We start from the raw sequence: 56,172 nt of genomic DNA on the forward strand, positions 1-56,172 counted from the left end.
AATCCCCAGGGCCAAACGGGATGTGAGCTTTCACACGCAACACAGAATTGCCACACGGCGTCCGGTTACGGCAGAGTCTCGTTCCTGTCAGGCCCCGCATACGACACAGTCGTGCCCCCAGCGGCACGGCGCCCCGCAGGCCCCACCAACTCCATAGAGTCGTCGTATGCCGCCCGCGCACCACGCGGCGCTCCCCGCAGGGGAGTTGCCCACCGGGCCCGCGCCTCCCGTGACCCCGCAGTTGGGAGGCCTGTGTCAGGGGCACGATCGCGTCCGCCAGGGTCACCGAAGCGGGCGATGCTGGAAGGAAACCGTGTGAGCCGGATTTCGGTCCGGGGATTCGCAGTGGCCTCGGCCACCGCGGTCACCGCTGTCGGAAGCGTCGTCGGCGTTGCCTCGGGCAGCACCGCGCAGACCAACGACGCCGCCGAGGCGACGGCAGCCGACACCACGCTCCTCGCGGACATACCCGCGGGTCAGCAGGCGCAGGTGCAGACCGCGTCCCTGACGCAGCAGGCCGACGCACAGGCCATCGCCGCGGACGCGAGCGCCAAGAAGGACGCCGAGGAGGCGGCCCGCAAGGCGGCCGCCGACACCGCGATCGCGAAGAAGAAGGCCGCCGAGGAGAAGGCGGCCCAGGCCGCCAAGGAAGCCAAGGAGCGCCTCGAGGCCAAGGCCGCGGCCAGCCGTGGCGGGACCGATGTCCGCGACTCCTCCAGCTTCCCGGTCCAGGGCAGCTACAGCGTGGGGCAGATCCAGGCGATGGCGCGCCAGATGGTGCCCGGTGGCCAGTTCCAGTGCTTCAGCAACATCGTGAATCACGAGTCCAGCTGGAACTACCAGGCGGTCAACGCCTCCTCCGGTGCCTACGGTCTCTTCCAGGCCCTGCCCGCCGGCAAGTACGCCTCGGCCGGCGCCGACTGGCGGACCAACCCGGCGACCCAGATCAAGTGGGGTCTCAACTACATGAACGAGCGGTACGGCAGCCCCTGCCAGGCCTGGACGTTCTGGCAGGCCAACCACTGGTACTAGGCCACCCGCCGGCCCGGCCGGCCCCGGCTCGTCCTTGCGAAGCCCTTCCCCGTCCCCTGGGGAGGGGCTTTCGCCCTGTACGGTCTTACGCGGACGACTCCACGGGGGAGTGGTGGCGAGCACGCGGGGACGCGGGGGAAGAGGACGGAGCATGGCGCGAGTGCCACGATGGCTGGGCCGGATCGGACGTGGTCTGGCCGAGATGAGCGAGCGGCTGGACGAGCGGCGCGCGGAGGTCGAGAAGGAGCGGGACGAGCCCGGTCCCGGACCGGCGGCCGAGGCGCCCGCCGCCGAGCCGGCGACCCCGCCCGCCCGCCGGTCCGCGACACCCGCCCGCGGGACCACGCCCGGCCGCCGGCCGGATCCCGCCGAGGCCGTGCCCTGGGGTGTCAGGGTCGCCGCCGAGGCGGGCTGGCGGCTGCTGGTGCTGGCCGGCACCCTGTGGGTGCTGATGCGGGTCATCAGCGCGGTGCAGCTGGTGGTGTTCGCCTTCGTCATCGCCCTGCTGGTCACCGCCCTGCTCCAGCCGACGGTCGCCCGGCTCACCCGGCGCGGGGTGCCGCGCGGCCCGGCCACCGCGCTCACCGCCATCAGCGGTTTCGTCGTCATCGGCCTCATGGGCTGGTTCGTGACCTGGCAGGTCATGGAGAACATCGACACGCTCTCCAACCAGATCCAGTCCGGCATCGACGACCTGCGCAACTGGCTGCTGAAGAGCCCCTTCCACGTCACCGACAAGCAGATCAACCAGATCGCCAAGAACCTCCGCGAGGCGATCGGCGCCAACGCCGACCAGATAACGTCCGCGGGCCTGGAGGGCGTCCAGGTCATCGTGGAGGCACTCACCGGCATACTGCTGGTGTTCTTCTCGACGCTCTTCCTGCTCTACGACGGCAAGCGCATCTGGGAGTGGTTCCTGAAGCTGGTGCCCGCCGCCGCCCGCCCGGGCGTGGCCGGGGCCGGCCCGCGGGCCTGGCGCACGCTGACCGCCTATGTGCGCGGCACGGTGCTGGTCGCCCTCATCGACGCGATCTTCATCGGCATCGGCATCTACTTCCTGGACGTGCCGATGGCCGTCCCGCTGGCCGTGTTCATCTTCCTGTTCTCGTTCATCCCGCTGGTCGGCGCGGTCGCCTCCGGCGCGCTCGCGGTGATCGTCGCACTGGTCACCCAGGGCGTGTTCACGGCCCTGATGACGCTGGTGGTGGTGCTCGCGGTGCAGCAGATCGAGGGCCATGTGCTCCAGCCGTTCATCCTCGGCCGCGCGGTCCGGGTGCATCCGCTGGCGGTGGTCCTGACCGTGGCCGCCGGCGGCATGGTGGCCGGCATCGGCGGCGCCGTGGTGGCCGTACCGCTGGTCGCGGTGACGAACACGGTGGTGGGCTATCTGCGGACGTACGCGCAACAGCAGTCCGGTGCGGCCGTGGAGGACGGGGCCGACGGGGCCGCCGGGGAGGAAGCGGATGCTCCGGCCCCCGGCGAGGGGCCCGGGAAGTCCATCGGAGAGGGCGCCAAGGGCGCCAAGGGCGCCAAGGACGACAAGGACGCCAAGGACACCGAGGACTCCGAGAGCGTCGAGGGCAAGGGCGCAGGGGACGACGAAGACCCCGCCCACAAGGAGTGAGCGGGGTCTTCGGGAGGGGTCCTACTCGGCCAGGACGGCCTCGGCGTCCACGGTGACGGCGATCGCCTGCACCACGGAGGCGATCTTGAACGCCTCCTGGACGGTCTCGCGCTCCACGCCGGCCTTGCGCAGCACCTGCTCGTGCGAGTCCAGGCACATGCCACAGCCGTTGATCGCGGAGACCGCGAACGACCACAGCTCGAAGTCGACCTTTTCCACGCCCGGGTTGCCGATGACGTTCATCCGCAGGCCCGCGCGCAGGGTGCCGTACTCGTGGTCGGACAGCAGGTGCCGGGTGCGGTAGAAGACGTTGTTCATCGCCATGATGGCGGCGGCCGACTTGGCGGCCTGGTACGCCTCCGGCGAGAGGTTCGCCTTCGCCTCCGGCTCCAGCTCACGCAGCACGATCGGGGAGCGGGAGGCGATCGCGGTCGCCAGCACCGTGCCCCACAGCTGCTGCGCGGGCAGATCCGAGTTGCCGATGACCGAGCCCAGGTTGAGCTTCAGGTCCTTGGCGTAGTCCGGGATACGGGACTTCAGGGAGTCGAGCGACACGGGTCACTCACCAGCCAGCAGCGCGACCGGGTCGAGGGTCTCGTCGCCCTTGGACCAGTTGCACGGGCACAGCTCGTCGGTCTGCAGGGCGTCCAGCACCCGCAGGACCTCCTTGGGGTTACGGCCCACGGAACCGGCGGTCACCATCGTGAACTGGATCTCGTGGTTCGGGTCGACCACGAAGACGGCGCGCTGGGCGTAGCCGTCCTCGCCCTCGATGCCGAGGTCGCGCATCAGCTCGTGCTTCGGGTCCGCCATCATCGGGAACGGCAGGTCGGTCAGGTCCGGGTGGTCCTTGCGCCAGGCGTGGTGCACGAACTCGGAGTCACCGGAGAAGCCGAGGATCTGGGCGTCGCGGTCGGCGAACTCGTCGTTCAGCTTCCCGAACGCGGCGATCTCGGTCGGGCACACGAACGTGAAGTCCTTGGGCCAGGCGAAGACCACGAGCCACTTGCCCTCGTAGGACTTGTGGTTGATCTGCTCGAACTCCTTGCCCTTCTCGAGCGAGACGCAGGCGGTCAGATCGAACTCGGGGAACTTGTCACCGACAGTGAGCACAGGCTCTCCTTGCAGCGAAGAAACTTCCCTTTTGGGGCGTTTCCCATGGGGTTGGACTTTGTCGATGGTGGCACAGGGTGCATTGATTAGGGAAATAGCTACACTCGGTCGTGTTGATTGGAGGTGCTTATCAGTGACGATGGGCAACGGGAAGCGACGGCAGCCGACCCTGTCGCAGCTGCGGGCGTTCGTCGCCGTCGCCGAGCATCTGCACTTCCGGGACGCGGCGGCGGCCATCGGGATGAGCCAGCCCGCCCTGTCCGGCGCCGTCTCCGCGCTGGAGGAGACCCTCGGGGTGACCCTCCTCGAGCGTACGACGCGCAAAGTACTGCTCTCGCCCGCGGGGGAGCGGCTGGCCGTGCGGGCCAAGGCGGTGCTGGACGAGGTCGGCGCGCTGATGGAGGAGGCCGAGGCGGTCCGGGCGCCGTTCACGGGCGCGCTGCGCCTCGGGGTGATCCCGACCGTCGCACCGTATCTGCTGCCCGCCGTGCTCCGGCTGGTGCACGAGCGCTACCCGCAGCTCGACCTCCAGGTGCACGAGGAGCAGACCGCCAGCCTGCTCGACGGCCTGCTCTCCGGCCGGCTCGACCTGCTGCTGCTCGCGGTGCCGCTCGGTGTCCCCGGCGTGGTCGAACTCCCCCTCTTCGACGAGGACTTCGTGCTCGTCACGCCGCTCGACCACTGGCTCGGCGGCCGCGAGGGCATACCCAGGGAGGCCCTCAAGGAACTGCACCTGCTGCTCCTGGACGAGGGGCACTGCCTGCGCGACCAGGCCCTCGACATCTGCCGGGAGGCGGGCCGCGAGGACGCGCCGGTCACCACCACGGCCGCCGGGCTGTCCACGCTGGTCCAGCTGGTGGCGGGCGGCCTCGGCTGCACGCTGCTGCCGCGCACCGCGCTGAAGCTGGAGACCTCCCGCAGCAGCCAGCTGCTCACCGGCTACTTCGCCGAACCCGCCCCGAGCCGCCGGGTCGCCTTCGCCATGCGCGCGGGCGCGGCCCGCGCCGCGGAGTACGAGGAACTGGCGGCGGCGCTACGGGGCGCGCTGCGGGCTTTGCCGGTACGCGTGCTGGACGGTTCCGACTAGCAGACCCGCGCCCCGGCAGGGGCGCGGGTCCGTATCGACATGCGGCTCCGCCGCGCGGGCGCGACCAGCCACAACGGAGCCGCACCCGACAGACGGCAGACTCACTCCGTACGCAGCCCCTCCGGCCGCATCATGCGAAGCAGCGGCGGCAGGCTGAGCAAGGTGACCACCAGGACCACTCCCGCGCCCGCGCCGGCCATCGACAGCACGCTCGCCCAGTCCACGGACACCGCGGTGTCCGTCATCTTCAGCAGCACCGAGCCGAGGGCCAGGCCCACCGACGAGGCCAGCAGCAGCCCGAGCGAGACGGGTACCGCCGTCTGCCACAGCACCGACAGCCCCAGCGTGCGGCGCCGGGTGCCGAAGGCGACCAGCGACGACAGCAGCTTGCGCCGCTCGCGCAACTGCTCCAGCTGGGAGACCAGCAGGCTCGCCCCGATCAGCACGAGCACGCAGACCGCGCCGACGAACAGGCCGGTGCGCAGGGAGGTGTACTTCCGGGACTCGGTGGTCGCCGCCCAGTGCCAGACGGACGCCAGCCGGTCCACTCGTGCCGCCGTGTTGCGCACGTACTGGTCCGCTTCCGGCACCGACATGTCGAGGCGGACGTAGACCTGGTGGTACAGCGTCGACGCGGCCCCGGACGGCAGCGCGGAGGGGGTGACCATCAGGCCGCTGACGTTCGACTGGAGCGCGTCCTTGCGAACGGTCACCCGGCGCGTTCCGGCCGGTACCGTCCAGGGGATCTCGCGCCCGCGCACGCCCTCCGAGTAGGTGGCGTCGAAGAAGCCGTGCCGACCCGGCCGCATGAGGGCCAGCTCGTCGGCGGACTCGTACGCGCCCGGGACGGCGAACACGTCACCGTCCCGGCAGGACGGCAGCCGGGCCAGTTCGCGCAGCGCGGCGCAGTCGCCGACGGTGACGCTCACCGTGGTGCCGGGGTCGTAACGCCGGTCGCCCATCGAGCCGGAGGAGATCGCCACCGCCGCCCGGACGCCCTTGGTGCGCGGGAACTCGCGGGCAGCCGCCGGCAGCGCGGACCCGTCCGAGAGGTCGACCTGCACCGACGCCCGTTCGGGGTCCTGGCCGGTGTCCTTGGTGTACTGGTCCTGCACGCCCGTGAAGAGCATCTGCAGCGCGATCGCCCCGGCCACCGCCACGGCGATGCCGTTGACCATGCGGGCGGCCGTACCGCTGCTCAGCTGAAGCCTGCGCACGGCCAGTTGCCAGGAGACCGGACCCGAGCCGAGCCGGGCCACGACCGCCTCCACCAGCCAGGGCAGCAGCGCGCTGACACCGACCAGGAGCAGCAGGACACCGCCGACGACCAGGTACTCGTTGAAGTCGCCGTGCGAGCGGCCGTTGCCGACCATGGGCAGCAGCATCGCGAGGCCCGCCGCCGGCAGCAGCAGCCGCCACCACAGGCGCCGCCGGGCCGGCTTGGCCGTGCGCACCACGCCGAGCGGTTCGACGGCCACCCCGCGCATCGCGAACAGTGTCACCGCCACCGCGGCGGCCGGGACCGCCACCGCGACCAGGACGACCAGTGCGAGGGAGGGGTCGAGATAGCTCGGGAAGATACTCACGCCGAGCACCTCGACCGAGCCCGCCGCCTGCCGCCCGATCAGGAAGAACACGGTGCCGACGGCGAGGCCGAGCAGGGCTCCGGCCAGCGCCTCGCCCGCCGCGATCCGGCGGGTCATCCGGCGGTCGGAGCCGACCAGCCGCAGCGCGGCCAGCCGGCGGTCGCGCCGCTCGCCGCCGAACCGCACGGCCGCGGCGATGAACACGGCGACCGGCGTGAGCAGGGCGACGAACACCACCAGCGTCATCATGATGAGCACCGGGTCGGCCCGTTCGGGGGTCGCACGCCGGTCCCCGAAGGCGGTCAGCCGCACCACGCGGGCGCTGCCGGGCTTCGGCTCCAGGTGGTCGGCGCCCGCGTAGAAGGCCAGTTCGTGCGAGCCGATCAGCCCCGGCTCGCCGATCGTGCCGGTGACCCTCTCCGGCAGCCGCTCCCGCAGCAGCCGGCCTTCGCCGGAGGTGAGCAGCTTCTTCAGCGCGGGGGAGACCACCATCTCGCCCGGCGCGGGGAAGCGGTCCACGCCCGGCGGCAGCGGCGCCCGCGGGCCCTCGGGCTTCAGGAAGCGGCCCCGGACCTCCTTGTCGTGCCACTTGGTGTCACCCAGGCCGACCAGTACGGTGTTCTCGCCCTTCGGCGGCACCTTCTCGCTGTAGGTGAGGTCCGTCCGGGCCTCCTCGCGCTGGTGCCGTGCCGTCAGCACGTTCGGCAGCGCGGTCGTCAGCAGCAGCAGCGTCACGCCCAGGCCGACGCCGACCGCCGTCAGCACCATCCGGACCCAGCCCTCGCGTCCGCCGGTGACGGCGAACCGGACGCCCATGCCCAGGTCCCTGGACCACTGCCGGAGGTTCATATGGCGCGCTCCATGTCCCGGGACCTGCCGTCGCGTACGACGATCTCCCGGTCGGAGTACGCGGCCACCCGGGCCTCGTGGGTGACCAGCACGACGGCCGCGTTGGTGGAGCGGGCCGCGTCGGTGAGCAGTTCCATGACCCGTTCGCCGTTGAGGGAGTCGAGCGCGCCGGTCGGCTCGTCGGCGAACACCACCCGGGGCCCGGTGACCAGCGCCCGCGCCACCGCGACCCGTTGGCCCTGGCCGCCGGAGACCTCGCCGGGCCGCTTGCCCTTGAGGTCGTCCACCTCCAGGCGTTCCATCCAGGTGAGCGCGGCCCGCTCGGCCTCCTTGCGGGGGCTGCCGTTCAGCCGCAGCGGCAGGGCCACGTTCTCCGCACAGGTCAGCTCCGGGACCAGCTGGCCGAACTGGAAGACGAACCCGAAGTCGCGGCGGCGCAGCGCGCTGCGCTCGGTGTCGCTCAGGCCGGCGAGTTCGCGGCCGTCGTAGGTGATGGAGCCGGAGTCGGGCGGCACGATGCCGGCCAGGCAGTGCAGCAGCGTCGACTTGCCGGAGCCGGAGGGGCCCATGACGGCGACGACCTCGCCGGGGTGGATGGAGAAGTCGGCGCCGTCGAGCGCGACGGTGGGGCCGAAGCTCTTGCGCAGGTTCTCGGCGGCGAGCAGGGAGCCGGGGGGAGGGGTCATCGGGTCACCGCCGCACGGAGCTTGTCGAGGCGCGCGGCGGTGAGTTCCAGCCAGCGCAGGTCGGCCTCCAGGTGGAACAGGGCGTGGTCGCAGATCAGCTGGTCGGCGAGGTCGCCCTTGCGCTTGCGGTCGGTGAGGATGCGCATGCTGCGCAGGTGCTCGGACCGCTGGGTGTCGAGGATGTCGGCGGCGTCGCGGTGGGTGAGGAGGGCGAGGACGACCTTGGTGTAGAGGGTCGACTGGAGGTACTCCTCCGGCTTCTCCGGGGTGGCGAGCCAGCGTTCGACGTCGGTGATGCCGGCGTCGGTGATGGCGTACCGCTTGCGCTCGGGGCCGCCACCGGCCTCGATCCCGTCGACTTCCACGAGACCGTTCTTCAGCAGCCGGGACATCGTGGAGTAGACCTGGCCGTAGTGCAGCGGCCGGTCGTGACCGAACTTCTCGTCGAAGGCGCGCTTGAGGTCGTAGCCGTGGCGCGGGCCGGACTCCAGGAGTCCGAGGAGGGTGTGACCGATGGACATGGCGGCACTCTACACAGCGTGTATACCCACCATGTATACACCTGGTGCACAGTGGCCTCGCGGGAGTGGGTCGGCGCAGGTGAGGCGCCATTGTCAGAGTTTCGTAACAGCCGGAGGAGCCGATACGTGGTCACGGCCGCAGGTGCCGGGTACGACGACGGCCGGGCCCCTGGAGGGGAGCCCGGCTCAGGCCGGCGGGGGCGGGGTGCCGGGGGCGGAGTCGCCGGGCGGCCGGCCCCGGCGGGGCAGCGGGCCCGCGTCCCCCGGCAGCCGCCCCGCCTCCGCGAGGGCACGCCGCAGCAGGAACTCGATCTGCGCGTTCGCCGACCGCAGCTCGTCCCCGGCCCACCGGGCCAGCGCCTCGTACACCGCCGGGTCCAGCCGCAGCAGCACCTGCTTGCGCTGCCGCGGCCGGTTCCCGGGTGTCCGTTCCGGGTCGGTCACTGGTAGAGGGTTCCGGTGTTCAGGACCGGCTGCGGGGCACGGTCCCCGCACAGCACCACCATCAGGTTCGACACCATCGCCGCCTTCCGCTCCTCGTCCAGGTCCACGATGTCCGCCTCCGCGATCCGGGCCAGCGCCGCCTCCACCATGCCCACGGCGCCGTCGACGATCTGCCGCCGGGCCGCGACGACCGCGCCCGCCTGCTGCCGCTGGAGCATCGCCGAGGCGATCTCGGGAGCGTACGCGAGATGCGTGAACCGCGACTCGACGATCTCCACTCCGGCCGTCTCCACCCGGGCCTGGAGCTCGCGGGCCAGCTTCTCGGTGATCTCCTCGGCGTTGCCGCGCAGCGAGAGGCCGTCCTCGTCGTGGGAGTCGTAGGGGTACTCGATGGCGATGTGCCGCACGGCCGTCTCGGTCTGCGTGGCGACGAACTCGGCGAAGTCGTCCACCTCGAAGGTGGCCTGGGCGGTGTCGCGCACCTTCCACACCACGACCGCGGCCAGCTCGATCGGGTTGCCGTACGCGTCGTTGACCTTCAGCACGGCGGTCTCGTGGTTGCGCACCCGGGTGGAGATCCGGGTCCGGGAGGTGAAGGGGTTCACCCAGCGCAGGCCGTCCTGCCGGATCGTGCCCCGGTAGCGCCCGAAGAGCTGGACCACCCGGGCCTCGCCCGGGGCCACCGTGTTCAGGCCGCGCATCGCGATGAGGGCCGCGAGCAGTACGACGGCACCGGCGGCGACGAGCCCGCCCCGGACGCCGGCCGAGGAGACGGCCCCGGCGGTCCCGAAGAGGGCGGCGGCGGCGCCGAGCCCGAGCAGGCCGAGCAGCAGCGCGAGCCCGCCGCCGATGCTGTGGGCCTGGAACTCGCGCACACGCGGGGCGGGCATCTCGGGTATGTCGGACATGAGTGATCCCCGTTCGTTGGAGCGTCTAGCGTTGGTCTAGCTAAGTGATATCACTTTTCCCGGCAGAGGCAACCCTGAACTACCGCCGAACGTCGGTTCCTTGGGGATGGGTGCTGATTGTCACGTCCGTAAAAGACCGGATCGGTCGCCCTTTGTCATATAGGCGGGTGTTAGCTTTCGGAGCTGACCCCGAGACGGAAGCGAGCGTAGGGACCCATGGGACGAGCGGAAGAGAGACGAGCGCGACAGCGTGGTCACCGCGCGGCGTCCAAGCGCCGCCGCTCCGAACCCGCGGCGGCCGGCAAACCCGCCAAGAGCCTCCTGCGCCGGATGTTCACCTGGAAGAAGATCCTCGGCACCGTCTTCGGAGTGTGCCTGCTCGCCATCCTCGGCTTCATCGGCCTGTACATGTACGTCGACATCCCCGAGGGCAACGCCGCCGCCCGGCAGCAGAGCAATGTCTACAAGTTCAGCGACGGGACGCTGCTGGCCCGCAGCGGCAAGGTCAACCGCGAGATCGTCGACCTGTCCAAGGTGCCCCGCAAGGTCCAGCTGACCTTCGTCGCCGCCGAGAACAAGAGCTTCTACAGCGACTCCGGCGTCGACTTCAAGGGCACCGCCCGCGGCCTGCTCAACACCCTGCGCGGCCGGGGCAAGCAGGGCGGTTCCACGATCACCCAGCAGTACGTCAAGAACTACTACCTCAACCAGGACCAGACCGTCACGCGCAAGCTGAAGGAGCTGGTCATCTCGTTGAAGGTGGACCGCGAGAAGTCCAAGGACGACATCCTCGCCGGCTACATCAACACCAGCTACTACGGCCGCAACGCCTACGGCATCCAGGCCGCCGCCCAGGCCTACTTCGGCATCGACGCCGAGGACCTCTCGGTCGAGCAGGGCGCCTATCTCGCCGCGCTGCTCCAGGCGCCGAGCCAGTACGACTGGGCGGTGGCGACCGACACCGGCAAGCGGCTGGTCACCCAGCGCTGGAACTACGTCCTGGACAACATGGTCGAGGAGGGCTGGCTCACCAAGGACCGGCGCACGGCCATGCGCTTCCCCAAGATCAAGGAGCCCAAGGGCGCCCCCGGCCTCGACGGGCAGAAGGGCTATCTGGTCGAGCTGGCCAACCAGCAGCTCGAACAGCAGCTCATGGCGCAGGAGGGCCTGACCCAGTCGCAGGCGGAGAACGCGGTCGTGGAGAAGGGCTGGACCATCACCCTCAACATCGACCGCAAGAAGCAGGCCGCGCTGGAGCGGGCCGTCCGCAGCGAGCTGACCAGCAAGCTCGACAAGACCAAGCGCAAGGTCGACGGCGACATCCAGCCCGGCGCCGTCTCCGTGGACCCCGAGACCGGCAAGATCGTCGCGCTCTACGGCGGCCAGAACTACTACGAGCACTACTACAGCAACGCCACCCGCAGGGACTACCAGCCGGCCTCCACCTTCAAGCCGGTCATCCTCGCCGCCGCGCTGGAGCGCGAGGCCACCACGCAGGACGGCAAGCCCATCACCGCCAACACCGTCTACGACGGCGGCAACCGGCGCCCGGTGGTGGACCACGGCCGCCCGGTCGGCTTCGCCCCGCCCAACGAGGACGAGGCCGACTACGACGAGATCACCGTCCAGGAGGCGATGAACAAGTCCGTCAACTCCGTCTTCGCGCAGATGGGCGTGGACGTCGGCATGGACAACGTCATGAGCACCGCGAGCAGCCTCGGCATGGACACCAAGGGCATGCCCGCGGTGCCCGCCCAGACGCTCGGCTCGATGGGCGCGAGCCCCCTGGAGATGGCCGGGATCTACGCCACCTTCGCCAACCACGGCCACAAGGTGACCCCGACCATCATCAAGTCGGCGGAACAGAAGGGCCGCTCGGTGGACATGCCGGACCCCGTCGGCGGTACGGTGCTCAGCCGCACGGCCGCCGACACGGTCACCTCGGTGCTCACCGGCGTGGTGGACGACGGTACGGCCAAGACGTCCGTGGCCGCCAACCCGCTGCGCGACGGCCAGCAGGTGGCCGGCAAGACCGGTACCTCCGACGAGAACAAGTCCGCCTGGTTCACCGGCTACACCCCCGACCTGGTCACCTCCGTCGGCCTGTTCGGCGAGGACCCGAAGACCCACGGCCATGTGTCCATGGAGGGCGCGACCGGACTGCTTCCGGGGCGCGGCCGGATCAACGGCGGCGGCTACCCGGCGGAGATCTGGGCCGCCTACACCTTCGGCGTCACCGACCGGTCCACGTTCGACCTGGACACCACCCAGGGCGCCGCCGTCGCGCCGCCCCCGCCGCCCACCAGCAGCGCGCCGCCGACCCCGTCCACGACGCCCTCGCAGACCCCGTCCGAGACGCCGAGCCAGACGCCGTCCCGCACGCCCTCGCAGACCCCGTCCGGGACACCGAGCCAGACGCCGTCCCGCACGCCCTCGCAGACGCCGTCCGGGACACCCACCACCGGGCTGCCGACGGAACCCACCACCGAGGAGTCGCCCGACCCGGACGACGACGGCGGCGGCTTCCACTTCCGCCCGTAGGGCCCGCACACGCCGAAGGGGCGCCCGGAGGAAACTCCGGGCGCCCCTTCGCGCCGTAGCACTGGACGGCTCAGCGGTTCAGCTCGAACCAGACCACCTTGCCGGTGCTCAGCCGGGTCGCGCCCCAGCGCCGGGCCAGCTTGTTGACCAGGTACAGGCCGCGCCCGCCCTCGTCGGTGGCCCGGGCCTGCCGCAGGCGCGGCAGCTGCGGCACGTCGTCGCCGACCTCGCAGCGCAGCACGTCCGTGCGCAGCAGCCGCAGCGTCACCGGCCGCGACGCGTACCGCACCGCGTTCGTCACCACCTCGCTGACCAGCAGCTCCACCGAGTCCGACAGGTCCTCCAGGTCCCACCGGGCGAGCGCCCGGCGGGCCAGCCGGCGGGCCTGGCCGGGGGCGGTGCGCTCCGGCTCCAGCGTCCAGTACGCGACATCGCTCGGCGCGATCCCGTCGAACCGGGCCGCCAGCAGCGCGATGTCGTCGTCCCGGTCGCCCGGGCCGAGCATGTCCAGCACCTCGTCGCACAGCGCTTCCAGCGGCGGCGGATGGTCCGGCCCGGTCAGCTGCGCGGTCGCGGCCAGCCGCTCGCGCAGCTGCTCTATGCCGGTCCACACGTCCCGCAGCCGCGACTCCACCAGCCCGTCGGTGTACAGCAGCAGGGTCGCCCCGGCGGGCGCGTCCAGCTCCACCGCCTCGAAGTCCACCCCGCCGACCCCGATCGGCGCGCCCGGCGGCACCCGCAGCACCTCCGCCCGGCCGCCCAGGTGCAGCAGCACGGGCGGCGGATGGCCGGCGTTGGCGATCGTGATGCGGTGCGTCACCGGGTCGTAGACCGCGTACAGGCAGGTCGCCATGCGGTCGGTGCCCAGGCGCTGCGCCTGCTCGTCCAGGTGGTGCAGCACCTCCTGCGGCGGCAGGTCGAGCCCGGCCAGCGTCTGCGCGGTGGTGCGCAGCTGGCCCATGATCGCCGCCGAGGTCATCGAGTGGCCCATCACATCGCCGACGACCAGGGCGACCCGGCTGCCCGGCAGCGGGATCGCGTCGTACCAGTCGCCACCGACCCGCGCGGTCTCCGCCGCCGGCAGATACCGCGAGGCCAGCCGGACACCGGTGGGCCGGGGCAGGGTCTCGGGCAGCATGGTGCGCTGCAACTCGTCGGCGATGTACGCCTCCCGGCCGTACAGCACCGCCTTGTCGATGCCCAGCGCGCTGTGCGTGGCCAGTTGCGCGGCCACCAGCAGATCGTCCGCCTCGAACGCGGGCTGGTCCGGACGGCGCAGGAACAGCGCCGCGCCGATCACCCGGCGCCGGCCGCGCAGCGGCGCGAGGATCGCGTGCTGCCCGCCCGGTACGACGCCCTCCCCGCGCTCGCCGAGCAGTTCGGGCAGCGCGGCCCGGGCGGCGGGCGCGTCGGCGAACACCGGGCGCACCCCGCGCAGCACCTCGTTCAGCGCACCGCCCGGCCGTACCTCGCACAGCTCGGTGGTCAGCGCCGACAGGTCCGCCAGCACCGACGGCTCCGGCTCCGGCTCGAACGCGGCCGGCAGCAGCACCCCGTCGGTGTCCCGTTCGTCCGGTATCCGGTCGGTGCGGCGCAGCCGCAGCACCACCGGACCGGTGGGCCGCTCGTCGCCGACCGGCAGCGGATCGCGCAGATAGACCAGGATCGCGTCGGAGAACGTCGGCACGGTGGCCCGGCACAGGCCCATCACGATCTCGTCCAGGTCGAGCCCGCGGGCGATGCGCCGGGTGGCCGCGCCCACGAACCTGAGCCGGTCGCCGTCCCGCCGCATCGGCATCGGCCGCCCCGAGGGCACCGCCCGGCCGGTACGGCGCTCCGGACCGCCCGGCGCGCGCTCCGGGTCGCTACCGGGCTGTGCCGGGATGCCGTCCGGCGCGGGCCGCGGGCGCAGCGCGTCGGGTTCGGTGATGGCGGGCTGGGAGTGTTCGGGGCCGCCCACCGGGTGCTCCTTCCCCATGCCGTCCTTTCCCTTGCCACGGGGCGTGGCCGTGCCCGGGCCGGCGGGCGTGGTGTCGGCACGGGCCTGCGCGGGTAAGGCCGGCTCGACGGGTTGCCGCGCGGACTGCTCCGGGGCACACAGGAACGCCCCGCGGGGCTCCGCGGGGTCGGCGCCCGGCTGGGGGCGCTCGATGGAGGTGGGCTGCTCCGTCACGCGTGTCGCATCCGTCCGTCCGGGGCTGCGCGCCGGATGCGCCGGGCGCGCAGTTGGTCCCGCCGAAGTCCCGATACCCGCAATACGTGCCCAGGGAACGGGATTCCCGCGGGGCCGGCTTTCGTGGTGGTGCCCTGGTACCCCTCGCTCACGTCCTGCCGTCCCTCGGTGACGATCGGTCAGCCCCGGCGCATGCTCCGGTAGTTGCGTTCACGCGCCCTTGCGGAGGACGATCCTACGTTTCTCGCCCGGGGGCGCATCAAGGGTCTCATGAGGACACATGCGCGGGCGTGCGGTCCCAGTCCTCGGGTAGAGAAGGTACCCCCCAGGAGGGATCCGGGCGCCAGTTCTGCCAGCCGTCCGGGAACGGCGGCCCCCACGCGCGGATCACGTCGACCGCCTCCCGGCCCGCCGCCCGCACCCGTTCGGCGGTCGCCGGGTCCATCAGCCCGTCCCGCTGGGCCTGCGCGAACTCGTCCTCGTCCCGCCAGCGCCAACTGCGGTCCGGGCCCACGGTGATGTCCAGGAAGTGGTCCTCGGAGTCCACCCCGCCCGCCCAACGCGCGAGCGGCTGCTCCAGGTTGACGTACCAGTTCTTGAACCGCCAGCCGGGCTCCCAGAACAGCCACACCGACCAGGGCCGGCCGGGCTGGGCCAGCTTCAGCACGCCGGTGCCGAACCAGCGGTCCCGCTGCACCGTGCGCGGCTTGGTGTAGCGGGTCTCCAGCGGCTCCAGGTGCACGGGCGTGCCGTCGGCCAGGACCGGTCTCACGCACTCGGTGCCGGGGGCCAGCCACACCGCCAGCAGGTCGGCGTCGTCACGTACGACGGTGACGGGCCGGGCGATGTGGAACTGCTCGCCCCCGTTCTCCCGGTAGCGCCACAGGATGTGCGTCCCCGGGCTCCAGTGCGCCGCCGCTCCCGCCGTCACTCGTGCCATCGCTCCGTCGTCCGTCATGGACAGATTTTAGGTGCCGCCGGCATACGACGCTGCGGTGCGCGTCACGGCCGCCCCGGGTGGCCGGAAACGTTCGCCGCGGTCACGGGCGGGTCATCCGCAGGACGTCCAGCGCCTCGTCGAGCTGTTCGAGCGTCAGGTCGCCGCGCTCCACGTACCCGCTCTCCAGGACGACTTCGCGGATCGTCCTGCGTTCGGCGAGGGACTTCTTGGCGACCTTCGCGGCCTCCTCGTAACCGATGTACTTGTTCAGCGGGGTGACGACGGACGGGGACGACTCGGCGTACTCCCGGGCGCGTTCACGGTCGGCGGTGATGCCGTCGATCGTCCGGTCGGCCAGCAGCCGGGAGACGTTGGCGAGCAGCCGGATCGACTCCAGGACGTTCTTGGCGAGGACCGGGAGCATCACGTTCAGCTCGAAGTTGCCGGCGGCACCGGCGGTGGTGATGGTGGCGTCGTTGCCGATGACCTGCGCGGCGACCATCAGCACGGCCTCGGGGACGACCGGGTTGACCTTGCCCGGCATGATCGAGGAGCCGGGCTGGAGGTCGGGCAGCCGGATCTCGGCCAGACCGGTGCGCGGGCCGGAGGACATCCAGCGCAGATCGTTGGCGATCTTCGTCAGGCCGACCGCGATGGTCCGCAGCTGCCCGCTGGTCTCCACGATGCCGTCGCGGGCGCCCTGGGCCTCGAAGTGGTCGCGGGCCTCGGTGAGCGGCAGCCCGGTGACCCGGGCGACCTCCTCGATGACGGCGGCGGAGAAGCCGGGCGGGGTGTTGATGCCGGTGCCCACCGCCGTGCCGCCCAGCGGGAGTTCGGCCAGGCGGGGCAGGGACGCGTGCAGGCGCTCGACGCCGTGGCGGACCTGGGCCGCGTACCCGCCGAACTCCTGGCCGAGGGTGACCGGGGTGGCGTCCATCAGGTGGGTGCGCCCGGACTTCACCACGTCCGCGAACTCGGCGGACTTGCGCTCCAGGGCCGCGGCCAGGTGCTCCAGGGCCGGGATCAGATCGTGGGTGACGGCCGCGGTGGCCGCGATGTGGATCGAGGACGGGAAGACGTCGTTGGACGACTGCGAGGCGTTGACGTGGTCGTTGGGGTGCACGTCACGGCCGAGCCGCTCGGTGGCCAGCGTCGCGATGACCTCGTTGGTGTTCATGTTGGACGAGGTGCCCGAGCCGGTCTGGAAGACGTCCACCGGGAAGTGCTCGTCCCAGCGGCCGGCGGCGACCTCCGCGGCCGCCTCCTGGATCGCCCCCGCGATGTCCTCGTCCAGCACCCCGAGCCCGGCGTTGATCTTGGCCGCCGCCGCCTTGATGCGGGCCAGGGCCTCGATGTGGGCCCGTTCGAGGCGCTGTCCGGAGACGGGGAAGTTCTCGACGGCGCGCTGGGTCTGCGCGCGCCACTTGGCATGGGCCGGGACCCGGACCTCGCCCATCGAGTCGTGCTCGATCCGGTACTGCGGCTCTTCGGTCGTCATCGTCGTACCTCCGAAAACATGAGCACGTTTCACGTCACGCGTATTCCCTATCTGACTACCCGCCAGTAAATACCGGGGGTAACACCTGCTTCGGGGAGGCGTCATGAAACGCGTCGGATCCATCGGGTCCAGGATCAGAGGTACGGCCGCCGCTGTCGCGACGGCCGCCACCGTGTTCGCGGGCCTCGCGGCCCCCACCGCCCACGCGGCCCCCGCCGCCGCGGCGGCCACCCCGCTCCCGCCCGACCTCGAGCGCATCCGGGCCGCCGAGTCCACCGCCCTCTACGGCGACCCGGCCGAGCGGCCCCTCGCCGACCGCAAGACCTCGCTCATCTCCCTGGGTGACAGCGAGATATCCGGCGAGGGAGTCGGCTCCTACGAACCGGGCACCAACGGCCCGGACAACTGGTGCCACCGCTCGCCCCAGGCCGCCATCCACCGCACCGGCATCCCGGCCGACGTCACCTACAACGTCGCCTGCTCGGGCGCCTACACCGGCAACATCCGCGTCGGCGGCGCCAGGCAGTACGCCGACGAGCTCGTCCAGAGCGACAGCCTCGCCGTCAAGGCCCGCACCACCCGGATCAAGATGATCGTCCTCGTCGCCGGCGCCAACGACGATCTCCAGTTCGGGCCCGTCATGACCGACTGCGTCACCCGCTACCTCACCCTCCAGGGGGCCTGCGAGTCGAAGTACGCGCCCGGCTGGCAGGCCCGGGTGGACGCCCTCGTGCCCAAGGTGGAGGCCACCGTCGCCGACCTGAGGACGGTGATGCGGGACGCGGGCTACGCCGACGGCGACTACAAGCTGGTCCTCATGGGCTACCCGAGCCCCATCGGCCCCGACATCCACGACAACCCCGACTTCCCGGGCAAGCTCCCGGGCGGCTGCACCGGGTACGACTCCGACAGCGCCTGGGGCCGGAACAGCGCCGTCCCGCTCTTCGAACGCGGCATGCGCGAGGCGGCCCGCAGGAGCGGCGCCTCCTACCTGGACAACTCCCGGCTCTTCCACGGCCACGAGGTCTGCATGGAGGACACCTGGGCGCGGGGCCTGTACGTCGACCTCGCCAACCCCTTCCCGCCGGACGCCAACTCGGTCCGGCAGTCCTTCCACCCCAACGCCCGCGGCCACGCCGCCTTCGCCGCGTGCCTGACCCGGTTCTACGGCTCCGGGCTGCGCGAGGCGGGCTGCGCCGACCCGGCGAGCACCGGCACGCCCGAGCTGTACCCGGGCGCCTGGGACGACGCCTTCCGCCCGCTGACCGGCCAGGCCACCGGCGCCTGCCTCGACGCCTCGGGCGGGGCGAGCGCCGACGGCACCGAGGTCATCGGCTGGGACTGCCACGGGGGCCGCAACCAGGGCTGGTGGTACGACACCGGGCGGGGCGCGCTGCACCTGGAGCTGACCCACGACCGCTGCCTGGACGTGCCGGACGGCTCCTACACCGCCGGCACCGGCCTGGTCCTGTGGAACTGCCACGGCGGCGCCAACCAGCGGTTCGTCCGCCAGTCGGGCACCCTCCGCCCGGCGGCGGCACCGGGCCTGTGCCTGACCCTGACCGCGGCGAAGGAGCGGGTCAGGCTCCGGACCTGCGACGGCTCGGCGGCCCAGCGCTTCAGCTGACCGCCGGCCCGGGGCGGGCACCTTCGTACGACGCCCGCCCCGGGTTCCGCGTGCGGGTCAGGCCAGCCCGGGACCCCGTACCGGAATGGTGGTGAACGTCGGCTGCGGGGCCGGGTCCTGGAAGAAGTCGTTGCCCTTGTCGTCCACCACGATGAACGCCGGGAAGTCCTCGACCTCGATCTTCCAGACGGCCTCCATGCCCAGCTCCTCGTACTCCAGGACCTCCACCTTCTTGATGCAGTCCTGGGCCAGGCGGGCGGCCGGACCGCCGATGGAGCCGAGGTAGAAGCCGCCGTGCGCCGCGCACGCGTCGGTGACCTGCTTGCTGCGGTTGCCCTTGGCGAGCATCACCTTCGAGCCGCCCGCCGCCTGGAACTGCTCCACGTAGGAGTCCATGCGGCCGGCCGTGGTCGGGCCGAAGGAACCGGAGGCGTACCCCTCGGGGGTCTTGGCCGGGCCGGCGTAGTACACCGGGTGGTCCTTCAGGTACTGCGGCATCTCCTCGCCCGCGTCCAGCCGCTCCTTGATCTTGGCGTGCGCGATGTCACGGGCCACGACCAGCGGACCGGTCAGCGACAGCCGGGTCTTGACCGGGTACTTGGTCAGCTCGGCGAGGATCGTGTCCATCGGCTGGTTCAGGTCGATCCTCACCACGTCGGACGACTCGTCCAGGTGCTCGTCCGTGGTGTCCGGCAGGAAGCGCGCCGGGTCGGTCTCCAGCTGCTCCAGGAAGACGCCCTCGGCGGTGATCTTCGCGACGGCCTGGCGGTCGGCGGAGCAGGACACGGCGATGGCGACCGGGCAGGACGCGCCGTGCCGGGGCAGCCGGACCACACGGACGTCGTGGCAGAAGTACTTGCCGCCGAACTGCGCGCCGATGCCGATCTTCTGCGTCAGCTCGAAGACCTTCTCCTCCAGCTCCTTGTCCCGGAAGCCGTGGCCGAGGGGCGAGCCCTCGGCCGGCATGTTGTCCAGGTAGTGCGCGGAGGCGTACTTCGCGGTCTTCAGCGCGTACTCCGCGCTGGTGCCGCCGACGACGATCGCCAGGTGGTACGGCGGGCAGGCGGCCGTACCGAGCGAACGGATCTTCTCCTCCAGGAACTTCATCATGGAGGACTCGTTCAGGACGGCCTTGGTCTCCTGGTACAGGAAGGACTTGTTCGCCGAGCCGCCGCCCTTGGCCATGAACAGGAACTTGTAGGCGCCGCCGTCGGTCGCGTACAGCTCGATCTGGGCCGGCAGGTTGGAGCCGGTGTTCTTCTCCTCCCACATGGTGAGCGGAGCCATCTGCGAGTAGCGCAGGTTCAGCTTGGTGTAGGCGTCGAAGATGCCGTGCGAGAGGTGCTTCTCGTCCTCGCCGGCCGTCAGCACGTTCTGGCCGCGCTTGCCCATGACGATCGCCGTGCCGGTGTCCTGGCACATGGGCAGCACACCGGCCGCCGCGATGTTCGCGTTCTTCAGCAGGTCGAGCGCCACGAACTTGTCGTTCGCCGACGCCTCGGGGTCGTCGATGATCCGGCGCAGCTGCGCCAGGTGGGCCGGGCGCAGGTAGTGCTGGATGTCGTGGATGGCCTCCTCGGCCAGCTTGCGCAGCGCCTCCGGCTCCACCTTGAGGAACGTCCGGCCGTCCGGGCCCTCCACGGTGGACACGCCTTCGGAGGTCACCAGCCGGTACGGGGTGGTGTCCTCGCCCTGGGGGAGCAGATCGGTGTACGCGAACGCTGGGCGGGTGGGGGGGGAAGTACGCGGCATCTCAGCCCATTCCTCACTCTGACGGACGGCGGCCCGCCGACGCTGGCGAGCCTCCCCAGCGTAGAACCTGCCGCCGGCCGCGAACCTGTGAGGTGGCGCTCAGTCAGGGCTGTCGCGATCTATCGTGTTTCGGTACGCTGCCGTCGTGGACCTTCACAAACAGAGCGCACCCACACCCGCGGCCGAGCTGCGCGCCTCGGACGCCGACCGCGACCGGGTCGCCGACATACTCCGCGAGGCTCTGGCCGAGGGCCGGCTGACCGCCGACGAGCACGCCGAGCGCGTGGACGGGGCGCTGCACGCCAAGACGGTGGGCGAGCTGGAGGGCTTCATCCGGGACCTGCCCGCCGCCTACCAGCCGCCCACGGCTCCCGCTCCGCCCCGCCCCGAGCCGGGCGCGATCCCGGCGGCGGCCGACGCCAACGTGGTGGCGGTGTTCAGCAGCGCCGTGCGCCGGGGCCGCTGGCGCGCCGGGCGCCGGCTGCACGCGTACGCGGTCTTCGGCAGCGTGGAGATCGACCTCAGCGAGGCGATCTTCGAGTACCAGCACGTGGTCATCAAGGCCGTCTCCGTCTTCGGCGAGGTGCGGATCCGGGTCCCGGAGAACATCTCGCTGCGCGGCACCGGGGGCGGGGTGCTCGGCAAGTTCGAGGTGAGCCCGCTGGACTCCGCCGACTCCGCGGCGCCGGTCGTCTACGTCGACGGCTGGGCGGTCCTCGGCGCCGTGGAGGCACGGCCCCGGCGCGGCCGGACCGTCTCGGACATCCTCGAGCGCGTCCAGGACAAGGTCGACCGGAAGCTGAGCAAGCACTTCGGCCGCTGACGGCCGCGCATCCGCGGGCTCTCGACGGTCGCGAATCCGCCGGTGACCGGAACGTTCCGGTCCGTCGGCGACGCCGGCGCGGGGGCGGGAACGAGCCGCCGGCCGCTTGCCGGGGCCAACGCTGTGCATAGGCGCGCGCACAGCGGGTAGGCCTTGCTGCATCGTCTCTCGCTCGCGAAGCCGTCGTCAGGAGTAGACCGTGCTGCAACCGCCGCATTCGTCCCTGCAGGTAGCTGGCGTTCCGGCCCAGCGGGTGCCGGCGCGAGACAGGGACCAAGACGCACCCTGGCACACCGAGGCGGTGTGCCGGCGCGACGAGGCCGGGCTGTTCTTCGCCCCGTCGAAGGAGCCGACCGCCGCCCGGCTGTCCCGCGAGGAGGCGGCCAAGCGGGTCTGCGCCCGCTGTCCGGTCATGGTCGAGTGCCGCGAGCACGCCCTGCTCCAGCCCGAGCCCTACGGCGTCTGGGGCGGCCTGACGGCGGCCGAGCGCCGGGTGGTCCTGGCGCGCCGGCGCCGCCGCGAGGTGGAGCTGAAGAAGACGGCGCGGGCGGCGGCGAACCGCATGGCGGGCTGAGACGGCGGCAGAAGGGGCACCCTCCGAGCGGAGGGTGCCCCTTCTGACGGGCTCCCGGGTTCTCCCGGCCCTGTTGCCCGGCCGCCGTCCGGCCGCTACTTGGCCCGGTCGAAGTCGATCGCGCTGTAGGCCCGCAGCTTCCTCAGCCGGTGCTCGGAGTCGATCCGGCGGACCGTCCCCGACTTCGACCGCATGACGATGGACTCGGTCAGCGCCGTCTCCGAGCGGTACCGGACCCCGCGCAGCAGCTCCCCGTCGGTGATGCCGGTCGCCACGAAGAAGACGTTCTCCCCGGCGACCAGGTCGTCCGTGGTGAGCACCCGGTCCAGATCGTGCCCCGCGTCGATCGCCCGCTGCCGCTCCTCGTCGTCCTTCGGCCACAGCTTGCCCTGGATGGTCCCGCCCAGGCACTTCACGGCACAGGCCGAGATGATGCCCTCGGGGGTGCCGCCGACGCCGAGCAGCAGGTCGACGCCGGTGCCCTCGCGCAGCGCGTACACCGAACCGGCCACATCGCCGTCGGAGATCAGCTTGATGCGCGCGCCGGCCTCCCTGACCTCCCGGATCAGACCCTCGTGCCGGGGCCGGTCGAGGATGACGACGGTGACGTCCTCCGGCGTGGACCGCTTGGCCTTGGCGATCCGGCGGATGTTCACCTCGACGGGCGCGTTGATGTCGACGAAGTCGGCCGCCTCGGGGCCGGTGACCAGCTTGTCCATGTAGAACACGGCGGACGGGTCGAACATCGCGCCGCGCTCGGCGGCGGCGAGGACGGCGATCGCGTTCGGCATGCCCTTGGCGGTCAGCGTGGTGCCGTCGATCGGGTCGACGGCGATGTCCACCTCGGGGCCGGTGCCGTCGCCCACGTGCTCGCCGTTGAAGAGCATCGGGGCCTCGTCCTTCTCGCCCTCGCCGATGACGACCACGCCGTTCATCGACACGGTGGAGACGAGGGTCCGCATGGCGCGCACCGCGGCACCGTCGGCGCCGTTCTTGTCGCCGCGCCCCACCCAACGGCCCGCGGCCATGGCGGCGGCCTCGGTCACCCGGACCAGCTCCAGGGCGAGGTTGCGGTCGGGAGCCTCCGAGGGAACATCGAGCTCGGACGGCAGGTGATGGTGTTCGGTCATCGGAGCGCACCTTTCTGATACGACGACGGCCGGATGAGGGTCTTGGACCCGACTCTATCGTTAGGCATACAAAATGAGCAGGGGACCCCACGGATGAGCGCTTGGGACACCTGCGACGATAGGGGACGTGGCAGGTTCGAACCGCAAGCAGAAGACGGCCCGGGACATGGTTCTCTCCCTGGCCCTGATCGTCATCGCGTCGCTGGTCGTGTACTTCTTCACCATCCCGCACGACGATCACGCTCCCGAGATCCAGCGGGCCGACTACCGGGTCGAGCTGCTCACGGCCCGCCGCGCGGCGAGCTACCCGGTGGCGGCGCCCGAGGGCCTGCCGAGTACCTGGAAGCCGACCTCCGTACGCTCCGAGGGCAAGGAGGTGAACCGCTGGCACCTCGGCTTCCAGACCCCGGACGGCCAGTACGCGCAGGTCGAGCAGTCCACGCGCAAGCGCACCGACTTCATCGAGGAGGCCACCCAGGGCAGCTCGGCCACCGAGCGGACCGAGCGGATCGCCGGCCGCACCTGGACCCGCTACACCGGCGGCCGGTACGACGCCCTGGTCCTGGAGAACACCCCCGGCTCCACCACGGTGGTGGCCGGCACCACCTCCTTCGAGAACCTGAAGACACTGGCGGCGGCACTCAAGGCGGAGTGACGACACGCCCGTGGCGGCGTGGGAGGGGGCAGGCCGTGTCCGATGAGGTGACGCGTTGGCTGGCCCGGGCAGCTCTACCGCTGAGCGGTCTGACCGCAGGCGGGTCCACTGCCGACCTCCAGCCGTTGAAGAGCATCCTCGACGGCGTGCGGATCGTGGGCATGGGGGAGGCCACCCATGGGACGAGCGAGTTCTTCCGGCTCAAGCACCGCCTGCTGGAGTTCCTCGTCGAAGAGATGGGATTCTCGGTCCTGGCCATGGAGGCCGCCGCTTCGGCCGCCCCGGCGGTGGACGCCTACGTCCGCCACGGTGCCGGTGACGCCGAGGGAGTGCTTGCCGGACTGGGGTTCTGGACCTGGCGCACCCGTGAGGTGCTCGGGTTGATCGAGTGGATGCGCGAGTACAACCGGGGGCGCCCGGAAGACCGAAAGGTGCGTTTCGTGGGTATCGACCCACAACAGTGCGGCGCATCCCTTGCCGCACTCGGCTCCTTTCTGCGCAAGGTGGCCCCGGATCGCGAGGCCGGCGTTCTCTCCCCGCTCCGCGTGCTTGCCACGGCATATCCGGGAGCGCACCCTGATCCCGAGCGACGCCTGGTGCGCGATGCGGAAGAACTGGTGGGGTTCCTCCGTGGACACGGTCCCGGAGCGGCCGACGCTCTCGGGCACGCCCGCATTCTGGTGCGGGCCGCCGACCTGGTGACACGGCCCAGGCAGCACACGGACCCCGGGCAGACCGTGTTCGCCGCCCGCGACCGGTACATGGCCGAGGCCGTCGGGGAACTCCTCACCGATCCCTCCACCAAGATCGCCCTCTGGGCTCACAACGGGCACATCACCAAAACCCGTTACGGTGGCGCGGTTCCGGCGATGGGGCAGCACCTGCGTGCACGGTTCGGCGACGCGTACTACGCACTCGGGTTTCTGTTCGGCAGCGGCTCCTTCCGTGCCCGTCGGACGTGGCCCGGCCCTTGGTCCCGTCCCGGAGCCGGCGCCGTCGTCACCCACCGGCTCGGCCCCGCCGGCCCGGACACCCTGGAAGCCCGGCTCGCCACCGCCTACCCGGGCGACCACCTCGTGGACCTGCGCGACACGGCCAACGCGCCGGCGGCGGTACGGGAGTGGCTCAACGGGCGGCATCACATGCGGAGTTTCGGCGCCGTGGTGCCGCGCTGGACGTATCGCCTCCACTTCAGCCCCGTCTCCCCGGCCGAGGAGTACGACGGACTGGCCTACGTCGCGGTGTCGACCGGCTCCCGGCCTCTCCCGGCCTCCTAGACGTCACCGTTCCCGGCCGGAGCACGCTCGAGAGCAGTCCGCGCACCGCGGGCGGCCACGGCCCGGACACAACGTCGGCCTCCACGACCGCAGCGGGTCGTGAAGGCCGACGTCACGCTCGCCCCGGGACGCGCCGGCAGTGTCGCTTCAGTGCCGGGGCCCCTCATGCGTACGGGAGTGTCAGACGGTGGTGACGACGTCCTCGTAGGCCAGGCGCGGGGAGCGGGGGAACCAGGCGTCCGGGCCCGGCTTGCCGATGTTGACGACCATCAGCGGGGTGTGGTCGTCGTCCAGGAACTCCTTGCGGACGCCCTCGAAGTCGAGGCCGGTCATCGGGCCGGCGGCCAGGCCGGCGGCGCGGACGCCGATGATGAAGTACGCGGCCTGGAGGGTGGCGTTCATCGCGGCGGCGCTCTCCCGGACCTGGCGCTCGCTGAAGAACGCGTCCTTGGCCTGCGGGAAGTGCGGGAAGAGGGCCGGCAGCTCCTCGTGGAACTCGTTGTCCGCGGAGAGGATCGCGACCAGCGGGGCGGCGGCGGTCTTGGGCTGGTTGCCCTCGGCCATGAGCGCGACCAGGCGCTCCCGGGCCTCGGGGGAGCGGACCAGGGTGATGCGCAGCGGGCTCTGGTTGAAGGCGGTGGGACCGTACTTGACCAGGTCGTAGATCGCCTGCACCTGCTCCTCGGTCACCGGCTCGTCGGTGAAGGTGTTGGCGGTGCGGGCCTCGCGGAACAGCAGGTCCTGGGCGGCGGGGTCAAGAACGAGAGACATGCGTGTACTTCCTGGGGTGCGCGTCCGGCCCGACGGGATGCCGGACCGGCTGACGCGGTCGACCCTACGCCAGTGAGGTTTAACGTTCAACTAAGAGGGGGGTGCGGTGAGCCGCCTCACAGCCGGGGTGACCGTAACGGCGCGCACTGACAGCCAGGGCGGCCCGTACCGGCCGGACGGCAGCCCGCGTGACCCGTGCCGTCCGCTCGTCCTACTCGTCCGAGCCCCCGTCGCCCTCCTCTTCCTCGGCCAGGGCCGCGTCCAGCCGGGCCCGGGCCCCCTCCAGCCAGCGCCGGCACACCTTGGCCAGTTCCTCGCCGCGCTCCCACAGCGCCAGGGACTCCTCCAGCGTCGTACCGCCCGCCTCCAGCCGCCGTACGACCTCGATCAGCTCGTCCCGGGCCTGCTCGTAGGAGAGCGCCTCGTCCACCTTGCTCGTCATCCGTCCACCTTCACAGTCAGTTCACCGTCGGCGACGCGGGCCCGCAGCGCCTCGCCCGCCGTCACCTCGGCCGGATCGCGCACCACGTGCCCGTCCGCCCGTTGCAGCACCGCGTAGCCGCGCCGCAGCGTCGCCGCCGGGGAGAGAGCCACCACGCGCGCGTGCGTGTGCGTCAGCTCCGAGTCCGCGCGGTCCAGCAGATGCCCCAGGGTCCGCCGGCCGCGCTCCAGCAGGGACAGCACGTGGTCGGCGCGCTCGTCGAGCATCCGGTGCGGATCCTGTATCGCCGGCCGGGCCAGGGCGTGCGCCAGCCCGCGCTCCTCCCGCTCCACGAACGCCGCCGCGCACCGCCGGGCCCGGTCCCGCAGCATCCGCACCCGCTCCAGCTCCTCGCCGACGTCGGGCACGACCTTCTTGGCCGCGTCCGTCGGCGTGGAGGCGCGCAGGTCGGCGACGTAGTCCAGCAACGGGGTGTCCGGCTCGTGCCCGATCGCCGACACCACGGGCGTACGGCAGCCGGCCACCGCCCGCACCAGCTGCTCGTCGGAGAACGGCAGCAGATCCTCCACGCTGCCGCCGCCGCGCGCGACGATGATCACGTCCACCTCGTCCATAGCGTCGAGTTCCTTGACGGCCTGCACGACCTGCGGGACGGCGTGCACGCCCTGCACGGGGACGTTGCGCACCTCGAAGCGGACGGCGGGCCAGCGGTGCCGGGCGTTCTCCAGCACGTCCCGCTCCGCGGCGGAGGCCCGGCCGCACACCAGCCCGATCAGCTGCGGCAGAAACGGCAGCGCCGTCTTCCGCTCCGGCGCGAAGAGCCCCTCCGCCGCCAGGGACTTCTTCAGCTGCTCCAGCCGGGCCAGCAGCTCACCGACGCCGACGGGCCTTATCTCGGCGGCGCGCAGGGACAGCTGGCCGCGGGGCGCGTACCACTCGGGCTTCGCCAGGACGACGACCCGGGCGCCCTCGCCGACGACGTCCGCGACCGCGTCGAAGACCTGGCGGTAGCAGGTCACGCTGACGGAGATGTCGTGCGACGGGTCGCGCAGCGTGAGGAACACGACACCGGCGCCGGGGCGGCGCGACAACTGCGTGATCTGCCCTTCGACCCACACCGCGCCGAGCCGGTCGATCCAGCCCCCGATCAGCCGCGACACCTCGCCTACGGGCAGGGGGGACTCCGGGGACGTGTTCACAGCCATGCGGTCGAGAGTAACGGCCGGTACTGACAAGGGGGCGGCCGTGCGGCTGTGCGCCGTGGGGGCGGGGGCGCGCGTTGCCGGGTGCGGGTCCGTCGTGGTCGCCCGCGCGGCTCCCCGCGCCCCTTCCGGGCGCACACAGGCCGGCTATCCGGGAATTCGGCCCCGCTGGCCCACCAGCACCCCCAGACCGATCACCAGCCACACCGCCCCCACCACCTGGGCCGCCCCGGACGCCGCCACGACCACGGCCACCGTGATGCCGGCCCCGACCACCGGCACCAGCACATGCCGCCACCAGCTCGCCTGCCCCCGGCGTCGTACGAAATACCCCACCACGCTCGCGTGCAGCAGCGTGAACGCCGACAGCGCGCCGATGTCGACCACCGAGACCAGCTTGTCCAGCCCGTCGTCCCGCCGGGCCGCCCACCCCGCCGCGACCAGCGTGACCACCGCCGAGCACAGCAGCGCGACCCGCGGTACACCCCCGTCCGTCCGGGACAGCGCGCGCGGCAACCGCCGGTCGCGGCCCATCGCGAACAGCAGCCGCCCGGCCGCCGCCTGCCCCGCCAGCGCCGCGAACGCCGCTCCGACCGCCTTGCTCGCGGCCACCAGATCATGCAGCCACGTGCCCACCGAGGAGTCCACCGCGTCGTAGAAGGCCGATCCCTGCCGCCCCGGATCGCGCGCGAGCCCCGCGGAGGACACCGGCTCCAGCAGTGCCACCAGATACGTCTGCGCCACGAACAGCACCCCCGCCAGCGCCAGGCAGAACAGCAGCGCCCGCGCCACCCGCGCCGAGCCTCCGGTGACCTCCTCGGCGAATGTCGCGATGGCGTCGAAACCCAGGTACGACAGGACCGCCACGGACACCGCGCCGAGCACCGCGGCCACCGCGAAACCACCCTGCGTACCGTCCCCCGTCAGCGGCGACAGCGGCCCCCGCTCCGCCCCGTCGCGCGCCAGCACCACGACGGCCGAGACCACGAACACCAGCAGGACCACGATCTCCAGGGCCAGCACGGCGAAGCCCACGCGCGCGGCGGCCCGTACGCCCCACAGGTTCAGCAGGGTCGTGAGCGCCACGGCCAGCGCCGTCCACACCCACCGGGACACCTCCGGGACCAGCGCGTTCATCGCGATCCCGGAGAAGAGATAGGCCACCGCGGGGATGAGGACGTAGTCCAGCATCGCCATCCAGCCGGCGACGAACCCGGCCCCCTCGCCGAGCCCCGCGCGCGCGTAGGCGTACACCGACCCCGCCCGCGGGACGACCCGCACCATCTGCGCGTAGCTGAACGCCGTGAACCCCATGGCGACCGTCGCCACCGCGTACACCAGCGCCACCGCGCCGTGCGATCTGGCGTCCAGCGCCCCGAACACCCCGACCGGCGCCATCGGGGCGATGAACAGCAGCCCGTAGACCACGAGGTCCCGCAAGCCCAGGCTGCGCCGGAGGCGATGGCCCTCGTCGGCCCCGGAGGTCGTCGTTCCGGTGTTGGACATACACACAAGTCTTCCCCGCGGGGTGTGGGGAAGCGATCTCTGCGCTTGTGAACGCGGCCTTACGATGGGACGCATGACCGCTTCGTCTGGCCGCCGTGTCCTGCTCGCCGCCCCCCGGGGCTACTGCGCCGGCGTGGACCGCGCCGTGATCGCCGTCGAGAAAGCCCTGGAACAGTACGGGGCCCCGATCTACGTCCGGCACGAGATCGTCCACAACAAGTACGTGGTGCAGACCCTGGAGAAGAAGGGCGCCATCTTCGTAGAGCGCACGGAGGAAGTGCCGCCCGGCAACATCGTCATGTTCTCGGCGCACGGCGTCGCGCCCGTGGTGCACGAGGAGGCCCGCCAGGGCCGGCTCGCCACCATCGACGCCACCTGCCCCCTGGTCACCAAGGTCCACAAGGAGGCCGTCCGGTACGCCAGTGAGGACTACGACATCCTCCTGATCGGACACGAGGGCCACGAGGAGGTCATCGGCACCTCCGGCGAGGCCCCCGACCACATCCAGCTGGTCGACGGCCCCGACGACGTCGACAAGGTGGAGGTCCGCGACCCCTCCAAGGTCGTCTGGCTCTCCCAGACCACCCTCTCCGTCGACGAGACCATGGAGACCGTCGACGCCCTGAAGACGAAGTTCCCGGGCCTCGTCTCCCCGCCCAGCGACGACATCTGCTACGCCACCCAGAACCGCCAGCTCGCGGTGAAGCAGATGGGCGCCGAGGCCGAGCTGGTCATCGTCGTCGGCTCGCGCAACTCCTCCAACTCCAAGCGGCTGGTCGAGGTCGCCAAGCTGGCCGGCGCCCGCGACGCCCACCTGGTCGACTTCGCCGACGAGATCGACGAGTCCTGGCTGGAGGGCGTGACGACCGTCGGCGTCACCTCCGGCGCCTCCGTGCCCGAGGTGCTGGTCGAGCAGGTCCTGGAGTGGCTCGCCGAGCGCGGCTACGGCGATGTGGAGCTGGTCAGGGCGGCCGAGGAGACCATCACCTTCTCGCTGCCCAAGGAACTGCGCCGCGACCTGCGCGAGGAGGCGGCGGCACTGGTGGCCGAGCGCGGCGGGAGCGGCACACCCGCGGCGTGACTGTCAGTGGTCCGTCGTAACGTGGAGCCATGCAGATCTTCGGCGTGGACATCGGCGGATCCGGGATCAAGGGCGCTCCCGTGGATCTCGAGCGGGGCGACCTGGCCCAGGAGCGCCACAAGGTGCTCACCCCGCACCCGGCGACGCCCGACACCGTCGCCGACGGGGTCAAGCAGGTGGTGGACCACTTCGGGTGGACCGGGCCGGTCGGCCTGACCTTCCCCGGAGTGGTCACCGGCGGCGCCACGGTCCGTACGGCGGCGAACGTGGACCCGGGCTGGATCGACACGGACGCGCGCGCGTTGTTCGCCGACCGGCTCGGCGGCCTGCCGGTGACCGTGGTGAACGACGCGGACGCGGCGGGCGTCGCCGAGATGGAGTTCGGCGCCGGCCGGGGCCGCCGGGGCACGGTCATCCTGCTCACCTTCGGCACCGGCATCGGCAGCGCCGTCTTCGTGGACGGCGTCCTGCTCCCCAACACGGAACTGGGCCACCTGGAGCTGAACGGCCACGATGCCGAGAAGCGCGCCTCCAGCAAGGCCAAGGAGGACCACGACCTCAGCTGGGAGCGATGGGCGCGCCGCGTCCAGCGCTATCTCCGGCACGTGGAGATGCTGTTCTCCCCGGAGCTGTTCATCATCGGCGGCGGGGTCAGCCGCAAGGCGGACAAGTTCCTGCACCTCATCGAGGACGTCAAGGCCGAGATCGTCCCGGCGCGACTCCAGAACAACGCGGGAATCGTGGGAGCGGCGATGCGAGCGGCGCAGTCGGGCTGAGGGGGGCGCAGTAGTCCCGGTCACCGGTTTGGGCGGGGCTTCGGTGCGGGCTCCAGTGGGGCTCCAGTGGGGCTTCCGTGGAGCTCCGGCGGGAGTGACCCGCCCGGCCGACCGGTGAATCCGAGCCCGGGGGGCGTCAGCCGCGCCGCTGTCGCCCCCGTACCCACCGCACCCGGCGGACGAGCACGATCGCCGCGGCCAGCAGCGTCCCCCCGTACAGCCAGCCGGCCTGGGTGGCGAGCCCGGTGACCAGGCCCATCAGCCGGCCGAGCAGCCCCCCGCCGCCCTCCGCGACCGGCAGCAGCCCCACCGCGAACGCGATCGGCAGCACCACGGGCGCGCTCAGCACGTCCCCGACCCGCACCCACAGCGCGGTCAGCACGCACACCGGCAGGAACAGCACGCCGTAGACCGCCGGGGAGGCGCCGAACAGCAGCTGGTCCAGACAGCCGAGCAGAAACATGGCCACGGCGCAGAACAGACCGCTGCCGAGCCCGGTCAGCCGGGGATTGGGCAGCCGGGATCCCGGGGGCGCGGTCGCGGACGCCCCCCGGGTCCGCCGGCCGCTCCGACCGGCACCGGCCCCACCACCGCTGCCCCCACGGGCGCCACCCGGGCGTCGTCGGCCCTGGGAGGGCATCGGGGAGGGAGAAGCCGCGGGAGACACGGGACGCATGGGAGTTTCCGAAGCCCTCGGAGCCTCCGCAGCCCTGGAACCCGGCGACGCCCCATGGGCAGGCGACGCGCCCGGGACCGGTGACGCCCCGGGAGCCGACGACGGCGGGGGCTGCCGCTGGCCTCTGGGGCGCTGGGGCGGCATGCCGCGTCGCGGTCCGTCGTTCGGGGGTCGCTGCCTGTGTTGCTCCACAGGGACCAACCTAGGTCTGTTTATGTGCTGAATCAGCCCCCAGACACGCCGGGCGGGGGAGCTTGGCCGGGCGTCCGACGCTCTCGTGAGGCGGACGCGCGGGACGCCGTAAACTGGTGGATCGGCCAGTGTCGGTCTCTGGCCCCTGGCAGCCCCTGGCCCACTCAACTACGGGAAGTCGCAACGTGTCGCTCACGATCGGAATCGTCGGCCTGCCCAACGTCGGCAAGTCGACCCTGTTCAACGCCCTGACCAAGAACGACGTGCTGGCGGCCAACTACCCGTTCGCCACGATCGAGCCGAACGTCGGCGTGGTCGGCGTGCCCGACGCCCGCCTCGCCCAGCTGGCCTCGATCTTCAAGTCGGAGCGCATCCTTCCGGCCACGGTCGACTTCGTCGACATCGCCGGCATCGTGCGCGGCGCCTCCGAGGGTGAGGGGCTGGGCAACAAGTTCCTGGCGAACATCCGCGAGTCCGACGCGATCTGCCAGGTCATCCGCGCCTTCAAGGACGAGAACGTCGTCCACGTCGACGGCAAGGTCTCGCCGAAGGACGACATCGAGACGATCAACACCGAGCTGATCCTCGCCGACCTCCAGACCATCGAGAAGGTCCTGCCCCGCCTCCAGAAGGAGTCGCGGATCAAGAAGGACGTCGCGCCCAAGGTCAAGGCCGTCGAGGAGGCCAAGGAGATCCTGGAGAAGGGCGAGACGCTCTTCGCCCACGGCATCGTCCAGGGCAGCGAGCGCGCGGAGCTCCTCCACGACCTGCACCTGCTGACGACGAAGCCCTTCCTCTACGTCTTCAACGTCGACGAGGACGAGCTGGTGGACGAGGACTTCAAGAACGAGCAGCGCGCGCTGGTCGCTCCCGCGGAAGCGATCTTCCTCAACGCCAAGCTGGAGGCGGACCTCGCCGAGCTGGACGAGGAGGAGGCCCTGGAGCTCCTCCAGTCCGTCGGCCAGGACGAGCCGGGCCTCGCGACCCTGGCCCGCGTCGGCTTCGACACCCTCGGCCTCCAGACGTACCTGACGGCAGGCCCCAAGGAGTCCCGCGCCTGGACCATCAAGAAGGGCGCCACGGCCCCCGAGGCGGCCGGTGTCATCCACACCGACTTCCAGAAGGGCTTCATCAAGGCCGAGGTCATCTCCTTCGACGACCTGGTGGAAGCCGGCTCCGTCACCGAGGCCCGAGCCAAGGGCAAGGCCCGCATGGAGGGCAAGGACTACGTGATGCAGGACGGGGATGTGGTGGAGTTCCGCTTCAATGTGTAGCGGGTGACGTACCGCTACATCGCTGATCTGGCAAATGTGCGGGTCAGATGGGGTCCGGCTCTTCGGGGTCGGACCCCTGGTTTTCCCCTGTGTCGGGGTGCCGGTGCAGTTCCCGTGCTCATTACCGGGTCGCGACTCCGCAAGAGGCTCGGGTACCGCCGAGCAGCTTGCGCTCACACTTCCTTCACGGCTCCGAAGACCCTCGCGGAAACGAGCCCGCACCTGCCCGTCGTTGTCGATCTCCGGATCGAGGAGGGGACCGAGGCCCAGTCGCCCGTCACCCAGGCGATCGGGAGGGGGGAGGCAAGAGCCCGCAGGATTATCGCGCGGGCCCAGTTCTCCCTTGGTCGCGAAACCACGGCTGTCAGGGACTTTCGCCGCCCGGCATCGGTCCGCATTCGAGGTCCAGGACTTGGGCAGGTAAAGCTCCCGGTCCGCCAAGCCCCTTCCTTTGGAGGAGGCATACGCGGCGAAAACCCCGATCTGGCAGTACTCGGTGCGGCCGGCGGTGCCCGAGTACTGCCGCTGCACGCCGGCAGAGGCGGTGCCCTTCTTCAGGAAGCCGGTGTCGCCGACGATCAGAACCTCGTCCGGGGTGCGGCAGCTGCCAGCCGTTCCTCCGCTCCACCGGAGCCGGCAGACCACGCACGTAGTCCCGCATCCGCCACCGCGGATCCACCCGCGAGAACCGGCCCGCCACACGGGCGAACCCCGACGCCGACTCGCCAGCCGCCCAGGTCGGCCTCGTCCATCCCCACGATGACTGGAACAACGAGGTCGACCAGCTCAGACAACGATTACTGACTGGAGCACTAGGCGTGGGTCGGGGGTACGTCGTAGCGGCTGACGGCCAGGTACGTCTCCGGCGTCGCTGCTTCGAGGAGACCCTCGTCACCCTCCAGATCGAGCTTCGGTTCCTCGGGACGGCGCAACAGGTGGCTCCAGTTGCTCGTCGCGCCCCGTTCGTAGGCTTCACGGAGCAGGGGGCGCAGCCGGGGGCGGGCTTCCTCCTGTTGCTCGCGGAAGATCTGTCGCCGGGTGAGTCGCTGTTCTTCCTGGGCGTCCTCGCTGAGCCCCGAGTCGTCGGCGAGCTGGTCCTCGGCGCGCAGCCCCGGGGTACTCCGGGCGATGGCGAGGTCTTCCTCGTGGAGGCGCTCGCAGGCGGCGAACAGCTTCCGGGACATGCCGAGGTGGACCTCGGTACCGGGGATGCGACAGGTGAGGAAGTCGTCGAGCCCCATGGAGCGGATCCCGGCACGCAGGGTGTGCTCCTCGACGTGGGGCGCCACTCCGCGGGCGTCGGCCCGCAGAGCGAGCGTGAGAGTGTCGTTTTCCAAGGGAGTGGTCAGACCCGAGCGCCGGTGACGGGACGCACGGTCGGCCGGCACAGGCACCGTGCGCAGCTGAGACGCGGGAGCGGACCGCAGCGCCAGGTAGGTGAGCATTTGGGCGCGGGCCGCGCCGATGAGCGCGTCGTCGCTGTCGCCGAGGCGGTCTTCAAGATTCCCCGGACCCGCGGCTGCCTGGTCATCGGTGTCGTATCCACCTGGGATGAGCGGCGGCTGGCCGGGGTGCAGGTCGTGGTCGATGGTGAGGAAGAGGTCGTCTCCGGGCCGCACGGAGGCACCGACCAGCACGGTACGGTGCGCGTACGCGCCGAGGATCTTGCTGCCGGCCTCCAGTTGCGCCCACCCCTTGCGGAGCGTGCCTACGCCGACGGCACCGCCCTTGGCCTCGATCAGCCAGTACATCTTCTCCGTCTCGTGCCGTCCCCACAGGTCGGGCAGTTTCTTCTTCGGATCCTTGAAGGTGTTGCTCAGGGCGGGGATGGGGCCGCCGAGTTCGAGGTGTTCGGTCTGCCCGAGGCCGAGCAGCGAGCGGCAGGCCCACTCGGTCATCGTCATGCCCAACCGGTAGGCGGCGGCGTTCTTCGCGGTGCGCTCGGTTCCGTGCGCGTAGACCGGGTTCAGGGTCAGGCGCCGGCCCTTGGCCCCCGGTACGGGGTGCCGGGGCTCGACGGGGTGCGCACCGAGGTAGGCGTACAGCGGGGCGACCCGGGCGACGAGTTCACCGTGCGCGTACTGCGGCTGGTTCTGCAGGTGCGGGGTGACGTCGCGGCCGACCTCGGTGGCGGCCTTGATGATCTCGCGCCACGTGGTCGTCGGGGCGTACCAGCCATCCGCTGCCGGGAACCCGTCCGACCCGGTCCACTCCTTGTGCTCGGCCGTCCGCCACTGCCTCTTGGGCTTGTCCGCGGGCCCGTTACGAAACAGGACCGGTATGTCGAAGCTGTCGGCGTAGGTGAGCGGCGCCTCGTCGGGGACGCGTGCGGGGATCATGGGGTCCATGGGGATAACCCTGGCACGGGCTTGGGCTCTCCCCGGGGCCGGGCGGCGGGCTGCCGATCTGCATGGCTCCTGCCGACATGGCGCGGTCGAGGTCACGGCCCATGGCGACTTGTGTTGTGGCCCGCCACCCGTCTCCGCGCGTTCTACTGCTCACGGTCGGTCGGGCCAGAAGATCGATGAGGGGAGCCGGACGGAGGGCAGGTGCACCGCCTGGATCGGTCCCAGAGCGGCGGCAGCAGCACGAAGGGCTTCGTCGTAGGTGCCGGAGCCAAGGACCTCAGCAGAGCAGGCAGGACAGTCTCCGGGGCGGCGGGCGTGACCGGCGCTGCGCTCCCTGGAGCCTCGGACGTGCGCATAGGCGTCGTCTGGAAAATCGGCCCGCACGGCATGCCAGACCCCGCCCCGTTCGGCGTCGGGCAGTCCGGCCGCCACCGCCGGCCGCATCGGCGGCAGCAGGCGGCCGTGGTCCTGGATGAGGAACACCCGGTCGGTGAAGTCGACGCTGTCGCCCTCGGGGCGCTCCTGTTCCAGCCACGCCCGGGCCTCCTCTCGGGTGCCCGGCCCCCACAGGTAATCCGTCGGGAACCGTGTGGTGTCGTAGCGGGTGTCGAACTCCGCCCAGTGAGCGTCATTCCAGCGACTGCCCGGGATGAAGGGGATGGCCCGCACCACGACGTACTGGTACTCGTCGTTCTCGTCATCTTCCATGGGGTCGGGAGCGGTGAGCGCGTCGGCGGGTTCCATCCGCGCCTGCCCGGAACCGTTCCAGCTCAGCACGGTGATCTCCCGGTGCAGGGGTGCCGGGTACAGGCGCCCGTCGGGGGTGGCCTGCCCCCACAGCTGGTTGATCAACTCCGCCAGGTCCCGCACCGTTCGGGCCGCCCCGACAGGAGTATCGACATGGTGGCCGGAGGGATGGGCAACGTAGTTACGCAGCTTGGCCAGTGCGTCTTCGACCGCTCGGCTGCGCCGCCCGCGGAGCAGACCCGCCGTACGTGCCCACAGGCGGAGCCCGTGCAGCATTCCGTTGAACTCGATGGCGTGGGTGTCGACGACCAGCTTCGCGCGTTGCCGCGTCATCCTGTCCGCGCGCTTCTTGACGTCGTCGTACGACGTGACGGTGTAGGAGACGTCCGGGGCCTGGGGGAGACGGAAGGTGATGGTGCCGGAGCACCACTCCATGAAGCGGTCGCGCAACGCCTGCTCGTAGATCAGGAGCGCCTGGTCGCCGACCATGGTGTACACGTCGTAGCACAGCACGCCGTAGGCGAAGACGGTGCGCAGCCGCTCGAAGGAGTCGCGTGTTCCTGCCGCGACGCCCTCCGCCAGGTCACAGTCGGCGATCTGCCGCTGCTGGAACTCCGCGGCGTCTTCGGGCTTCATGCGGCGGCCGAGCCCGTAGGGGGTGAACGCCAGAGACAGATCGTCCGCAGCGCGCAGCTCCTCAAGCGGCCGGATCTCCATGTACTTCTCCTCACGACGGGAAACGGATCAGCTTGCACCTCCGGGCCTCTGGTCGGCCACCCCTTTCCCTTCAGGTGACTTTGGAGATCGACGCGAAATGGGATCGCGGGATCTCGAAGCCCAAGACATACCGACCTTCTGTGACCTGCTGGTTCTCTGTTGTCTCACCGTGACCTCACCCAGGGTCAGTCTCAGATCGACGTCATTTCTCCGGCGGAGTGATGAGACCGCGGTTGATTCGCCGAGCACGAGGACCAGCCGCGGGCTCGGATCGCGGACCGATGGGTCTTCCGTGCGCGCCGGTCCGCGCGCAGGCTGGCACCATGCGGAAACTGATCTACGGCATGAACCTGAGCCTGGACGGCTACATCGCCGCGCCCGGCGACGACATCGGCTGGAGCGTGCCGAGCGACGAGCTGTTCCAGTTCTGGTCCGACCGGTTGCGGGCGACCGACCTGACGCTGTATGGGCGCAAGCTGTGGCAGACGATGAGTTCCTACTGGCCGACCGGAGACCAGCGGCCCGACGCCACCCCGGCTGAGATCGAGTACGCGCGCCGCTGGCGGGACATGTCGAAGGTGGTGTTCTCCTCGACGATCGACAAGGTCGACTGGAACACCCGCCTGGTCACCGGCGACGCGGTCGCCGAGATCACCCGGCTCAAGGCCGAGGACGGCGGCCCGATGGACATCGGCGGCGCGACGCTTGCGGGGGCGGCCATGCGAGCCGGGCTGGTCGACGAGTACGTGCTGGCCACCGCGCCGGTCCTGGTGGGCGGTGGCACGCCGTTCTTCACGGCCCTGGACAACTGGGTGAACCTGAACCTGGTGGAGACGCGGACCTTTCCCTGCGGTGTGCTCCTGACCAGGTACGAGACGAGGCGCTGAGCACCCGTCACACGACTGATGCGGGCCGGGCACCGACGCGCTCAGCGGGCCGGAACCGCCCGAAGGGGTGAGAACCCCGACCAGCGAGTCGTACGAAGGCGGCACAACCGCCGGCGGGCGGGAGGGCGTCCGACCGAGGGCGGGCCGGCTCGCCCGGGTCCGTCTCGTCCTGGCCGCGCCCGGAACGAGGCGGCGGGGGATGTGGCACCAGCGGTCGGGCGCCGGGCCGTGCTTCGAGGAACGCGAGGGTCCTGGCGAGTTCGGGGTGGCGCAGGCGTGCGGCGAGGTCGAGGGTGTTCTCGCCCGGCACCATCCGGTCGCTCTCGCCGTTGGCCACCATGGCCGGCTGGCGGATGCCGCACAGGTCGGCCGGCGGCTGGAGGCCCCACCGGTGGATGGCCTTCGAGCCCTTCAGGATGGCCCGGAGGGTGAGTGCGGTGCCCTTGTCGATGCCCCGGCCTGCGGCGCGGCCGGCACCCGCGAGGACGAGCCTGCGCACCAGCTGCGGTTCCTCGGCCGCGCTGAGCTGGGCGATGAAGCCGCCCATCGACAGGCCGGGCAGGCCGGCCTGCCCGAAGCCCGGGGCTCGGGTGAACAGCACCGCGTCGCGGGCCATCGCTTCGATGGTGTCGGGGGCGGAGCCGCCCGACGCGCCGACCCCGCGGTCGCCGAAGGCGATCACCTGGCGCCGGGCGGTGAGTCCGTCGATGACGCGGGGTCCCGGTCGTCCAGGACGGCGGTCAGGTGGTGGAGCAGGATCAGCGGTGCGCCGCCCTTCTCCGGGCCGGGACGCCGGTAGACGAAGTCGACACCGCACACGGACACCGAACGGGTCGGCACGTCCTCGTACGACGACGCGGTGGGCGTGGGGGAACTGCTCGGTGCGCTCATGCCCGGCTCCTGCCGGATGCGAAAGGCAGGGGTGGTGGAGAGGCGGGATCCCCTCGCTGACCGGGACCCGTCGGCGGTGTGGCGAGTGCCGGCCCTCACGCCATCGCGATGACGACCTTGCCGGCCTTGGCGCGGCCCTTCTCGGCATACTCCATGGCTTCGCGGGTCTGCTCGAAGGGGAAGACACGGTCGACGACGGGGCGGATCGCTCCGGCGTCCACGAGCCGGGTGAGTTCGCGCAACTGGTCGCCGTCGGCCTTCATGAACAGGAAGGAATAGGTCACGCCCCGGCGCTTGGCGTGGCGTCGGGTCTTGGAACCCAGCGCGTTCATCACCTGCCGCAGGAACGGGTTCGCGCCGAGCTGGCGGGCGAAGTCCGCGTCGGGCGGCCCGGCGATGCTGATGACCTTCCCGCCTGGCTTGAGGACCCGCAGCGACTTCTCCAGGGTCTTGCCGCCGAGGGTGTCCAGGACGACGTCGTAGCCCTCCACGAGCTCCTCGAAGTCCTGGGCGCGGTAGTCGATGACGATGTCCGCGCCGAGTTCCTGGACCAGGGCGGCGTTGGCCGCGCTCGCGGTGGTGGCCACGTGTGCGCCCAAGTACCTGGCCAGTTGGAGGGCGATGGTGCCCACTCCACCGGATCCCGCGTGGATCAGGACCTTCTGGCCCGGCTGGACCTGTGCCCTCTCGACCAGCGCCTGCCATGAGGTGAGGGCTACCAGGGGGAGGGAGGCGGCCTCCGCCATGGTGAGGGTGGCCGGCTTGTGGGCCAGGTCGTTCTGGTGGACGGCGATGAGTTCGGCGAAGGTTCCGATGCGGTCCTTGCCGGGCCGGGCGTAGACCTCGTCACCCACCGAGAACCGGGTGACGGCCGAGCCGACCCGGACCACCACTCCGGCGAGGTCGTTGCCCAGCACGAGGGGGAGGCGGTACGGGAGGATCAGCTTGAAGTCGCCGTCGCGGATCCTGAAGTCCAGCGGGTTGACGCTCGCCGCATGGATCTTGACCAGCACCTCGTCTGCGCCCGGCTCCGGATCGGGTATCTCGGCGGCGCGCACCGCGGACTGGTCACCGTACTTCTGGATCAGGTAGGCCTTCATCGCCGTCTTCCTGTCTCGTCCGCACAGGGATGGGATCTCCGCCCGCTTCGTGCGGCCCCGGTGCGAGGTGTTTCCTGGTGTTCACCGCTTGTTCATGACGCCCACGCCGCTGCGGCGGGCGCGCCTCACGCCGCGTTCGGCGATGCGGCCAGGCTCTGCTTCACCCGCCGCGTGGTCTCGTCGGCGAGGACCTCGGGCAGACCCCGCTCGATGCCGGACAGGGCCTGGGCGGCGACCTCGGCGGGGTCGGTCTTCTGGCCGGCGGGAACGTCGGCGGCCATGTCGGTGTCCATGTATCCGACGTGCAGGGCCGTGACGGTGATGCCGCGGGGCGCCAGCTCCTCCCGGGCCGCGTCGGTCAGCGCCCATGCCGCGGCCTTAGCCGCGGCGTAGGCGCCGAGGTCGGCGGGATGCAGCCAGGACAGGACCGACAGCACGTTGAGAACGGCGCCGCCGTCGTTGGACTCGATGACCGGGGCGAAAGCCCGCGTCACGGCGAGCGGGCCGAAGAAGTTCACCTCCATCTCCAGGCGCACCGCGTCCGGGCTGCCCGCCACCAGGGGCGTCCCGGTGGAAATGCCCGCGTTGTTGACCAGCAGCGTCGCGTCGGAGGCGGTGCGAGCCGCCGCTCGGATCGACTCCGCGTCCGCCAGGTCGAGCCGCAGCGGGATGACACCCGCAAGGTCTACCCCTTCAGGGCGACGAGCCGCTGCGTACACCTTGGCTCCGCGTTCCACGAGCTGTGCGGCCAGATGCCGCCCGAGCCCCCGGTTGGCTCCGGTGACCACTGCTACCGCGTCCTTCAGTTCCATGCCCGCTCCCGGTGTCACGGCCGCCGTCAAGCGGCCCGCGCCATTTAGATTACGACGCCAATCTAACCACTGGTCTACGATAGATGCCAGTCGACATCCAATCGGGAGGTGGCGGATGGGCCGCGTATCGCAGGCGCAGGCGCTGGAGAACCGCCGACGGGTCGTGGAAACCGCGTCCCGCCTGTTCCGGGAACGGGGGACCCACGTCAGCGTCGCCGACCTCATGAAGGCGGCAGGTATGACCCACGGCGGCTTCTACAAGCAGTTCGCCTCCAAAGAGGCACTCATCGACGAAGCCACCGCCCATGCGTTCGGCGAACTCGCCCGGCACCACACGGACGGGCTCGATCAGCACGCCGGGCAGCGCGACGCCGCCCAGCGGGCGCTGATCGACGCCTACCTCTCCGCCGAGCACCGCGACAGCGCGGCAGACGGGTGCCCCGTCGCCGCACTCGCCACCGACATGGCCCGTGACGGCGGGGAAAGCGAGGCCCGCCGCGTCTACACCCAGGGAGTGGGCGACTTCGCCGACTGGCTCGGCACCAAGGACCAGGACGGCATCACCCGGCTGTGCACCATGCTCGGCGCACTCGTTCTCTCCCGGGCCACCAAAGGCTCCCCGCTCTCCGATGAGATCCTCAGCGCCGCACGCCAGGCACTGACGGCCACCGACTGACCGGAACCACCTCGTGATGCGGCACGCCGCAGGAAAGACGCGCCTCTCGCTTCCGCGCGTCCGGCCATGTCGGGCGTGACCGGTGACTCCGGCGCCGGGGCCGGCACGTCGGCGGCGTGGTCGGGAGGGAGGCCGGCGACAGCCGTGCGGATCGCGCCACGGCCGGCGCCGTGGTCGCGGGGGGTGCGGCGATGGACCGGATGCCAGTGAGTGTCACGCGGCCTCTTGGCCGCCGACGGGTGTTCTCCGCGCCGATGGACACCGGCAAGGCCGACTGGGCCGAAGCGCTTCTGCCTCCGTCCGCCGCCGTGATCTGCGGCCGTGGCCGGGCAAGCCACGGCGGCGTGCTGTGATGTCGCGCAGGTCCCGCGTCACGGATGCGCGCGTGCTTCAGCCGGGGCACCGTCGCAGCGCTTCGAGCGGCACCGGCCTGACAGTGACGATGTTCGCGATGAACCGTTCACGGCGCCTTGCCCGATGGGCAGCCCGGATCATGTCGCGTTCAGCGGGGCCGGCTCCGAACGCAGTTTCCTGATCCCGGCCTCGGCGACCTCATAGGCGCTCGGCACGCCCGGAACCGGATCGTCCTCCCCGGGGATCCAGAACTTCCGCCGCGTCAGCCGCAACGAAGCGTGGAACTCCGGGATGGCGTTGAAGACTTCGATGAGCAGCGGGCCGTCGTACACGGGCAGGATGGGCTCGAGGAACGCGCGCCAGGGGATCCAGCTGTCCGCGACCTCGCCGCGGTCCGGCGGGGACACCTGCACGTAGTGCAGGCGCCGCTGACCGGCGGCATCCCGGATGTCGCGGAGGTACGCCTCCGGGCCGCTGCTGCCGAGGACGACGTGGGAGCTGTCCACGCACACGCCGATCTGCGGACTGCGCAGGCCGGCGAGGAAGTCGAGCACGTCGCGCACCATGTTCGGAGCCGGTGTCTCCCAGTGGTCGACGGGTTCGATGGCGACCTGGACGCCCTTCTCCGCCGCGTGTTCGGCGAGCCGCTCGAAGAGCGGCTGCGCGATCTCGTACCGGGGCCGCAACCAGTCCTGCAGCGCGTCACTCCACAGCGGTTCGCCGTTGAGGGTGGGAAACACGTTGTAGGGGAACAGGACGGGGCCCGCCATGATGGTGCCGCGCAGGGCCGCTGTGATGTCCACCCTGGACTTGAGGTAGGCCAGGGCCGCCTCGCGTTCCTCGGCTTTCAGCGATGTGGGGTTGTAGGCCGGTGTCGTGGCCACGTTGGTGGTCAGACCTACGTTGTCCAAGCCGGCTGCGTCGAGAGCCTTCCTGAGCTTTTCGTAGCGGGGTACGTCCGCTTGGGGGTCGCCCGTACCGTTCGGGAAAACGGGGAGGTCGAAGCCCGCGTACCCGATTTCCTGCAGTTTCTTCATGTGCCCGACGATGACCTCGGTGTACTTGGGATCATCCGGGTGCAGGTTGACGGTGAACATGAAGAAGCTGAGATAGATGTCGCGTGTGCTCATCGTCACCATCCCAGGACTTCGGTGAGGTAACGACGGGCCATCTTGGCGTAGGTCAGCGGGTGTGCCTTCGCCGGGTGCTGTTCGGCCTCGACGACCAGCCATCCCTCGTAGCCGGCATTGTCCAGCGTCGAGAGGATGGGCTTGAAGTCGATCGCGCCTTCCGGGTCTCCGGGCACGGTGAAGACGCCTTCCAGGATTCCCTCCTGGAAGGACAGGCGGTCGCTCTCCACCTTGTCGACCACGGGCTGGCGGACGTTCTTGAGATGAACGTGCTTGATCCGCTGCTTGTGTTTTTCCGCGGTCGTGAGCGGGTCGTCGCCCGCGAACCGGAGATGCCCGGTGTCGAGCAGCAGATGCACGAGGTTCGAGTCGGTGCCCTCCATCAACCTGTCGATGTCCTCGGCCGTCTGCACGCCAGTGCCCATGTGATGGTGGTAACACAGCCGCAGGTTCTTGTTCGCGGCCAGCTCACCGATTTTATTGAGCCCGCTGGTGAGGAGCCCCCATTCTTTGTCGGTGAACTCGGGGCGGTGATCGAAAACCGGGATGGGCTGCAGGTGCGACGACAGTCCGAATTCTGCGACCACGATGTCCTTGCCGCCCACTTTCTCGAGGAACTCCAGTTGCCTCTTGAGGTTTTCGACGGTCCGTTCTTCTTCACCGATGGTGAAGTAGGTGCTCACCCAGGGCTCGGACACCCTCAGACCGCGCAGGTCGAGTTCTTCCTTGAGCACGTCGGGGTCGGCCGGGTACTTGTGACCGATGCTGCAGCCCTGGAATCCCGCGAGCGCCATCTCGCTCACGCATTGCTCGAACGGGATCCCGATGTCGATCAGTGGGAAGTCGTCGTTCCACCACAGTGTCGGCGTCACGCCGAGTGACACCCTGTCGGGACCCAGGTTCGAGACCGTGCTGGTCATGACACTTGCTCCTCTTGTCAGTCCTCGAATACGGGCGGATTGACCCACGATCCGTAGCCCGGTGCCTTCGCGCCGGACGGGTGGGCGCCGATCGCCCGCCACAACAGGCCCTCGGTGTAGGCGTCGGGGGAGACGACGAACAGCGGTTTGCGCTCGTTTCCGCCGTGCGCGGGATCTTCCCCGGCCCGGTGTTGTCCGGACATGACCCAGGCCCGGCTTCCCTCGGGCCGGCTGTCATCCGGAACGGCGGGCTTCGCTCCGCTCCGCCCGGGCGCCGTCCAGGCCGCCACGTCCATGCGTCCCACCAGTTCCGGGCCGTACCAGACGCCGACGTACCAGAGCTTGATGATGCTGTTCACCACTGGATCGGAGGGGACGGCGGAGGGATCGGAAGCAATCACCTTCCGGATCGCGTCCGGCCCTTCTTGATTCACCACCGTCTTGTAGTACTCCTCCGCCTGACCGGTTCCCCAGAGGTCGAACTCGCTGAACCCGGTCACAGCGGCTGAGAACTTCACGAAATCGCGCAGATTCTTTTCCGTGTCCGTTGTTTGCGTCATGATCCCGCCTCCTTCGACGGCCTTAGATCTCGAATGTCGGGCCGGCGTTCTTCCCTGGATGTCCGGTGAGCGGGTTGCGGATGAGCCGGTTCATGCTGTCTCGCACGCGGAACATCTCCCAAACCGCCTTGAGCAGAAGGTCGGGCTGACCGTTGTAGGCCAGATTGATGTTGGTCAGGAAGGTGGCGTAGAACTGGTTGAATTCCTCGGCCGCCGCCCGGACTTCCGGGTCTCTCGAGAGGTCCGTCAGCTTGATGTCCGGCTTCACCGGATAGGCGGCATCCCAGTCGACGTGCAGAAGCGGGCCGGTAGGGTCGTTCGGCTTATCGCCCTTCTGGTAGTACCTCCCCTTCTCCAGCTGCTGGAACCTGTAGTAGTGGGCGAGTTCGTCCTGGCTGTCGTAGATGCCGCCGTGCAGCCCTTCGCCCTGCTCCGCGACGAGGGTGAGCGCCGCGACCGCGGTGTCGCGGCCGGTCACCTCGATCACATCGCCGCCACCGGAGTAGAAGTACTCGGGAGTCACCTGGCGGGCGGGATCACCGGTGAAAATCGTCGTCCCCGCCTGACGGGCCTGGTCCTCCAGGTGATTGATGCCCCGGATGATCTCCTCGTAGAACTCGCCGATGCTCGAGAAACGCCTGGTGGGATCTCCGGGGACGAGGCCGAAGACGGTCCCGGACTCCTCGAGTTCCGCCATTTTCTCCGGAGGCGGCGGCGCGCCGTCGGACGTCAGTCCAAGGGCCGCCCAGTCCATCGGTACGAACCTGTCTTCCTCGGCAGCCGGCTCCGGGGGCTTCTCGATCTTCAGGAACGTGTCGAGAGCCTCGCGCGAGAACGGCCGGAGGTGGACGTCGAAGTAATCGGGACCGCACGGCAGGCGCGTCGGGTAATTCGGCACGAATCCCGGCTTGGTGAGGTCCGGCTTCCCGCCCACGGCGTTCAGGACGTTCGCGACCAGGGTGAGGTGCAGCATCTCCTCGACGGCCACGACCCTGATGACATGCCGGGCATCCGAGTTCGTCCCCGGACGTAGCGAGTAGAGCGCGGTCAGGTAGGGCGGGAGCGTCGCATGCTCCAGCTGGAGCCCCTTGTAGAGGTAGTCGTACAGCTCCTCGATGGTCTTGATCTCGGGGTCCGGAGCGGGCTCTGATTCCGAAACGGACATGTTCCCCCAATCGTGGGCGGTGGACGGTGGGCGGTGTCGCGTTCAACCGGCCGGTCTGTGAGCCGTCTAGCTGCGGACGACGGCCGGCGCCTTCGCGGTGCGCAGGTACTTGACGATGTGGGCCGCACTGCGGAAGGCGAGCGCCGCCATGGTCAGGCTGATGTTGGACGTCCCGATCGAGGGCATGCTGCCGGGCCCGACAAGGTAGAGGTTGTCGTGGTCCCACGAGTGCTGGGTGTGGTCGACCACGGAGTTCGCCGGGTCGGTCCCCATGATGTGAGTGCCCGCCAGGTGGTTGCCGCCCACGATGTTGTACAACTGGCCGTCGTACTCGACGGCGCTGTAGCTGTTCTTGTCGTACGTGGTCCTGTCCTCGGCGCCGAGCTTCTCGAAGATGTCGGTCGCGAGCTTGCGGGCGAACGCGGCGCCCCGCATCGTGTAGGACGGGATCTTGAACGACACGACCGGCTTCAAGTTGCCGAGGGCATCCTTGTATCGCTCGTCCACGGTGACCGTGTTGTTCCTGTCGGGCAGCAGGTCGATCATGAAGGCCAGCAGGAGTTGCCGGGAGATCCGGTTCCCGAGTGTCCTCCGCAAGTCCTGCCCGCGCAGGCCCTGCTTGTCCACGAGTTCGACCAGGTCGGTATAGGGCGAGCCGGTCGCCCACCCCCAGCCGTCGTTGTGGATGTCCACGCCGAATCCGGCCTGGGTCGCACGGAATCGCCCGCCGCGCAGGTCGGTGATCCCGCCCGTGCAGGTCGTGCCTCGCATCGTGCCGGCCGGCTCGGGCAGCAGGCCCCAGGTCAGCAGGTACGCGTGGTCCATCAGGTTGCGGCCGATCAGCTTGCTGCGGCTCAGGCGCTGCATGTCGGAGGCCAGCATGAGCCGGGCGTTCTCGATGGCGTGCGCGCAGAGGATGTAGACGGTGCCCTTCACCGTGTACTCCTCGTACTTCTCCGAGTTGAGCGATTCATATTTCTTGACGGTGATCCCGGCCACCCGTCGGTCGAACTCGTTGATCTCGACCTTGGATGCGACGGCTTGCGTCACGATCTTGACGTTGCCCTTGCTGAGCGCCTTGGCAAGCGTCTTTCCCGAGTGGTATTTGGCCTGCACGGGGCAGAGCGGGACGCAGTTGGTGTTGCCCTGACAGCGTTCGCCCTCTTCCACCTGGCTCGTGCTCACCGCGCCGACCGGGACGAAGCCCTTGCCGCCGTCGTACGCGGCGTTCGGCACGCCGTTACGGGCCTGCGGAAAGCTCCGTACCTGGAGGGTGTATTCGTCGTCCGCCAGGTTGACCCGCATGCCGTTCACACCCCGGGCGACCGTCTGGTCGAGATAGGACAGCGGCATGCGGTGCATCGGGAACACGTATCCCTTGGGGAAATGCATTCCCAGGTACGCCTGGTCCTCGACTTCGGCGGCTACGCCCAGTTCGGCCTCGGCCTTGCGGTAGTAGGGTTCCAGGTCGTCATAGCTGAGAGGCCAGTTCAGGCCCTGGTTGTACTTGGTTCGCAGGTCGAAGTCCTCGGGAAGCATGCGCAGCGCTTTCCCCTCCCAATGCATGGAGGTGCCGCCGAGGACCCGGGTGAAGGTGGTGTCCGTGCAGTACTTGTCCTCTTGCACGAGGTAGAAGTCGTCTCGGGGTGTCTCCGGACGCACCGGCATCGTGTCGGTGCTCCTGGGCATCCGGGCATTCGGGTTGAACGGGTACGGAGACTGGTTGTCCTTGACGATCGCGCCGTAGAACCGCGACAGGTACGACTCGTACTCGGCGATGTCCAGGTCCTTGCCGGGGCCGGCTTCGAGAATCACCACCTTGTAACCTGCCTGGCCCAATTGCTCGGCGACGATGGAACCTGCCATGCCGCCACCGACGACAACGGCATCCCACTCGCCTTGCGCGGCCTCCGCGGCACTGGTCTGCGTCGCGGCACCGGCTGGAAAGATCACCGGGTCTGTATCGTCGTAAGACATCATTGATGCCCCTTGTCATGTCTGGGGGTGACCTCACCCCGGTTACGGGCAGAGCAGCCCGATGGCAGATCCGACCAGCCGTCAGAACGGATGGTGATGGAATGACTGTCGAAGGCCTCCTCGGCCACTGGCGAAGAGAACCGGCTCAGAATCCGAGTTCGAGCTGGAGAACCACGGCAAGCAATCTGACGCCGCTCGCTGATCCGCTGGGGATCGCGGCAAGGTTTTCGGTAGGAGGCTTGCATATGACACTGTCATTCGGCTCCACCGCAGCGGTGATCTTGCCGGTGAATCCACCGTTCGGGCGTAACCAGTGGTCAGACGTAGTAGGCGCCCAGTGCCGCGTTGGTGGTGCCGCCGTCGGCCCGTAGCACTTCCGAGCGGCCGGTGAAGTAGTTGTGGACGGCGAGCGCGGCCGCCGCTCCTTCACCCGCGGCCATCGCGATACGGCGCACGCCGCGGTACCGCACGTCTCCGGCGGCGAAGACCCCCGGCACGCTGGTGGCGTACGCGGGCCTGGCCGCGCCGGAGACATCGGTGCCCGTGACCACGTACTTCTTCTTCAGCTCCACTCCGACGCCCTCGAGCCATGAGGTGTCCGGGTCGGCGCCGATCAGCACGTAAACGGCGTTCACCGGCAGCGTGTCCGTGCCCTGCCCCGTTTTCACCCGCACCGCGGTGAGGCGCCCGTCGGTCCCCACGTACTCGGTGATCTCGGTGTGCGAGCGCACGCGGATGGCCGACCGCTTGATGTCCCTGACCAGACTGGGCAGCATCGGGGAGTCCTCCAGGGTCCTGCGGACGAGCAAGGTGACCTTGGCGGCCTTCGCCGCGAACATCAGCGCGGCACGTCCCGCGGTGTCACCGGCGCCGACGACAACGATCTCGTCGTCTTGGGAGACCTGCTCGGCGTCTGCCGGCAGGGCCATGTAGTACACGCCCCGGTTCTCGTAGGCGGTCTCGTGCTTGCCGCCCTGACGGCGGGCGGCCGCTCCGCAGGCCACCACCACGGCGGCAGCGTTCACCTCGACCTTCTGATCGTCATCAGTGCGCGCTGTCAGACGCAGTCGCCTCAGCGGTGGCTGTCCGTCACCCGCGGCGCGATCCTCCAGCGTCGACAGTTCCTGCGCCCGGGCCGCGGGCAACCACTGCACCTTCTTGTGCAGGGCCTGCTGCAACCCTCGCTGGGCCAGCTCACCCGCCACGATGCCGTAGGGAAAACCGAAGTGGTTGTCGATGACGTTGACCGCGGTACCGGCCGCACCCCCAGGTGCCTCGTTCTCGATGATGAGGACCTTGTGGCCGAACAGGCCGGCGTGGTTGATCGCCGCGGTCAGTCCCGCGGGGCCGCCGCCGACCACGACCACGTCGAAGTCGCTTTCTCCGCTGTACCGCGTCAGCTCCAGCGCCTTGGCCAGTGTGATCAGATGCGGATTCGGCAGTCGCTGGCCGTCGATTTCCACGACGACCTCCACCTCTTCCTGTGGCAGGCCCTCCACCGCGAACGTGACGTGGTTGAGCAGCAGGAAGCGCACCACCCGGTACACAGCGGCGGTACGGCGGTCCCCATGGACCACAACCCTTCGCTCCCCTCGAGGGGTCGTGTCGTAGAGCATCCGCTCCAGCCGCGGCCACAGGTCGTCCTCGTCCGGACGGGCGGGCAGTACCTGGATGCCGGTCCGGCCCTCACCGCCGGCCCGGGCACCGCTGTCGGACAGCAGCAGGCGCCCGGCCGGCGGAACAGCGCCGGTCTCCCGCAGCAGTTCCAGGCCCGATCCGTCCGACAGGTCCTCCGCCGCCACCACGGCCGCGACACGCCGTCCGGCCGACGCGGCGCCCTCCAGCACCTGCTCGGCCTCACCACGTGTAGCCGCGCTCAGCACCTCGTAGGCGTCGGCGAAATAACGCCCGATCCGTTCGGCCAGGTCCTGCGCCGACCAGCGGTCCGCGCCCGCCACCACGATGGTGGCGCGTCGGTCGGTGGTGCCGGGCATCACAGCTCCTTCGTCATCGCGGTCAGGGCACCGCGGCCCGCCAGTGCGGGCGCGTATCGAGGACGGGCGACGGCGGGGTGTCAGGGCACCGTCACGCCGCCGGTGCGGCCACCGGAAGCGAGCGACCTCGACCCAAGATCACTGTCCGTGGCGCGACCGGCACGGAGGCGCGCGGATCCTCCCCCGATCAGCGGACGGCGCACCCAGAGGGGCGCGACTGCTGCCCGGCCTCGTCGCCCGTCCCCACCGTGCGCAGTGTCTTGGGCACCGGAGGCGGTCCGCCGGCTGTTCTCGACCATCTAGCCGCTGGTTGACGTTGCGAGGCGAGCGCGGACAGCGCGGTCACGGCGGCTTCGGCGCTCGGTCGGCTCCTCCTCCTCCTGCTCTGGCTCCCGGCCTGCGCACTGCGGCCCCCGCCGAGGAAGAAGGGCGCGGCGGGCTGCACCGTGGTGGGCGGTGACGTGGCCGACACGAACGGTGCGGGAGAGGCCAGGAGGAACGAGTCGCCGGCACGGAGCGGACGGGATCGTGTCCCGCGACGGTGACTGCCAGTGGTTGCCCGGGCGTGCTCCGACGCCACGTACGTGATCACGCCGGCCGCCTCGTGGGGCCGGACGGGCCGGCTTACCGGAAACGCCTCGCCGGACCGCGGCTACCGGGCCGCGTGGAGCGTGCGGGGGCGGGTCAGAGGGGTCAGGGCGGCCATGAGGATGAGGGCTGCCAGGGGGAGCAGGTCGAGGTTGACGGTGATCAGGAGGAAGAACGCGAAGACCAGGGCCGGGCTCCAGACCGGGAGCTGCCTGGGGCGGGTGGTCACCAGCATGATCAGGAGGGTGAGCAGGCCCAGTTGGAAGGCCAGGGGGCCGGCCAGTTCCAGGGGGGCGGGGAGCGGGGCCGTGTCGGAGAGGGCGGGGAACAGGTCGCCCAGGATCACCCACACGAAGCAGGCCGCGCCGAACAGGCCCGCGGTCGTCGCGGCGCCGGCCGCGGTTCTCATCCGGGCCGTGGACGCGGGGACCAGGGCGCGTAGTTCCCTCACCAGGGCACCCAGCAGGAGGAACGCGGCCAGGAAGCATAAGTGGCCGGCGTTCCAGGCCGGTCCCGGACCGTGGTGGCCGTCCATGCCGTCGATCAGGCGCAGCACGCCGTACGACAGCAGGAGGAGGGGGATGAGGGCGCAGCACAGTCGGGACAGCCGGGACGCGGGGGGTGTCGAGGTCATGCTTCCACGGTCCCGGTCCGGGGCGGGGAGGGGTATCCGGACCATCCCCCAGCGGTCCCGGGCAGGTCCCCTAGGGGTTGAGTGTGTGGGGCACCGGGGATCTCGGGGGCGCGCGGGCACCGGGACGGTGTGCGCCCCTCCGGTGCGTGTTCTCCTCGGTGGTCGAGGGCGTGCGTCCCCTCCGGTGGGTGCGCTTTTCGCGTGCCGGCACCCGCTTCGCCTCCCGCTCCGTGAAATCTTCACGTGGCGGCTGTGAGGGGAAAGGTGTCTGCCGCACCTGGCGGAGGCCCACAATCAAGTGCCCGGTGGACGCGGCGGGGGCGTTCGCACGTGAAGGTGGCGACGAGGAGGTTTGTCATGCCGGACGAGGCCGGCGGACCCACTGTCGACCTCTGGTCGCTCGCCGAGGACGTGGTGGTCGAGCCGGGGGACCTGGAGGGCGAGCTGGTGCTCAGCGGCCGCTGGGGCACCGAGCGGGTCACCGCGCCGCGACCGGTGGTCGAAGAGGCCCTGCGCCGCATGGAGCTGGGGCCGGTCCTGCTGGCCAACCTCGCACCCCGGGCGGACGACGCGGCGGGCCGGGACGACTGGTACTGCCTGTCGCTCCACCTGGAGCGGCTCTCCCACCTGATCGTCCGTACGCTCGGCATCGACGACCTGGCCGGCCCGTTGCTGTCGGCCATGCCGGTGTCGCCCGTCGCGCGCTTCGCCCTCGCGAGGCTGCCCGGCCGGCGGCCCGTGCGGCTGCCCAGCGGGGCCTCGCTGACCGTCGGGCGGGACGGGGTCAGCGTGCAGTCGCCCGGCTCCTCGTACCGTGTGCTCGTGCACCGTCCGGAGGCCGTCTGGGTGCTGGGGCGGCTGGCCTGGCCGGTCACCCCGGACCAGGTGTCGGCCGCGCTGGCCCTGCCCGCCGGGGTCGCCGAGCGGATCATGGACTATCTCGCCGCGGCGGGCATGACCGCCGCCGTGGAGGAGGAGCGGGTGCCGTCGTCCGTCTTCCGGCGGGGTGACGCCGGGAGCGGTGGGGGGCGGTTGACGGCGGCCCGGGAGACGCCCACCGAGGCCGGCCGGCCCGGCGCGGTCACGGCAGCCAGCCCGCCTCCCGGGCGATGCGGATCGCGTCCACCCGGTTGCGGGCCAGGAGCTTCGTCACCACCGTCGTGAGGTAGTTGCGCACGGTCCCGGGCGCCAGGCGCAGGCGGTCGGCGATCTCGCCGGCCTCCAGGCCCTCCGCGGCCAGCCGCAGCACCTCCGTCTCCCGTTCCGTCAAGGGGGTCTCCGCGGTGCCCCAGACGGACAGCGCGAGCTGGGGGTCGATGACGCGCTGCCCGGCCGCGACCCGGCGCACCGCGTTGGCGAGTTCGCGCGGCGGGGCGTCCTTGAGCAGGTAGCCGTTGACCTGGGCGCCGAGCGCGCGGCGCAGGGTGCCGGGCCGGCCCAGGCTGGTGAGGATCAGGGAGCGGCACTCGGGCAGCTTCTCCCTGAGCCGGGCCGCGGCGGTCAGGCCGTCGATGCCGGGCAGGTCGATGTCGATGATCGCGACATCGGGCCGGCAGGCCAGCGCGGCGTCCACGATCTCGTCACCGCGCTCCAGTTCCGCGACCACCTCCAGGTCGTCCTCCAGGCCGAGCAGCGCCACCAGCGCGCCGCGCACCATGTTCATGTCCTCTGCCAGCAGCAGGCGAATGGCCACCGACCGTTCTCCTTTCCGGCTCAGGCCGCCGGTTTCCGGGTCGTCGGCACCGCCGTGTCGGCACCGGACCAGGGTCGTTCGGGAAAGGCCGGGGCCTCGGCGACGAGCCGGAAGGTGTCGGCCGGGCCCCGGTCGGTGCTCAGCTCGCCGGAGATCTCGCGCATCCTGGTGGCGAGGTTGCCGAGGCCGCTGCCGCTGTGCGCGGACGGGTCCCGGTAGTCGGGGTCCACGCCGTTGTTCTCCACGAGCAGCCGGACCCGGCCCTCGTGCTGTACCGCCTCGATCACGCAGCTGTCGGCCTTGGAGTGCCGCAGCAGGTTGGTGACGGCCTCGCGCAGTACGGCCGCGAGCACGGTGTTGACCTGCTGGCTCATCGTCCCCGGCCGGAGGGTGACGCGGATGTCCACCTCCGCCGCGGTCAGCAGTCCCTCGGCCGTGGTGATCTCCTCCGCCAGGGACATGTCGCGCAGTCCGCTGGCGACCGTACGCACATCGGCCAGTGACTGCCGGGAGATGGCGAGCACATCGCGTATCTCCGCCAGGGCGCGCTGCGGATGGGCCGGGACCAGGCGGTGGATCAGCTCGCTCTTGAGCGTGATGGCGGAGAGGCTGTAGCCGAGCAGGTCGTGCAAGTCCCGTGCGAACCGCAGCCGTTCCTTGGTGACGGCCATCCGCGCGAGCTGGCCCCGGGTGTCGTGCAGTACGTGCACCAGGTCGGCCAGCCGGGTCAGGCCGAACACGATCAGGCCGGTCAGCAGCGTCGACTGGCACAGATAGACGCTGTCGAGCACCGAGCGGCCCTCCAGCGCCGGCGGCAGCAGCATCGACAGGCCCACCACGGCGTACAGCGGCCAGGCCAGGCGCGGTGGCAGCAGGAGCAGCAGCGAACCGGCGAAGAACCCGGCCATTCCGCCCCATTCGGCCTGGAAGACCAGCAGGGGAAGGTACGTCAGAAGTGCCTGGACCCCCAGGGCGGCCGCTTTCCACCGCCAGGGGGCCCGGTGCGCCTTGGGACGCGAATGTCTGAGCTGGAGCGTGAAGATGGCGGCCAGGCAGGCCAGCGCCACCAGGTTCATGCCGGTGCCCAGGCCCTCGCTGAGCACGTTGAGCATCGTGATGAGCAGGAAGCTGAGCAGCGCGGCCATGAGGATGACGCGCGCGAGGCGCGGCGCGGGAGCGTCGGGCAGCCCCGACTCCGTTTCCCCGTCGGCCGGTTCCGTGCCGTCCGCCACTTCGGCGGCCGAATGACGTAAACCGTTGTGTGGCGACATCGTCCTACCGGCCCCCTCCGCTAGCCCGCGGCCACGCGCACTGAGAGGGATAATAGGTGAAGCCGGTCGCCGCCCAGAAGTTGCCGGGCTACACGAACATCGGCACGGGATTGAGGTCGGCGTAGGGCGTCGGCTCGGTCAGCCGGCCCAGGGCCACCGGGACGTCGAAGAGCCGTCCGGGGGCGAATCTCGGCCAGAAGTGACGCATGCCGGGAACTATCACCTTCACCACGGGCAGTTGCAGGTCCGGGCGGGTCTGATCGAGGACGAGCAGCTCCATCCCGCGCTCGCGGACCAGCTCGGTGACCGCCGTGACGTCGTCGCGCAGATCGGTGCGCGGCCGGTAGCCGCGACCGTGGGCCGGGGCCGGCGGGGCGGCCGGATCCGGCGCCAGATAGGGCTGGTTGGCGAGGGTGGCGGTGCGCCACCAGCGCACCGGGTCCGGGTCGGCGATGGCGTAGCCGGTGCCGCCGGGGCCGGGCGCGGCCGCGGGCAGCAGCTGTCCCATCTCCGTCAGCGCCCGCCGCAGCGCGATCCGCGGGTCGAAGTGCGCGCCGAAGCCGAACACGATGTCCTCGGTGGGCCGGCCGGTGCGCCGGGAGAGCGCCGCCACCACCGGGATGCCGAAGTCCGAGGTGAGGTCGAGCGCCCACAGCTCGCGGCCGGCCCGCCGGCAGCCGGTGCGGAACCGTTCGACGTACGGCTCGTCCGCGCTGTCGAGGTCCACGGCGGGCCGGCGGAGGCGGTTGTACCACCACAGCGCCACGGCGTCGCGTTCCACGAGTTCCAGGAAGCCCTGCAGAAGGGCGTCCTCCGGGCTGCTGCCGGCGGCGTTGCCGTTGGAGTCGGCGCACAGGCCGTCGGCGGCGGGTTCCTGGCCGAAGTAGAGCATGGACGTGGGCAGCAGCCGCTGGGTGCGGGCGGTCAGCGACCACACCGGCGTCCACTCCGTCGGGCGGTCCTCGGCGAACGGTCCGGGTACGTGGGTGAGCCAGGAGCCGCCGGCGTTCCATGCTCGCCGGTCGCGCAGCTGGCGGTCGTCGTAGAGCTGGCACGCGCGGGGGTGGACGGCCGCCGGACCGAGCGCGGCGTACGTGTCCCGCAGTACCGGCTCGTCGCCGTGCCGGGTGCCGCTGTAGCGCTCCACCGCCTCGCACAGGGCGCTGGTCCTCGCCTCGGTCTCGGTGACGCCCTTGCCGCCGCTGAGCGCGCGCAGTCCGGCCCGCAGCCCGGCCAGGGACGCGGCGCCCATGGCCAGGTTCTGACCGGAGAGGAAGGACTCCACGAAGTCCGGGCAGTGCCCGGCCCGGCTGATCTCCTTGATGATGCCGGTGACCGGGTCGACCAGATGACCGTAGCGGTCGAGCATCTGCCGTGGGGTGAGCGCCCGGTGGCCGCCCGAGTCCTGGTCGGCCTTGGGCCGGGCCACCGGGACGAACGGGGCGCGCACCCGCCGGGCGACCAGCTGCGGGTCGCCGCACGAGGGGCACTGCGGCAGCCGGGACACCGGGTGCGTGGCGGAGCTGAGGCGCAGGGTGTCCAGGATGTGTACGGCGCCCTGGCCGGGGTGCCGGATGCCGGCCAGCCACTTCGCGGTCTCCAGGGCGGCGAGCTGGGCCGCCGCCGACTCGCAGGCGGGCAGCCCGGTCGTCGGCCGGTCCGCGGGGCCGGTGAGTCCGAGGTGGTGCTGGAGCGGCAGTTCCGAGCGGCGGTGCCCGCGCAGCCGGGCGGCCAGGCAGGACCAGCAGGGCCCGGCGCCGGGCCGGAACACCGGCCCCACCCACGGGTCGGCGCCGCCGGTGCGGGCCAGCAGCCAGGGTGTGCCCCGGCCGCGCAGGGCCGCGTCGACGTCCGCCAGGGCCGGGTCCAGGTAGTCGGCGCAGAGCACGAGCGCGAACCCGGCGTCCTCGCCGGCGGCCGCGGTCCGGATGCCGGACTCCCGCAGCGCCGCGTGCGGCCGGGCCGGGTCGGTGCCGGGCAGCGCAACGAGCCGGACCCGGGCGCTGGCCACGTCGCGGGCGGCCCGCCCGCCGTCCAGCCCGGCGAGGTCCCAGTAGGCCTCGGCCGCGGCGGCGGACGGGTTCGCCGGGGCGGCGGGGGCGGTGTGCAGCCTGAGCAGGCCGGCGGCCTCCAGCGTGGCGAGCGCCGACCGGGCCGCCTCCGGGCCGAGGGACCGGGCGGCGTCGTGGATCACCGTCTCCCGGTCGCGGGTGCCGTCCAGCAGCGGGACCAGCACCTCGGCCGGCCGCCCCCGCAGCGCGGTGACCCCGCGCTGCGAGAGCAGGTAGGCGGCCTCTCCGGGAACGACGGCGGCCCGCAGGTGGCGCTTGAAGCCGAGGAGGCCGGCGGTGCCGCGGTGTGTCCCGGGGGCGGTCATGCGGCGGGTCTCCCCGACGCCGGGGCGATGTGCGTGTACGTCACGGTGAACAGCGCGCCGCACTGTTCGGCCGGGACGTCCAGATCCTCGATCACCAGCGGGCCGGACGGAGCGGCGGCCGGGTTGTGCCTGACGGTGCCCGGATGCGGGGCGTGCGGTGTCATCGCGATCGATTCCCTTCGCAGTGGGCTTGCTCGGTGGCTACGGGAACGATTCTGCGAAGCGCGGGGGAGCGCACCCAGTGTCGGTCTCATCACCGGGGGGTGAACTTTTCACACGGCACCGTCCCACGCCTCCGGGGCCGGCCCGAGACCGTGATTTCTTCATGATCCAGCACCTGAGGAATACACCCCGGTCCCGGTACGACGGCACTGTGCCGCCACCGCGCCGGATGGCACCGTTGACAAACACCGGGCCCCGGCCCGCCGGTTCAGGCGAATCGACCTGGAGTTGCCATGGAGATCAGTGTGCTGGGCCCGCTCGACGCGAGCCGGCCGGCGTCCGGATCCCCCCGTCCGCGGCCGAACAGCGGCAGCTGCTCGCCCACCTCCCCCCACACGGACAGCCGCCA

The 56,172-nt window shown here is 70.9% G+C and carries 49 protein-coding genes and 1 pseudogene; 15 read left to right on the forward strand and 35 right to left on the reverse strand.

Annotation, left to right across the window (positions count from 1 at the left end):
• Nucleotides 1-297: 297 nt before the first annotated feature.
• Nucleotides 298-1,032, forward strand: coding sequence for a transglycosylase SLT domain-containing protein (locus HB370_RS25490; protein ID WP_051815450.1), 735 nt, complete (start codon nt 298-300; stop codon nt 1,030-1,032).
• Between the two features lie 151 nt (nt 1,033-1,183).
• The gene (locus tag HB370_RS25495; RefSeq protein ID WP_106980602.1) at nt 1,184-2,656 is read left to right on the forward strand and encodes an AI-2E family transporter; all 1,473 of its coding nucleotides are present in this window, start codon (nt 1,184-1,186) and stop codon (nt 2,654-2,656) included.
• A gap of 21 nt (nt 2,657-2,677) precedes the next feature.
• Here HB370_RS25495 and HB370_RS25500 read toward each other — a convergent pair whose 3' ends face one another.
• Both HB370_RS25500 and HB370_RS25505 read right to left on the reverse strand, forming a co-directional pair.
• A complete protein-coding gene (locus tag HB370_RS25500; RefSeq protein WP_030778759.1) occupies nt 2,678-3,211 on the reverse strand; it encodes an alkyl hydroperoxide reductase in 534 nt (177 codons plus the stop codon).
• A 3-nt stretch (nt 3,212-3,214) separates the two neighbouring features.
• A complete protein-coding gene (locus HB370_RS25505; protein ID WP_030778760.1) occupies nt 3,215-3,769 on the reverse strand; it encodes a peroxiredoxin in 555 nt (184 codons plus the stop codon).
• A gap of 139 nt (nt 3,770-3,908) precedes the next feature.
• On the opposite strand from HB370_RS25505, the gene HB370_RS25510 reads away from it, so the two are divergent.
• Nucleotides 3,909-4,856: a LysR substrate-binding domain-containing protein gene (locus HB370_RS25510; protein WP_030778761.1), complete on the forward strand. Its 948-nt coding sequence runs from the start codon at nt 3,909-3,911 to the stop codon at nt 4,854-4,856.
• A 101-nt stretch (nt 4,857-4,957) separates the two neighbouring features.
• Here HB370_RS25510 and HB370_RS25515 read toward each other — a convergent pair whose 3' ends face one another.
• From HB370_RS25515 to HB370_RS25535, 5 genes are all read right to left on the reverse strand, one after another.
• Nucleotides 4,958-7,291 (reverse strand): FtsX-like permease family protein, encoded by a 2,334-nt coding sequence (locus tag HB370_RS25515; RefSeq protein WP_030778762.1) that lies wholly within the window; start codon nt 7,289-7,291, stop codon nt 4,958-4,960.
• Complete coding sequence (locus HB370_RS25520) at nt 7,288-7,977, reverse strand: ABC transporter ATP-binding protein (protein ID WP_030778763.1); 690 nt, start codon at nt 7,975-7,977, stop codon at nt 7,288-7,290. The genes HB370_RS25515 and HB370_RS25520 overlap by 4 nt, the downstream gene beginning before the upstream one ends.
• Entirely contained in the window at nt 7,974-8,498 is a 525-nt protein-coding gene (locus HB370_RS25525; RefSeq protein WP_030616502.1) for a PadR family transcriptional regulator, read from the reverse strand. Before HB370_RS25525 ends, HB370_RS25520 begins: the two co-directional genes overlap by 4 nt.
• 186 nt (nt 8,499-8,684) lie before the next feature.
• Nucleotides 8,685-8,942, reverse strand: coding sequence for a hypothetical protein (locus tag HB370_RS25530; RefSeq protein ID WP_030778766.1), 258 nt, complete (start codon nt 8,940-8,942; stop codon nt 8,685-8,687).
• A complete protein-coding gene (locus HB370_RS25535; RefSeq protein WP_030778768.1) occupies nt 8,939-9,850 on the reverse strand; it encodes an SPFH domain-containing protein in 912 nt (303 codons plus the stop codon). The genes HB370_RS25530 and HB370_RS25535 overlap by 4 nt, the downstream gene beginning before the upstream one ends.
• A gap of 216 nt (nt 9,851-10,066) precedes the next feature.
• Between HB370_RS25535 and HB370_RS25540 the strand changes: the two genes are divergently transcribed.
• The gene (locus HB370_RS25540; protein WP_030778769.1) at nt 10,067-12,391 is read left to right on the forward strand and encodes a transglycosylase domain-containing protein; all 2,325 of its coding nucleotides are present in this window, start codon (nt 10,067-10,069) and stop codon (nt 12,389-12,391) included.
• A gap of 70 nt (nt 12,392-12,461) precedes the next feature.
• Here HB370_RS25540 and HB370_RS25545 read toward each other — a convergent pair whose 3' ends face one another.
• The 3 genes from HB370_RS25545 to HB370_RS25555 form a co-directional block, all read right to left on the reverse strand.
• Nucleotides 12,462-14,564: a SpoIIE family protein phosphatase gene (locus tag HB370_RS25545; protein ID WP_030778770.1), complete on the reverse strand. Its 2,103-nt coding sequence runs from the start codon at nt 14,562-14,564 to the stop codon at nt 12,462-12,464.
• A gap of 268 nt (nt 14,565-14,832) precedes the next feature.
• Nucleotides 14,833-15,522, reverse strand: coding sequence for a DUF402 domain-containing protein (locus HB370_RS25550; protein ID WP_030778771.1), 690 nt, complete (start codon nt 15,520-15,522; stop codon nt 14,833-14,835).
• An 82-nt stretch (nt 15,523-15,604) separates the two neighbouring features.
• Nucleotides 15,605-17,002, reverse strand: a complete 1,398-nt coding sequence (locus tag HB370_RS25555) for a class II fumarate hydratase (RefSeq protein WP_030778772.1) — start codon at nt 17,000-17,002, stop codon at nt 15,605-15,607.
• Between the two features lie 103 nt (nt 17,003-17,105).
• Here HB370_RS25555 and HB370_RS25560 point away from each other — a divergent pair, with 103 nt between their 5' ends.
• Nucleotides 17,106-18,629, forward strand: coding sequence for a ricin-type beta-trefoil lectin domain protein (locus tag HB370_RS25560; protein WP_030778773.1), 1,524 nt, complete (start codon nt 17,106-17,108; stop codon nt 18,627-18,629).
• A 57-nt stretch (nt 18,630-18,686) separates the two neighbouring features.
• Here HB370_RS25560 and HB370_RS25565 read toward each other — a convergent pair whose 3' ends face one another.
• Nucleotides 18,687-20,381 (reverse strand): fumarate hydratase, encoded by a 1,695-nt coding sequence (locus tag HB370_RS25565; protein ID WP_030616523.1) that lies wholly within the window; start codon nt 20,379-20,381, stop codon nt 18,687-18,689.
• Nucleotides 20,382-20,526: 145 nt separating this feature from the next.
• Here HB370_RS25565 and HB370_RS25570 point away from each other — a divergent pair, with 145 nt between their 5' ends.
• A complete protein-coding gene (locus HB370_RS25570) occupies nt 20,527-21,204 on the forward strand; it encodes a DUF1707 domain-containing protein (RefSeq protein ID WP_030778775.1) in 678 nt (225 codons plus the stop codon).
• 199 nt (nt 21,205-21,403) lie between these two features.
• Nucleotides 21,404-21,778, forward strand: a complete 375-nt coding sequence (locus HB370_RS25575) for a WhiB family transcriptional regulator (RefSeq protein WP_037700949.1) — start codon at nt 21,404-21,406, stop codon at nt 21,776-21,778.
• Between the two features lie 95 nt (nt 21,779-21,873).
• On the opposite strand, the gene glpX is transcribed toward HB370_RS25575, so the two are convergent.
• Nucleotides 21,874-22,908, reverse strand: coding sequence for a class II fructose-bisphosphatase (glpX, locus tag HB370_RS25580; RefSeq protein WP_030778779.1), 1,035 nt, complete (start codon nt 22,906-22,908; stop codon nt 21,874-21,876).
• A gap of 127 nt (nt 22,909-23,035) precedes the next feature.
• On the opposite strand from glpX, the gene HB370_RS25585 reads away from it, so the two are divergent.
• Nucleotides 23,036-23,563 (forward strand): DUF4245 domain-containing protein, encoded by a 528-nt coding sequence (locus tag HB370_RS25585; RefSeq protein WP_030778781.1) that lies wholly within the window; start codon nt 23,036-23,038, stop codon nt 23,561-23,563.
• A gap of 35 nt (nt 23,564-23,598) precedes the next feature.
• On the forward strand, nt 23,599-24,840 hold the full coding sequence (locus HB370_RS25590; protein ID WP_030778783.1) for an erythromycin esterase family protein: 1,242 nt from the start codon (nt 23,599-23,601) through the stop codon (nt 24,838-24,840).
• A 180-nt stretch (nt 24,841-25,020) separates the two neighbouring features.
• On the opposite strand, the gene HB370_RS25595 is transcribed toward HB370_RS25590, so the two are convergent.
• The 4 genes from HB370_RS25595 to HB370_RS25610 form a co-directional block, all read right to left on the reverse strand.
• Nucleotides 25,021-25,611: a malonic semialdehyde reductase gene (locus tag HB370_RS25595; protein ID WP_030778785.1), complete on the reverse strand. Its 591-nt coding sequence runs from the start codon at nt 25,609-25,611 to the stop codon at nt 25,021-25,023.
• Nucleotides 25,612-25,822: 211 nt separating this feature from the next.
• Nucleotides 25,823-26,053: an exodeoxyribonuclease VII small subunit gene (locus HB370_RS25600; protein ID WP_030778787.1), complete on the reverse strand. Its 231-nt coding sequence runs from the start codon at nt 26,051-26,053 to the stop codon at nt 25,823-25,825.
• Complete coding sequence (gene xseA, locus HB370_RS25605; RefSeq protein ID WP_030778789.1) at nt 26,050-27,258, reverse strand: exodeoxyribonuclease VII large subunit; 1,209 nt, start codon at nt 27,256-27,258, stop codon at nt 26,050-26,052. Before xseA ends, HB370_RS25600 begins: the two co-directional genes overlap by 4 nt.
• Nucleotides 27,259-27,402: 144 nt before the next feature.
• Nucleotides 27,403-28,761, reverse strand: coding sequence for an APC family permease (locus HB370_RS25610; RefSeq protein WP_030778791.1), 1,359 nt, complete (start codon nt 28,759-28,761; stop codon nt 27,403-27,405).
• 64 nt (nt 28,762-28,825) lie between these two features.
• On the opposite strand from HB370_RS25610, the gene HB370_RS25615 reads away from it, so the two are divergent.
• Both HB370_RS25615 and ppgK read left to right on the forward strand, forming a co-directional pair.
• Nucleotides 28,826-29,842, forward strand: a complete 1,017-nt coding sequence (locus tag HB370_RS25615; RefSeq protein ID WP_106980603.1) for a 4-hydroxy-3-methylbut-2-enyl diphosphate reductase — start codon at nt 28,826-28,828, stop codon at nt 29,840-29,842.
• A gap of 29 nt (nt 29,843-29,871) precedes the next feature.
• Nucleotides 29,872-30,618 carry a polyphosphate--glucose phosphotransferase gene (ppgK, locus tag HB370_RS25620; RefSeq protein ID WP_030778795.1) on the forward strand — a complete coding sequence of 249 codons (747 nt, stop codon included), beginning with the start codon at nt 29,872-29,874 and terminating at the stop codon, nt 30,616-30,618.
• A gap of 136 nt (nt 30,619-30,754) precedes the next feature.
• Here the strand turns inward: ppgK and HB370_RS25625 are convergent, their stop codons facing one another.
• A complete protein-coding gene (locus HB370_RS25625; RefSeq protein WP_244405638.1) occupies nt 30,755-31,294 on the reverse strand; it encodes a DUF6542 domain-containing protein in 540 nt (179 codons plus the stop codon).
• Between the two features lie 377 nt (nt 31,295-31,671).
• On the opposite strand from HB370_RS25625, the gene ychF reads away from it, so the two are divergent.
• A complete protein-coding gene (gene ychF / locus HB370_RS25630) occupies nt 31,672-32,760 on the forward strand; it encodes a redox-regulated ATPase YchF (protein WP_030778799.1) in 1,089 nt (362 codons plus the stop codon).
• A 263-nt stretch (nt 32,761-33,023) separates the two neighbouring features.
• On the opposite strand, the pseudogene HB370_RS25635 reads toward ychF, so the two are convergent.
• From HB370_RS25635 to HB370_RS25645, 3 genes and pseudogenes are all read right to left on the reverse strand, one after another.
• Nucleotides 33,024-33,512, reverse strand: a pseudogene (locus tag HB370_RS25635) (transposase); the annotation flags it as partial.
• Nucleotides 33,513-33,572: 60 nt separating this feature from the next.
• Nucleotides 33,573-35,108 carry a hypothetical protein gene (locus HB370_RS25640; protein WP_030778801.1) on the reverse strand — a complete coding sequence of 512 codons (1,536 nt, stop codon included), beginning with the start codon at nt 35,106-35,108 and terminating at the stop codon, nt 33,573-33,575.
• Between the two features lie 150 nt (nt 35,109-35,258).
• The gene (locus tag HB370_RS25645) at nt 35,259-36,572 is read right to left on the reverse strand and encodes a hypothetical protein (RefSeq protein ID WP_030778803.1); all 1,314 of its coding nucleotides are present in this window, start codon (nt 36,570-36,572) and stop codon (nt 35,259-35,261) included.
• Nucleotides 36,573-36,895: 323 nt separating this feature from the next.
• On the opposite strand from HB370_RS25645, the gene HB370_RS25650 reads away from it, so the two are divergent.
• Nucleotides 36,896-37,459 (forward strand): dihydrofolate reductase family protein, encoded by a 564-nt coding sequence (locus tag HB370_RS25650; protein ID WP_030778805.1) that lies wholly within the window; start codon nt 36,896-36,898, stop codon nt 37,457-37,459.
• Nucleotides 37,460-37,466: 7 nt separating this feature from the next.
• Here the strand turns inward: HB370_RS25650 and HB370_RS25655 are convergent, their stop codons facing one another.
• The 4 genes from HB370_RS25655 to HB370_RS25665 form a co-directional block, all read right to left on the reverse strand.
• The gene (locus tag HB370_RS25655; protein WP_051815452.1) at nt 37,467-38,141 is read right to left on the reverse strand and encodes an alpha/beta hydrolase; all 675 of its coding nucleotides are present in this window, start codon (nt 38,139-38,141) and stop codon (nt 37,467-37,469) included.
• Complete coding sequence (locus HB370_RS41400) at nt 38,138-38,350, reverse strand: hypothetical protein (protein WP_051815454.1); 213 nt, start codon at nt 38,348-38,350, stop codon at nt 38,138-38,140. The genes HB370_RS25655 and HB370_RS41400 overlap by 4 nt, the downstream gene beginning before the upstream one ends.
• A gap of 95 nt (nt 38,351-38,445) precedes the next feature.
• Nucleotides 38,446-39,450, reverse strand: coding sequence for an NADP-dependent oxidoreductase (locus HB370_RS25660; RefSeq protein ID WP_030778807.1), 1,005 nt, complete (start codon nt 39,448-39,450; stop codon nt 38,446-38,448).
• Nucleotides 39,451-39,575: 125 nt separating this feature from the next.
• The gene (locus tag HB370_RS25665) at nt 39,576-40,262 is read right to left on the reverse strand and encodes an SDR family oxidoreductase (protein ID WP_030778809.1); all 687 of its coding nucleotides are present in this window, start codon (nt 40,260-40,262) and stop codon (nt 39,576-39,578) included.
• A gap of 115 nt (nt 40,263-40,377) precedes the next feature.
• Between HB370_RS25665 and HB370_RS25670 the strand changes: the two genes are divergently transcribed.
• On the forward strand, nt 40,378-40,938 hold the full coding sequence (locus HB370_RS25670) for a TetR/AcrR family transcriptional regulator (RefSeq protein ID WP_030778811.1): 561 nt from the start codon (nt 40,378-40,380) through the stop codon (nt 40,936-40,938).
• 491 nt (nt 40,939-41,429) lie between these two features.
• On the opposite strand, the gene HB370_RS25675 is transcribed toward HB370_RS25670, so the two are convergent.
• The 7 genes from HB370_RS25675 to HB370_RS25705 all read right to left on the reverse strand — a co-directional run bounded on the left by HB370_RS25675 (nt 41,430) and on the right by HB370_RS25705 (nt 50,260).
• Nucleotides 41,430-42,422: a sugar phosphate isomerase/epimerase family protein gene (locus HB370_RS25675; RefSeq protein WP_208974440.1), complete on the reverse strand. Its 993-nt coding sequence runs from the start codon at nt 42,420-42,422 to the stop codon at nt 41,430-41,432.
• A gap of 2 nt (nt 42,423-42,424) precedes the next feature.
• Complete coding sequence (iolE, locus tag HB370_RS25680) at nt 42,425-43,342, reverse strand: myo-inosose-2 dehydratase (protein ID WP_030778815.1); 918 nt, start codon at nt 43,340-43,342, stop codon at nt 42,425-42,427.
• 17 nt (nt 43,343-43,359) lie between these two features.
• Nucleotides 43,360-43,902, reverse strand: a complete 543-nt coding sequence (locus HB370_RS25685) for a hypothetical protein (protein ID WP_078637414.1) — start codon at nt 43,900-43,902, stop codon at nt 43,360-43,362.
• 22 nt (nt 43,903-43,924) lie between these two features.
• Complete coding sequence (locus HB370_RS25690; RefSeq protein WP_051815456.1) at nt 43,925-45,067, reverse strand: ferritin-like protein; 1,143 nt, start codon at nt 45,065-45,067, stop codon at nt 43,925-43,927.
• Nucleotides 45,068-45,133: 66 nt separating this feature from the next.
• Nucleotides 45,134-47,047, reverse strand: a complete 1,914-nt coding sequence (locus tag HB370_RS25695; RefSeq protein ID WP_208974441.1) for a GMC family oxidoreductase — start codon at nt 47,045-47,047, stop codon at nt 45,134-45,136.
• A 314-nt stretch (nt 47,048-47,361) separates the two neighbouring features.
• Nucleotides 47,362-49,038: an NAD(P)/FAD-dependent oxidoreductase gene (locus HB370_RS25700; protein ID WP_051815458.1), complete on the reverse strand. Its 1,677-nt coding sequence runs from the start codon at nt 49,036-49,038 to the stop codon at nt 47,362-47,364.
• A 652-nt stretch (nt 49,039-49,690) separates the two neighbouring features.
• The gene (locus tag HB370_RS25705; RefSeq protein ID WP_030778825.1) at nt 49,691-50,260 is read right to left on the reverse strand and encodes a hypothetical protein; all 570 of its coding nucleotides are present in this window, start codon (nt 50,258-50,260) and stop codon (nt 49,691-49,693) included.
• 357 nt (nt 50,261-50,617) lie between these two features.
• Here HB370_RS25705 and HB370_RS25710 point away from each other — a divergent pair, with 357 nt between their 5' ends.
• On the forward strand, nt 50,618-51,424 hold the full coding sequence (locus HB370_RS25710; protein WP_051815462.1) for a hypothetical protein: 807 nt from the start codon (nt 50,618-50,620) through the stop codon (nt 51,422-51,424).
• On the opposite strand, the gene HB370_RS25715 is transcribed toward HB370_RS25710, so the two are convergent.
• From HB370_RS25715 to HB370_RS25730, 4 genes are all read right to left on the reverse strand, one after another.
• The gene (locus HB370_RS25715) at nt 51,342-51,953 is read right to left on the reverse strand and encodes a response regulator transcription factor (protein ID WP_030778829.1); all 612 of its coding nucleotides are present in this window, start codon (nt 51,951-51,953) and stop codon (nt 51,342-51,344) included. The genes HB370_RS25710 and HB370_RS25715 overlap by 83 nt on opposite strands.
• A gap of 20 nt (nt 51,954-51,973) precedes the next feature.
• Nucleotides 51,974-53,224 (reverse strand): histidine kinase, encoded by a 1,251-nt coding sequence (locus tag HB370_RS25720; RefSeq protein ID WP_244405640.1) that lies wholly within the window; start codon nt 53,222-53,224, stop codon nt 51,974-51,976.
• Between the two features lie 88 nt (nt 53,225-53,312).
• Complete coding sequence (locus HB370_RS25725; RefSeq protein ID WP_037700956.1) at nt 53,313-55,601, reverse strand: TOMM precursor leader peptide-binding protein; 2,289 nt, start codon at nt 55,599-55,601, stop codon at nt 53,313-53,315.
• Nucleotides 55,598-55,765 carry a hypothetical protein gene (locus HB370_RS25730; protein WP_157855546.1) on the reverse strand — a complete coding sequence of 56 codons (168 nt, stop codon included), beginning with the start codon at nt 55,763-55,765 and terminating at the stop codon, nt 55,598-55,600. Before HB370_RS25730 ends, HB370_RS25725 begins: the two co-directional genes overlap by 4 nt.
• Between the last annotated feature and the right edge of the window lie 407 nt (nt 55,766-56,172).

Origin of the sequence: Streptomyces sp. DSM 40868, assembly GCF_011820545.1 — a bacterium.
Classification (GTDB): Bacteria; Actinomycetota; Actinomycetes; order Streptomycetales; family Streptomycetaceae; genus Streptomyces; species Streptomyces eurythermus.

Bases quoted from the DNA above. Each gene is read 5' to 3' on its own strand.
- HB370_RS25490 (WP_051815450.1), top strand. From the start codon at position 298: ATGCTGGAAGGAAACCGTGTGAGCCGGATTTCGGTCCGGGGATTCGCA.
- HB370_RS25495 (WP_106980602.1), top strand. From the start codon at position 1,184: ATGGCGCGAGTGCCACGATGGCTGGGCCGGATCGGACGTGGTCTGGCC.
- HB370_RS25510 (WP_030778761.1), top strand. From the start codon at position 3,909: ATGGGCAACGGGAAGCGACGGCAGCCGACCCTGTCGCAGCTGCGGGCG.
- HB370_RS25515 (WP_030778762.1), bottom strand. From the start codon at position 7,291: ATGAACCTCCGGCAGTGGTCCAGGGACCTGGGCATGGGCGTCCGGTTC.
- HB370_RS25520 (WP_030778763.1), bottom strand. From the start codon at position 7,977: ATGACCCCTCCCCCCGGCTCCCTGCTCGCCGCCGAGAACCTGCGCAAG.
- HB370_RS25525 (WP_030616502.1), bottom strand. From the start codon at position 8,498: ATGTCCATCGGTCACACCCTCCTCGGACTCCTGGAGTCCGGCCCGCGC.
- HB370_RS25535 (WP_030778768.1), bottom strand. From the start codon at position 9,850: ATGTCCGACATACCCGAGATGCCCGCCCCGCGTGTGCGCGAGTTCCAG.
- HB370_RS25540 (WP_030778769.1), top strand. From the start codon at position 10,067: ATGGGACGAGCGGAAGAGAGACGAGCGCGACAGCGTGGTCACCGCGCG.
- HB370_RS25550 (WP_030778771.1), bottom strand. From the start codon at position 15,522: ATGACGGACGACGGAGCGATGGCACGAGTGACGGCGGGAGCGGCGGCG.
- HB370_RS25555 (WP_030778772.1), bottom strand. From the start codon at position 17,002: ATGACGACCGAAGAGCCGCAGTACCGGATCGAGCACGACTCGATGGGC.
- HB370_RS25560 (WP_030778773.1), top strand. From the start codon at position 17,106: ATGAAACGCGTCGGATCCATCGGGTCCAGGATCAGAGGTACGGCCGCC.
- HB370_RS25565 (WP_030616523.1), bottom strand. From the start codon at position 20,381: ATGCCGCGTACTTCCCCCCCCACCCGCCCAGCGTTCGCGTACACCGAT.
- glpX (WP_030778779.1), bottom strand. From the start codon at position 22,908: ATGACCGAACACCATCACCTGCCGTCCGAGCTCGATGTTCCCTCGGAG.
- HB370_RS25595 (WP_030778785.1), bottom strand. From the start codon at position 25,611: ATGTCTCTCGTTCTTGACCCCGCCGCCCAGGACCTGCTGTTCCGCGAG.
- HB370_RS25600 (WP_030778787.1), bottom strand. From the start codon at position 26,053: ATGACGAGCAAGGTGGACGAGGCGCTCTCCTACGAGCAGGCCCGGGAC.
- xseA (WP_030778789.1), bottom strand. From the start codon at position 27,258: ATGGCTGTGAACACGTCCCCGGAGTCCCCCCTGCCCGTAGGCGAGGTG.
- HB370_RS25610 (WP_030778791.1), bottom strand. From the start codon at position 28,761: ATGTCCAACACCGGAACGACGACCTCCGGGGCCGACGAGGGCCATCGC.
- HB370_RS25615 (WP_106980603.1), top strand. From the start codon at position 28,826: ATGGGACGCATGACCGCTTCGTCTGGCCGCCGTGTCCTGCTCGCCGCC.
- ppgK (WP_030778795.1), top strand. From the start codon at position 29,872: ATGCAGATCTTCGGCGTGGACATCGGCGGATCCGGGATCAAGGGCGCT.
- HB370_RS25625 (WP_244405638.1), bottom strand. From the start codon at position 31,294: ATGCGTCCCGTGTCTCCCGCGGCTTCTCCCTCCCCGATGCCCTCCCAG.
- HB370_RS25640 (WP_030778801.1), bottom strand. From the start codon at position 35,108: ATGGACCCCATGATCCCCGCACGCGTCCCCGACGAGGCGCCGCTCACC.
- HB370_RS25645 (WP_030778803.1), bottom strand. From the start codon at position 36,572: ATGGAGATCCGGCCGCTTGAGGAGCTGCGCGCTGCGGACGATCTGTCT.
- HB370_RS25650 (WP_030778805.1), top strand. From the start codon at position 36,896: ATGCGGAAACTGATCTACGGCATGAACCTGAGCCTGGACGGCTACATC.
- HB370_RS41400 (WP_051815454.1), bottom strand. From the start codon at position 38,350: ATGAGCGCACCGAGCAGTTCCCCCACGCCCACCGCGTCGTCGTACGAG.
- HB370_RS25660 (WP_030778807.1), bottom strand. From the start codon at position 39,450: ATGAAGGCCTACCTGATCCAGAAGTACGGTGACCAGTCCGCGGTGCGC.
- HB370_RS25665 (WP_030778809.1), bottom strand. From the start codon at position 40,262: ATGGAACTGAAGGACGCGGTAGCAGTGGTCACCGGAGCCAACCGGGGG.
- HB370_RS25670 (WP_030778811.1), top strand. From the start codon at position 40,378: ATGGGCCGCGTATCGCAGGCGCAGGCGCTGGAGAACCGCCGACGGGTC.
- HB370_RS25675 (WP_208974440.1), bottom strand. From the start codon at position 42,422: ATGAGCACACGCGACATCTATCTCAGCTTCTTCATGTTCACCGTCAAC.
- iolE (WP_030778815.1), bottom strand. From the start codon at position 43,342: ATGACCAGCACGGTCTCGAACCTGGGTCCCGACAGGGTGTCACTCGGC.
- HB370_RS25685 (WP_078637414.1), bottom strand. From the start codon at position 43,902: ATGACGCAAACAACGGACACGGAAAAGAATCTGCGCGATTTCGTGAAG.
- HB370_RS25690 (WP_051815456.1), bottom strand. From the start codon at position 45,067: ATGTCCGTTTCGGAATCAGAGCCCGCTCCGGACCCCGAGATCAAGACC.
- HB370_RS25695 (WP_208974441.1), bottom strand. From the start codon at position 47,047: ATGATGTCTTACGACGATACAGACCCGGTGATCTTTCCAGCCGGTGCC.
- HB370_RS25700 (WP_051815458.1), bottom strand. From the start codon at position 49,038: ATGCCCGGCACCACCGACCGACGCGCCACCATCGTGGTGGCGGGCGCG.
- HB370_RS25705 (WP_030778825.1), bottom strand. From the start codon at position 50,260: ATGACCTCGACACCCCCCGCGTCCCGGCTGTCCCGACTGTGCTGCGCC.
- HB370_RS25710 (WP_051815462.1), top strand. From the start codon at position 50,618: ATGCCGGACGAGGCCGGCGGACCCACTGTCGACCTCTGGTCGCTCGCC.
- HB370_RS25720 (WP_244405640.1), bottom strand. From the start codon at position 53,224: ATGTCGCCACACAACGGTTTACGTCATTCGGCCGCCGAAGTGGCGGAC.
- HB370_RS25725 (WP_037700956.1), bottom strand. From the start codon at position 55,601: ATGACCGCCCCCGGGACACACCGCGGCACCGCCGGCCTCCTCGGCTTC.
- HB370_RS25730 (WP_157855546.1), bottom strand. From the start codon at position 55,765: ATGACACCGCACGCCCCGCATCCGGGCACCGTCAGGCACAACCCGGCC.